Here is a 43826-nt window from a genome sequence, read left to right as displayed (position 1 = left end):
ACCACGGCTCATCCCACGTTCGTGACGATCGCGATACGCCCCTCTGACCGGGATGAGGTGCAGGATATCTACTGTAAATCAGAAATTCGGTAAAGCGGAATATTTTTGCCGACGCGGATTGACCCGTCGCTAGCGTGTTTTGCCCGACAGGCAACGCAAGCAGTCGTGGCCCCGATGGAGCGCAGTGCAATCCGGGGCTTTCGAACCCGCGGTGACGAACCCGGATTGTGCTTCGTCCCGTCCGGGCAGCGCGGCCTCGATAAATCAGATGATTTCGCCGCAAGACCTAACTGCGTCATCGGTCGGTCAGATATGATTCGGAGGTTTGCTCGATCTGCGCCGGATATTCGCCGCTCAACAGCTTGTCCGCAGCATATCCACAGGCGCGACCGAGCGGATTTGCGTCAACGCCGCAAAGCACTTGCTGCGCACAAATCCACAGGAGGCTCAACCGCCGGCCTGGTCGAACACGGTGCGGCAAGCTTCGCTCAAGCTTGAGCGGTTACGGCGCAGGCACGCCGTGATGGCGCGGACGTTGGGGATTTCGCCGGCACAGAGCCGGTAGACGTCGGGCGTGCAGGCCCTGCGCTGCTCCGGCGTGCCCTGCTGCGCCTGGGCGGCACTCGCCAACAGGGTCAGGAACAGGCCGACCGTCGAGGCGCGGCGCGCTCGGCTTCTTACACCCGCAAACCGCAAGAACCTCGTCTTCATGACCAGTCTCCTGTCCGCCCTGCTCGTCCGGCCCGTGTGTCGGCCGCCGTGTGAAGAGGTAGGAGGAATAAATCGCGGGGGATGTGATCTCTTTCACACTGGCCGCTGCCGGGAGACGCCTAGGTTCCCTTCGAGTCTCCTGGGGGTTTTCTGGAGATTTCTTGGGGACTTTTCAGGAATCACTAACCATTCGGATCTCGATCGGCCGATCGTTAAAATGCGAACGATCAGGTCAATCGGGAAACAAACCGGCTTTGCGACAGTGCGCCATCCGCGTTCCGGAGGGTGTGATGAGCGAAGCCGAATTCAACTTGCTGCTGGATACCGTCCGCGACGCCATGAGCAATGAAGATTTTGCGCCCGCGCCGGAGGAGGAATTTGTGCCCCGCTCGTGGAGCTTCTACGCGACGCCCAAGGCCGCGAATGACAATGAGGGTGCGTGGCCCCTGCTGCCCTTTCCGGACGGCTGGTACGCCGCATGCTGAGACCGCTGAGCACGAGGTGACGGCGCGTACGCGCGACCACGGGCCTCCGATCAATTCTTGACGCTGTCCTCGTTATCTTGCGGCGTTTGATCGGGCGCGGCAGACGGGAAGATGCTGTCATAGATCGCGCGCGCTTCGCGAATGAGGCGAGCCCGCTCCAGCTCTGATTTCGGGATAAATCGGACGATCTCGCCCACGTGCTCTCCTGCGCTCGACTGTTGGGACTGTTTCACCCGACTCATGCGAACTCTATGCCAGCGGGCATGAATCGGGGGGTTCCAACCACCCCCGGGCAAACCCGGTGGGTGCGCATCGGCAGGTCCCATCGCGGCGTGGATGAAACCGGTGCCAAATCCATTTTTTTCTGAGATATCAGGGAGTTGTGATGGAGGCCACGTCGGGACTCGAACCCGAGTAAACGGTTTTGCAGACCGGCGCGTAACCACTCCGCCACGTGGCCCCAACGAGGGCGGAGCAATATAGGGGATCAACGGTTTAGGCAACCGCCTTCATCTCATCTGCCCGCCGCAGCGTCGCAAACGGATTGGCTCTCGTCAGCCATGCGAACGCAGTGCCGCGCACGCCGTCCCCGGTCCAGATCGCGGGCGCGAGGAAGAAGACGAATTGCAGGCCGCTCACGATCGCCGAGCCGATGTCGCGGAAGCGCGCACCGAGCATGCTGAGCGCGACCGAGCCGCCAAGCAGCACGACCAGCAGGATCGCGCGATCATCTGCAGCACGTGCAAGCAACCCTACGGACGAGGTAGGCTTGACTCAGGACCGTTTGCCGCGGCGGGCACCGCGTCGGCGGTCCTTGGCCACCGGCTTGGGCGCCAGTTCCGGCATCTCGGCCTGAACCTCGCGGTAGCGCGCCAGCATGCGTTCAAAGCTCGCGTTCAGCGTCGCGCCGATGTCGGGGCGCCGCTCCAGCCCCGCCAGCAGTGTCGCGGCGGCCTCGATGGTCGACAGTCCGTCCTTGCGCGGCTCGCGGCGAAGGCGGCCGTAGCGCGACGGGTGCGCCGGGTTGAGGATCACGCGCTGGCATTTCAGCATCCAGGGATTACGCCACCACAGCGCCTTGGCCTGGCTCCAGGTACCGTCGAGCAGCACCACGCCTTCGAGCTTGCCAAGGATGGCGCGCTGGTTCTCGGCAACCTCGCCCTTGCGGTTGAGCGCGACAATCTCGCCCTCCACGTCGAGGTCGGCCGCGCGGGCCGAGCCGAGATAGAGCACGGCCCAGTGCGAAGCATTCTCAATCTGGTGGCCGAGCGTCTTGGACAGGCTCGGCCATGACAGGCCGACCCGCAGGGTCGCATCGGCAAAGTGCCTCGCCAGCAGCCGCGCCGTGCCGAGTGCCCTGTCCTGCTCCTGCGGATGCTGAAGGATCAGGAGCTCGAGACGATTTTCGATCGGCGTGACACTGTCGCAGATGCAGAGCGGCATCGGCTTCTGACAGTGCGGACATTCGGGAACGGGCTCGGGCGCTACGGCCGTGGTCTCGGCTGGGTTCGACATGATCGCCGCTATACGCTTCGTCCGGCGGTTCAACAACCTATTCCGCCGGGGCCGCCAGCGCGTGCGGCTCGGATCGCCGGCGCAGGCGGTCGATCAAGAGATAAATCACGGGCGTGGTGTAGAGCGTCAGGATCTGCGAGACGAACAAGCCGCCGATGATGGTGATGCCGAGCGGGCGCCGCAGCTCGGTGCCCGGTCCGGTCGCAACGACCAGCGGAATGCCGGCGAACAGCGCCGCCATAGTCGTCATCAGGATCGGACGGAAGCGCGCCTGGCACGCCTCGAAGATCGCCTCCGCCGAGGACAGGCCGCGCTGGCGCTCCGCATCGAGCGCGAAGTCGACCATCATGATTCCGTTCTTCTTGACGATGCCGATCAGGAGAATGATGCCGACAAAGGCAATCACCGTCAGCGGCGTGTTGGTGATCTGCAGCGCGAGCAGCGCGCCGAGGCCGGCCGAGGGCAGCGTCGAGATGATCGTGAGCGGATGGGCGAGGCTCTCATAGAGCACGCCGAGCACGATATACATCGCCACCAGCGCGCCGAGGATGAGCAACGGCTGCCGGCTGCTGGTCTTGGCGAAATCGCGGGCATTGCCGTCAAAACTGCCGCGGATGCCTACGGGCATGTGCAATTCGTCGACCGCGCGCTGGATGTTCTGCGTGGCGGCCTGGAGCTGTACGTCCGGCAAGGTGTTGAACGATACCGTGGTCGAGGGCACCGACTGCGAATGATAGACCGCGAGCGCGGCAAGCCCGCGCGTCGCGTGCACCACGGCGGATAGCGGCACCTGCACGTCGCCCGCGCCGGCGACGTAAATGCGATCGAGATTGGACGGATCGACCTGGAATTTCGGATCGATCTCGAGCACGGTCATGTACTGGTTGCGCTGGGTGTAGATGATCGATATCTGACGCTGCGAGAAGGCGTTGTTCAGGGCGTTGTCGATGTCCTGCACCCTGACGCCGAGCGCCGCTGCCTTCTGGCGATCGATGTTCAATGTCAGTTGAAGTCCGCCGGGATCGCGGTCGCTGGAAATGTCGGTGATGCCCTCGACCGTCTCCATCCGCTTGGCCACGATCGGTGCCCACTTCTGCAGCAGGTCGAGGTCGGTGCTCGATAGCGTATACTGGTAATTGGAATCGCTCTGCCGGCCGCCGGCGCGGACATCCTGCGCGGCGAACATGAAGAGGCGGATGCCGGGCACGGGGAACAGTGCCTTCCGCAACCGGTCGATCACGACCTGCGTCGAAACGTAGTCGCGTTCTTCCGGCGGCTTCAGACTGATGTACATGACGCCGCGGTTCGAGGTCGCGCCCCCCGGCCCGCCTCCACCGCCGACGGTCGAGCCGATGCCGGCCACGGCCGGATCCTGCATCACGATGTCGGCGAGCCGCTGCTGCAGCGTCAGCATCGACTGGAACGAGATGTCGGCCGAGGCGCGCGTCGCGCCGATGACGAAGCCTGAATCATCCGTCGGGAAATAGCCCTTGGGCACCTTGATGTAGAGCATCACCGTCAGGCCAATGGTGGCGAAGAAAACCAGCAGCGTCAGCAGCGGGAATTCCAGTACGGCGCGAAGAGTGCGGGTGTAGAACGAAACGACGCGCGACAGCGAGCCTTCGATCAGGCGGTCGAACAGCGTCGCGGAGTCCGACGTGGTCTGCCGGATGTAATGGGCACAGATCATCGGCGTGACCGTCAGCGACACCAGGGTCGAGACCACGATCGCGAAGGTCAGTGTCAGCGAGAATTCGCGCAGCAGACGGCCGACGATGCCGTCCATGAAGATCAGCGGGGTGAACGCTGCAATCAGCGACAGGCTGATCGAGACCACGGTGAAGCCGATCTGCTTGGCGCCTTCCAGCGCCGCCTGCATCGGTCGCATGCCGTGCTCGAGATTGCGGAACATGTTCTCGATCATGACGATGGCATCGTCGACCACGAAGCCGACCGAGATCGCCAGCGCCATCAGCGACAGATTGTCGATCGAAAAGTCGGCGACCCACATCCCGGCGCAGGTGCCGGCCAGCGCCAGCGGCACCGAGATGCCGGCCGCGATCGTCGGCGTCATGCGTCGCAGGAATACGAAGACCACGACCATCACGAGAATAGCGGTCGCGAGCAGCGTCCACTGCATGTCCATCACGCTGGCGCGGATGGTGCTGGTGCGATCGACCAGGGTGGAGACGTCGACGCCGGCCGGGATCCATTGCTTCAGCGCGGGGATCAGCGCCTTCACACGGTCGACGGTGTCGATGACGTTGGCGTCGCCCTGTTTGGTGATCTGGATCAGCACCGCCGGCTGCTTGTTGAACCAGGCGATCGAGCGCGCATTGCGAACGCCGTCCTCGATATCGGCGACGTCGGCGAGACGCACGAAATTGCCACCTGAGCTCTTGATGACGATGTCGCGGAACTCCGCGGCCGTGCGCATCTGCCGGTTCAGCGACAGGGTCTCGCTCTGGCGCTCGCCGTTGAAGATGCCGACGGGACCGAGCGGGTTGGCGTTGATGATCGCGGTCCGGACGTCGTCGGTCGCGATTCCCGCATTCGACAGCGCCACCGGGTTGAGCTGGATCCGCACCGCCGGCTGGTCGGCGCCCGAAACCGTTACATCGCCGACGCCCGGCACCTGCGAGATGCGCTGCGCCAGCACGGTATCGGCGACGTCGTACATGGCGCTGGCGGACAGCGTCTTGGAGGTCAGCGCCAGCACGAACACGGGAGCGCCGGCCGTATTGGCCTTGCGGAATCGCGGCAGCGCCGGCAAATCGCTCGGGAGATCGATCAGGGCGGCGTTGATCGCGGCCTGCACGTCACGCGCGGCCTTGTCGATGTTGCGGCCGATGTCGAACTGGAGCTGAATGTTCGCCGTGCCGAGAGAGCTCGTCGACGTGATCTGGTTGATGCCTGCGATTTCGCCGAGCCGCCGTTCCAGCGGCGCGGCCACGGTAGCGGCCATCACCGAGGGATCGGCGCCGGGGCGGCTGGCCGAAACAAAGATGGCGGGGAAGTCGACATTGGGGACCGAAGCGACCGGCAGGAACTCGTAGGCGACGCCCCCCAGCAGGAACAGCCCGATCGACAGAAGCGTGGTCGCGACCGGACGGCGGATGAAGGGCTCCGAGATCGATGCCATCACTGCATCCCCTCGGTCGCGCCAGCGGTGGGCGGCGCGTCCGGTTCCGGCGGCGGCAACGCCTGCTCGAGGCGGCGGTTGATGCGGTCGAGCGCGAGGTAGATCACAGGCGTGGTGTAGAGCGTCAGCAGCTGGCTCAGCAGCAGGCCGCCGATGATGGAGATGCCGAGCGGAAAGCGGAGCTCGGCGCCGGTGCCGCTTTCGACCGCCAGCGGCAGCGCGCCGAACAGCGCAGCCAGCGTCGTCATCATGATCGGGCGGAAGCGCAACAGACACGCCTGCACAATCGCTTCATGCGGCGGCATGCCCTGCCCGCGCTCGGCCTCCAGCGCGAAGTCGATCATCATGATCGCGTTCTTCTTGACGATGCCCATCAGCAGGATGATACCGATCAGGCCGATCACCGAGAGATCCTGTCCGCACAGGATCAGCGCCAGGATGGCGCCGACGCCGGCTGAGGGCAGCGTCGAGAGGATCGTGATCGGGTGGATGTAGCTCTCGTAGAGCACACCCAGCACGATGTAGATCGTGATCACGGCGGCGAGCAGCAGCCAGGGCTGGCCGGCGAGCGCCTTGGCGAATTCGGCGGCATCGCCGGCATAGACGCCGACGATGCTGTTGGGCATCTCGATCCGGGTCTCGATGGTCTTCACCGCCTCGACGGCGTCGCCGAGCGCTGCACCCGGTGCGAGGTTGAAGCTCAGCGAGATCGCCGGGAATTGCGCCTGGTGCGAGATCGCGAGCGGCGCCGTGGTGCGCTTTAAAGTCGCCACTGCGTCGAGCGGCACCTGGGCGTTGGGCGCACCGACGGTCGCGCTCGCGCCGCCCGGCAGATAGAGTTTTGACAGGATTGAGGGATCGCGCTGGTACATCGGCAGCGCCTCCAGCACCACGCGATACTGGTTGGCCTGGCCGTAGATGGTCGAGATCTGGCGCTGCGCAAACGCATCATTCAGCGTGTCGGTGATCGCCTGGAGGCTGACACCGAGCTGGCCGGCGCGGGTGCGATCGACGTCGAGCTGCGCGCGCAGGCCGCCTTCCTGGGCTTCCGAGGAAACGTCCCGGAACAAGGGATCGTGCCGCATCTCGTCGACGAGCTTCTTCGCCCATTCCGACACCAGCGTCGCATCGGTGCCGGTCAGCGTGTACTGGTATTGCGAGCGGCTCGACTGGGTCGAGATCTGTACGTCCTGCACCGGCTGGAAATAGACGGTCATGCCGGGGATGCCGGAGACCTTCTCCTTCAGTCGCGTGATGACCGCGCTGACATCGTCGTGCCGCTCGCCGCGCGGCTTCAGCGTCATGACGAGACGACCGACATTGGTGGTCGGGTTGACCGAGCCGGCACCGATCACGGAGACCACGCCGGTCACGTCAGGATCGGCCTTGATGGCGTCGGCGGCGGCGGCCTGCCGCTTCTGCATCTCAGCAAAGGAGACGTCCGCCCCCGCTTCGGTCACGGCCGTAATCGATGCGGTGTCCTGCAGCGGCAGAAAACCCTTTGGCGCAACGACATAGAGCACCAGGGTCGCGACCAGCGTCGCAAAGGTCACGACCAGCGTGGTGCGCTGGTGCCGCAGAACCACGAGCAGCGTGCGGTGATAGAGCTCGACGGTGCGGTCGATGAAGCGGCTGACGGCGGCCAGCCCCGGCACCGCCAGCTCCTCATGGGCATGCTTGAGCAGCCGCGAGCACATCATCGGCGTCAGCGTCAGCGACACCACCGCCGAGGTCACGACCGCGATGGTCAGCGTCAGCGCGAATTCGCGGAACATGCGGCCAACCAGTCCCGACATGAACAACAGCGGGATGAACACCGCGATCAGCGACACCGTCAGCGAGATCACGGTAAAGCCGATTTCGCTGGCACCTTTCAGCGAGGCGCTCATCGCGCTGTCGCCATTCTCCATATGGCGCACGATGTTCTCGATCATGACGATGGCGTCGTCGACGACAAAGCCGGTGCCGATGGTGAGCGCCATCAGCGACAGATTGTCGAGGCTGAAGCCGGCAAAATACATGATGCCGAAGCTCGTGATCAGCGACAGCGGCAGCGCCACGCCCGCGATCAGCGTCGCGCGCAGCGAGCGCAGGAACAGCAGCACCACCAGTGTCACCAAGACGACGCTGAGGATCAGCGTGAATTGCACGTCGTGGACCGAGGCGCGAATTGTGACGGTGCGGTCGGACACGATGGTCAGATGCACGCCGGCCGGAATCGCGCGCTGCACTTTCGGGATCTCGGCGCGAATCTGGCTGACGACGTCGATGACATTGGCACCGGGCTGCCGCTGAATGTCGATGATGACGGCCGGCGTGCCCTGATACCAGCCGCCGGTGCGATCGTTTTCAAGCCCGTCGACGATCTGGGCGACGTCGCCGATCGTGACCGGCGAGCCGTTGCGATAGGCGATGATGATCGGCCTATAGGCGTCGGCGGCAGCGATCTGGTCGTTGGCCGCGATGATGTAGGACTGCTGGGCGCCATCGAGCGAGCCCTTGGGACCGGAGACGTTGGCGTTGGCGATGGCGGCCCGTAAGTCTTCCATGGCGATGCCGTAGGCAGCTAACCGCGCCAGATCCGCCTGGATGCGCACGGCCGGCTTCAGCCCGCCGAGCACGGACACGCGCCCGACGCCGGAAATCTGGCTCAGCCGCTGCGCCAGCAGCGTGTCGGCGATGTCGCTCATCGCGCGCAACGAGATCGTGTCCGAGCGCAGCGCCAGCGTCATGACCGGCGCATCCGCCGGGTTCACCTTGGCGTAAGTCGGCGGATAAGGCAGCGTCTTCGGCAGCACCCCGGCGGCGGCATTGATCGCGGCCTGCACGTCCTGGGTGGCGCCGTCGATGTCGCGGTTGAGATCGAACTGCAGCGATATCTGGCTGACGCCGAACGAACTGGTCGAGTTCATCGCCGTCAGCGAGGGAATCTGGCCGAGCTGCCGCTCCAGGGGCGCGGTGATCAGCGAGGCGATCACGTCGGGGCTCGCGCCCGGCAGCTGCGTCGACACCTGCACGGTCGGGAAGTCGACCTGCGGCAGCGCGGAGACCGGCAGCGCGAAATAGCCGAGCGCACCGCCGATCAGCAGTGCAATGCCGAGCAGTGAGGTCGCGATCGGCCGGCGAATGAAGGGTTCTGAGACACCCATGAGATGCGCCTGCCGCTCAGGCGGCTGTTGCCGGGATCATGGCTGCTTGGCTCCAGGTCCCGATGGTTGAGCCCCCTGTGCCGGCGCCGGTCCAGTCTGGCCCTTCTGGTCGCCCTCACTGCTCTTCCGCTTCGCGCGGAAATCGCCGTCCTTGCCTTGACCGTCTTTGGCTTGCCCGTCCTTCTTCTGGCCATCCGGCGCACGCGTGCGCTTGCGCGGAGCGAGGTCGGCCGACGGCGTCTGCTCGTCGCGGCCGATAATCACCTTGGAGCCATCGGACAGATTGGCGAAGCCGGTGGTGACGACCCGGTCGTTTGGCGACAGGCCGCTGGCGATCACTGCATCATGCTCGTTCTGCTGAGTCACCGTCACGGGCTTGGCCGAGGCGACGTTGTCCTCGCCGATGACATAACTGAACGTGCCGATCGGCCCGCGCTGCACCGCCGACGTCGGAACCACCAGCGCCTGCGTCAAGGTCTCGACCTTGAGGCGGACGTTGACGAACTGGCCCGGCCAGAGCTGATAATTGGCGTTGGGGAATTCGGCCTTGAGCTTGAGCGTGCCGGTGGTCTGGTCGACCTGGTTGTCGATGCCGGTGAGCTTGCCGGTGTCGATCACGGTGACGCCGTCGTTGCCGAAGACGTCCACCGGCAGCGCGCCTTTGGCGGCGGCCGCATTAACGCGCATGATCTGCTGCTGCGGCAGGCTGAACCACACCGCGATCGGCTGCAATTGCGTGATAACGACGAGGCCGGTGGTGTCGGAGGCGTGGATGATGTTGCCCTGGTCGACCTGACGCAGGCCGACGCGGCCCGTCAGCGGCGCCACGATCTTGGTGTAGCTCAGCGTCGCCGCCGCATTGTCGATCGCGGCCTGGTCGGCCTTGACCAGCGCCTCCGTCTGCGCAACGGCGGCGCGCTGCGTGTCGGCCTGCTGCTTCGAGCCGGCATTGGAGGCCGCGAGCTGCTCGTAGCGCGTCAGGTCGATGCGTTGGTTGGCGAGTTGGGCTTCGTCCTGGGCCTTCTTGGCGACGGCCTGGTCATAGGTCGCCTGGTAGAGTGCCGGGTCGATCTCGCCGAGCACGTCGCCCTTCTTGACGTCCTGGCCGTCGGTAAACTTCACAGCGATCAGCTTGCCGTCGACCTGCGAGCGCACGGTGACCGTGTTGAGCGCACGGATCGCCCCGACGCCGTCGAGATAAACCGGCACGTCCTGGACCTTGGGAGTAGCCGCCAGCACCGGCACCGGCAGATCAGGCCGCTGTTGGTTGCGACCGCCGCTTGCTTGCTGCGGCTGCTGATGCATGACCGTCCAGCCGAGATAGCCGAGGGCGCCGAGGATCGCGAGCGTGATCAGGGTCATGACGAAGCCGCGGCCGCGCCGCTTTTTCGCCGTCCCCTCTTTCGCGCTGTCCTTCGTATCCGGCTTAAAGAGCATTGACCGGTTTCTCCATTCGCGGCTCCCAGCCGCCGCCGAGAGCCTGATACAGGCTGACAATTGCAAGAAGGCGGGCGAGTTGCGCCTGCGCCAGCGTGTCCTCGGCCTGGAACAGCGTCAGCTGGGTGTTGAGCACGGTCACGATATCGGCCGTGCCCGCGCGCAGCTGCTGCTCGGCGAGGTCGAAGGCGCGCCGCGAGGCGTTGACGACATCGCGCTGCAATTGCAGCTTGATCGTGGTCTGCTTGATCGAGAACAACGCATTGTCGACGTCGGTAAAGGCCTGGACGATGGTCTTGCGGTAGGTCTGGAGCAATTCATCCTGCCGCGCCTTGGCGTATTCGAAATTGCCCAGGATCTTGCCACCGTCGAAGATCGGCTGCGTCGCGCTGCCGACCAACTGGAAGAACGCCGCGTGCGGCTGGAACAGCGAGACCAGCGCCGAGCTCTGATAACCGCCATTGCCGGTGAGCTGGATGGTCGGGAAGAACTGCGCCCGAGCGTTGCCGATGTTCGCAGTCGCCGAGGCGAGCTGCGCCTCCTGCCGGCGGATGTCCGGCCGCTGCGTCAGGAGCTCCGACGGCAGGCCGGGCGTGACGCGCGGGATCGCAATCCGGTCCAGCGAGCCGCCCGCGACTCGCACGCTCTCCGGCGGGCGCGACACAAGCACCGCAAGCGCATTGGAGTTCTGGTCGAGGGTCTGTCGCAGTGGCGGCACCAGCGCCTTCTGGTTGGCCAGCACGCTCTCCTGCTGGGCGACGTCGAGATCGGTGCCCGTCCCGGCCTTGCGGCGCTCCCGGATGGCATCGAGGATGCGCTGCGCGCTCGCGATATTGCGCTGGGCGGTGCGGAGACGGTCCTGCGAGGACAGCACCTGGAAATAAGCATTGGCGACGGCTGCAAGCGTCGTCAACGCGACGGTGTCGCGGTCGAAGCGGCTGGCATGGGCGGTCTCCTCCGCCGTTTGCAGCGCGTCGCGGTTCTGGCCCCAGAAATCGAGCTGGTAGCTGGCGCTCAGCGACGCCTGGTAGTTGACGACCTCACGGCCGCCATTGGTCAGCCCCGAAGCCGAAGAGCCGGAGGTGCGCGAATAAGCCTCCTGTCCCGTTCCTGACAGGCTCGGCAACAGCGCCGCACCCGCCTGCCGCGCCTGGGCATCAGCCTCGACGATGCGCGAGACTGCGGCAGCGATGTCGAGGTTGACGGTATGCGCCTCTTCCATCAGTTGCGTCAGTTCCGACGACCGGAAGCCGCGCCACCAATCCAGCGTCGGCGGCGCGTCCGCCTTCCCTGCGTATTTGTATTGCGTGGGGACATCGAGCGCGGAATCGGGAAGATCCTGGGTCAGCACGCAGGCGCCCGAGTTCGACGCCAGGCACACCACCGCAACAGCACGCAACGTCCGGGACGCAGACCCAAGGAATTGCCGCATGGCGACGGCCGGAACCCGCTGTGTCACATCCACCCCCTGCCGGGCAGATCGCGCCGCCACCGCGCGGCTGGATTAGCCGATTCGCTGGCGGACTGCCGGAGGCCTTTGTGTAGCGCGTTCACACCGTGATGCTTCCTGCGAAACCTGAAATCCATCCTAGCCGGGCGCGGAACTGCGGGACAGTCCCGCACCTGCGAAACGCACAGCCCGACGCACCCCGCTCTGAACGACAAAAATACAAAAAGCCACTGTCTTGCAGGAGTTTTTTGATTTGTCGCGCCATTCCGAAGCGCGTTCAAGCTTACCAAGATTTCATGTGATATTGCGGCCACACTGGCCGCCAGACCAGCGAGCGCCCTTGCTCCACTGAAACCTGCGCCGCAACGCACCGTAGCTTGTCCAGCACGAGGCAACTTACGCATGCGCATCGCGGTCATCGGAACGGGCATCGCCGGCAATTCGGCGGCCTGGACGCTTTCACAGCGCTATCCGGTGACGGTCTATGACCGCGAGCTGCGCCCCGGCGGCCACGGCCACACCGTCACCATCGATTATCAGGGCACGCCAGTCGCGGTCGACATCGGCTTCATCGTCTACAACGAGCTCAACTATCCCGACCTGACCGCAATGTTCGCCCATCTCGGGGTCGAGACGGTCGCAAGCTGCATGAGCTTTGCCGTTTCTGCCGATGGCGGCCGTTTTGAATGGCGCGGCGGCGGCAATGATTGGCGGACGACGGCGGCCGGCTTATTCGCCCAACCGAGCAACCTGCTCTCCCCGTCCTACCTTAGGATGCTCACGGAGATCCCAAAATTCGGCCGGCAAAGTGTCGACGATCTCCGCAACGGCCGCCTAAGCGGACTGACGCTCGGCGATTACTTCCAGCAACGGCAGTTCTCCAAACGCCTGCTCACCGACTATCTCGCGCCGATGGGCGCTGCGATCTGGTCAGCGCCGGCGAACGAGATCCTCGACTTCCCGGCCGAGAATTTTGTCACTTTCTTCGACAATCATCGCTTGCTGCACTATGACCGGCCGGTCTGGCGCACGGTCAAGGGCGGCAGCCAGCGCTATGTCGCGCGGCTCCAGGCCGCATTCAAGGACAGCGTCCGGCTTGGTTGTGCAGTAACATCGATCGAGCGAACCGCGCATGGCGTCACTGTGCATGACAGCCACGGCGGGCGCGAGACATTCGATCACGTGGTGATCGCCGCCCACAGCGACCAGGCACTCGCCATGCTGTCCGACGCAGACCCGCGCGAGCGCGACATCCTCGGCGCCATCGGCTATTCACCGAACAAGGTCTATCTGCATCGCGACGCCAGGCTGATGCCGAAGCGGCGACACGCCTGGGCGTCGTGGAATTTCCTGCGCTGGCAGCGCGAGGGAGATGCGATGAACGACGTTGCGGTGACCTATTGGATGAACCAGCTCCAGGGCATCGACCCCGACAAGCCTCTGTTCGTCAGCCTCAATCCACCTTTCGAACCTGCGCCGGAGCTCACTTTCGGCCAATATCTCTGCGAACATCCGCAGTACAATGCGGCGGCCTTTGCCGCGCAGAAGCGGCTGGGCGAAATCCAGGGGCGGCGGCACGTTTGGTTCTGCGGCGCCTGGACCGGCCATGGCTTTCACGAGGATGGCCTGCGCTCAGGCCTGGCCGTCGCTGAGGCACTCGGGGCGACCGCACCCTGGCGCACGGCACCGGTCGAGCTGGCGGTGGCCGCGGAGTAGCACGATGGTGACGACAGCCCTCTCCGTGACCGATTCCGCCTCGCTCTATTTCGGCGATGTCATGCATGCGCGGTTGAAGCCAATTGGCCATCGCTTTAGCTACCGCGTCATGAGCCTCCTGATCGACCTCGACCGGCTGGGCGACGCCGATCGGCAGTCTGCGCTGTTCGGCGTCAACCGCGCCGCGCTCTATAGTTTCCACGAGAAGGACCACGGCCCGCGTGACGGCTCCTCGCTGCGCGCCTATGCGCAGCGCTGCGCTGCGGCGCACGGCATCGATCTTCGCGGCGGCCGGGTCGAGCTGCTCTGCTATCCCCGCCTGCTCGGTTACGGCTTCAGTCCGCTCTCGGTCTATTTTTGCCATGGCGCAGGCGGCGAGCTGGCGCTGGCGATCTACGAGGTGCGCAACACCTTTGGCGAAATTCATTCGTACGTCCTGCCGGTGGGGTCTGGCGAATGGAGCGATGCGGGCCTGCGCCAGCAGCAGGAAAAATTATTCTACGTCTCGCCCTTCATGCCGATGGCAATGCGCTACCATTTCCGCGTCCTTCCGCCGTCCGACACGGTGAAGCTGCGCATCCTGGAGACCGACCGCGACGGCCCGCTGCTCGTGGCGACCTTCAACGGCCGTCGCCGCGCGCTAACCTCGCGTGCCCTGCTGCGATCCTTCTTCGGCCTGCCGCTCGTGAGCCTCAAGGTGATGGCGGCGATCAATTGGGAAGCACTGCGGCTTTGGCTCAAGGGCGCGCGGCTGGTGCCACGACCGAATGCCGCAGCACGCCCTGGTGCCGAAACCACCTTGGCGCCGGGCGAAACATCCACTTATATTATCCGTCGCTGACCACATGCGGAGCGCGCTCGGATCAGGCGAAATGGAGAGTTGGGCGCATCTGGCTGGTGGTCGAACTTTACCGGTTCAGGTGATGGATACGCCGATGTCGACGATTGTCTCGGTGACGCCCGACAACGTGGAGACAGCGTTCGCTGACTTGCCGCGCATCGTGCGCCTTGCGGTCACCTTCGGTTCACAGCTGCGGCGCGGGACGCTGCACGTCACGCTGCCGGACGGTCGCGTGATCCGTCTCGGCGGGCAGGAGCCGGGCCCGAACGCAGTGATGCGGCTGCACAATTACGGCTTCGCCGCTCGCCTGATCAATGGCGGCGACATCGGCGTTGCGGAAGCATATCTCGCCGGCGATTGGGATACGCCCGACCTCACCCAGTTTCTTTATCTGTTTTGCGTCAATCACGATCTCATTCAGGCCATGCTGCGCGACAAGCCGCTGATGCGGTTTCTGCAGATGCTGCAGCACTGGTTCAATCGCAACACGCGCCGCCAGGCGCGGCGCAACATCCACGCCCATTACGACATCGGCAATGCGTTCTACTCGGCCTGGCTCGATCCCAGCATGACCTATTCGTCGGCGCTGTATGACGAGAGCACCACCGATCTCACGGCCGCGCAAACCAACAAATATCGCCGCCTCGCCGAGGCGCTCGATCTCAGGCCCGGCCAGAAGTTGCTCGAGATCGGCTGCGGCTGGGGCGGCTTCGCCGAATTCGCCGCCAAGACCTATGGCACCCGCGTGGTGGGGTTGACCATCTCGACCGAGCAGCGCGACTTTGCGCAGAAGCGCGTCCACGAGGCAGGCCTTGCCGAAAAGGTCGAAATCCGCCTGCAGGACTATCGCGATGAGCGTGACCGATACGACCGGATCGCGTCGATCGAGATGATCGAAGCGGTCGGCGAGCAGTTCTGGCCGCGCTATTTCGCCCAGTTGCGCGACCGGCTGCTGCCGGGCGGACTGGCCGGCATCCAGGCCATTACGATCCAGGACAAGCTATTCCAGAGTTACCGGCGCGAGGTCGACTTCATCCAGCGCTACGTCTTCCCCGGCGGCATGCTGCCCTCGCCCGCCGCGTTGACGTCGCTCGGCGAGAGGTTCGGCGTTCCTGTCATCCGCGAACGCATCTTCGGGCAAGATTATGCCAAGACGCTGGCCACCTGGCGAAATAACTTCCGCGCCGCCTGGCCGGACCTCGTCCCGCTCGGCTTCGACGACCGGTTCCGGCGGCTGTGGGAGTACTATCTCGCCTATTGCGAGGCCGGATTCCTGTCCGGCAATATCGACGTCCGGCAAGTCATCTTCGCAAAGCAGCAATAAGAGTTTGCGCCCTCGCCTTGCAAGGGTTCGGCTTGTAAGGCTGGCGACCCTACTTTAGGGTCGCGCCCATCTCGTGAACCAGCCGGTAATTGCCTGACATGACCATCAAAAACGACGTTGTCGAAGCCATCGGCAACACCCCGCTCATCAAGCTCAAGCGCGCCTCCGAACTGACCGGCTGCACCATCCTTGGGAAGGCCGAGTTCATGAATCCGGGCCAGTCGGTCAAGGACCGCGCCGGCAAATGGATGATCCAGGAAGCCGAGAAGCGCGGCGAGCTGAAACCGGGCGGCCTCGTGGTGGAAGCGACCGCCGGCAATACCGGCATTGGGCTCGCGGTGGTGGCGAGCGCGCGCGGCTATCGCACGCTGATCGTGATCCCGGAGACGCAGAGCCAGGAGAAGAAGGACTTTCTGAAGCTGTGCGGCGCCGAGTTGCTGGAATCGCCGGCACTGCCCTACTCCAATGCGAACAACTACCAGCATGTCGGCCGCCGTCTTGCCGACGAGCTGCGCAAGACCGAGCCGAACGGCGTGCTATTCGCAGATCAGTGGAACAACCTGGACAATGCCAAGGCGCATTACGACTCGACCGGCCCCGAGATCTGGCAGCAGACAGGCGGCAAGGTCGACGGTTTCGTCTGCTCGGTCGGCAGCGGCGGCACGCTCGCCGGCACCAGCCGTTACCTGAAAGAGAAGAACAAGGATATCCGGATTGCCTGCGCCGATCCGCACGGCGCCGGCATGTTTGAATACTTCCGGACCGGCACCGCCAAGGCGACTCCCGGCGACTCCATTACGGAGGGCATCGGGCTCGGCCGCGCCACCGCGATCGTCGAGAGCGCGAAGGTCGATGACGCCTATCTGATCCCCGATGCCGAAGCCGTTACGGTGATCTACGAGCTGCTCCAGCACGAAGGCCTGTGCCTCGGCGGCTCCACCGGCATCAACATTGTCGGCGCGATGCGCCTCGGCAAGCAGCTCGGGCCGGGCAAGACGATCGTCACCATTCTGTGCGATTCCGGCAGCCGCTATCAGTCAAAGCTGTTCAACGCCGACTTCATGCGCGCCAAGAACCTGCCGGTGCCGGAATGGCTGGAGAAGCGCAGCAACATCAAGCTGCCGTTCGTCTAGCGCCGGGCGGGTCCGTCAACTCCAGGTCGAACGCGCCGTGCCTTGCGACACGCGCGCAAGGCGTTGGTCCGATGTCGATGGTTTGCTGAGCGCGCGTGCGGGCGGCTCGAAGGGGTTCGTGTAAGCGCCCTCGCTCTCGGCGCTCGGCCAGAAGGTGAGCGCCAGGAGCAGAACGAGATTGACCAGCCCGCTGACCATCGTGCCCTGATGCTCCTGGCCGATCGCCCAGGCCGGAAACCTGCCTGCCGCTACGTGATCGACGATCATGAGCGCGATCCAGATCGGGATGACGCAAACCGGATCCCAGCCGATGTCGCGGATGCGCATCGACTGCAGCGTGAAGGTCGCAAGCCCGAAGAAGACCATCGCAGCAATGATGGCCCAGTTATGGGTGATATCTTCGGGACGGACCATGCTCGGTGATGTCGTCCGCAGCGTGGCCATCGCAATCGCAAAACAGATTGCGGTCATCACGATAGCCAGCACGACCGTGGCCAGAAAGAAATGCAGGCGCCCGAGACGGGCATTGAGGCCGAACACGAAACCCAGCATTTGACACACCCCCATTAAACGCCAGATGCGCAGAAAGAGCTTTCGGCCGCGTGAAGCGTCGGGGTGTCGTCATCGGTATGGTTTTTAGCCGGCGACGGGATTGCGTAAAATTCTACGCTTCGGCGCCCCGTGCCACGGGTGCCGTAGGATGCGCAAAGGCGCTCTTGCGCCGTGCCTACCATCTCTCAACGATCGCAGGCAGAATGGTGGGCACACACTACGCTTTGCCCACCCTACGAGACCTCCGCCGTCGTTGCGGCACAATAGTCGCGCCAGAACTGGCGATAGCCCGCATCGACCCTGCCCGCGTAAATCTCGACATTACCGGCGGGCGAAGCAGCGATCTGCGCCGGCAGATCCGCGCGCAACTTCGCCAGATGAGCCGGCTGCTCAGCGTATTTGCAGGCGATCGCGGCGTAGCTATCATCGTCCTCGGCGACCCAGTCCTTGAGGCCGACCGCCGACACGATCGAGGCGCCGGCACGCGACGAGGACGCGTTCCCGAGCTTGGCAACGACGGGAACGCCGGCATAGAGCGATTCCCACGTGCTGATGCCGCCATTCTGCGGGAATGGATCGAGCGAAATGTCGACCTGCCCAAAGGCCCGTAGATGCTCGTGGCGCGGCGTCGAGCCCAGACAGGTGATATTCGCTTCGGAAATACCGTGCGCGACAAACCGCGCGACGAGGCGCTCGCGCACCAGGGGATCATCAAGCAGGGTATGCTTGATGATGATCTTCGATCCCGTCACCTCGCGCATCAATTTCGACCACACGCGGATGGCGTCGTCCGAAATCTTGTTGATGCGGTTGAACACGCCGAAGGTCACATAACCGTTGCGGAGCATCGGAAGCTCCGAAGGCGGCACATCCAGGATGGGATCCAATGTGTTCAGGCACGGCAGGTCATAAACCTTTTCAGCCAGGAGATGGCGTGCTGATTCAGGAATGAAGACGGGATCCGCAAGCAAATAGTCCATGGTCTGAAGGCCCGTGCCGGACGCATGTCCAAAGGCAGAGACCTGGATAGGGGCCGGCTTGCGTGCGAAGACCGGCAGCCTGTTGCCGGTGGTATGCCCTGATACGTCGATCAGGATATCGACCTTGTCGGCCTGAATACGATCGGCCAGTTCGTCGTCCGAAAGCTGCCAGGAATCGACCCAGACGTCCGCCAACTGCTTGAATCTGGCGGTGACCTCGTCCTGTGTCGACGAGCACGCATAGCAGACGATTTCGAATTTCGAGCGATCATGATGGCGCAGGATCGGTAACAGCGCGAATGCCGCCGAGTGGTACCAGAACTCGGCAGAGACATAGCCAATGACGATCCGCCTGCCCGGGTCAAGCTGCCTGGGCAACAGCTTCCTTTGCGGCAATCTGGTGCCAATCGCGTCCCACCAATGTTTTCGCGCGGCCTGCTGGACCGCGAAATCGGCGTCGGCGAGAAAATCCAGAAAGAATATCTTTCGCCCGATCAAGCTCGCATCCGGCGCAATGGCCAGCGCAGCGTCAAGAAGTTCGATCGCCGATGCGATCTCTCCCTGGTTTGCAAAACAGGCGCTCAGCAGCGCCATCGCGACCGCGGAGCGCGGATTTTCCTCGAGCAGCGTGGTGCAGGCCATGATCGCCTGCGCCGTATTCCCCATGTTGAGCGAGACTTGTGCTTTCCCTTGCAGAGCCACCTCGAGCTTGGGAGAAAGTGCAAGCGCTGCGTCAAAATCCGCCGCCGCCTGTTCCAACCTCGACAGCTCGAGATTGACCCGTCCGCGGTTCGCCAGGATCTTCGCCGAACCCGGCCTGATCGCGAGCGCTGCCTCAAGCGCGCCTTTCGCCTCGTCGTAGTTCTTGAGTTCGATACTGACCAAACCTTTTCCGACGAGCGCCTCGACGTGGCGCGGCTGAAACAACAAGGTGCGCTCGAAACTTTGTCTGGCGCGGTCAAATTGTTGCAGCGCCAGCTGCGCCAAGCCACGATTACAGAGCGCGTCGACATAGTCAGGCTTCAGCCCGACCGCGCGATCGTACATTTCAATGGCCTGCTCGACGCAGTTCAGATGCAGCAAGGCATTACCGAGATTGGCCAAAGCCATCGGGAAGCCCGGCTTCAGCGCGATGGCCTTCCCAAGGTACGTGCGCGCTTCCTCATATTGCCCAAGCGCGAAATGCGTAGCTCCCAAGTCGGAAAGAGCCTGTGCTGAGCGCGGGTCGATGGTCACGGCCTGCTTGAGAGCCTGTTTCGCTGCCTCGAAGCGCTGACTCGCGAACGCGCACAAGCCAAGCAGGTGCGACGCGCTGAAATGCTCGGGGAGCTCATTCAGGATCTGGCGGCAGAGCGTCTCGCTCTCCGCATAGCGGCCCTGGCCATAGGCCGCGTTCGCGGCGGAGATGATGGCCTCCGCCTGCTTCCTGAATTTCTTCTGCAATCGCGCGTTCTGGAACGCGCGTGCGCCGGCGCTGCTCTGCAAGGTCGCTCTCCCGGGGATGGCCAACGGAGAGTCTAACTGATTCGCATCCCCGACCGGCCGGTCGGCCTCGCCTCCGGGATGTCCCGGGGACCAGCTCAGCTTTGTAGGGTTGGGCAAAGCGTAGCGTGCCCGGCACGTCTCCGCGAGATCGAGAGATGGTGGGCACGGCGCAAGGGCGCCTTTGCCCCCCTCCGAAATCTCGGAGATCAGCGCAGGATCTGGCTCAGGAACAGTTTTGTACGGGCGTGCTTGGGCGTGGCGAAGAATTCATTCGGCGTGTTGGCCTCGATGATCTGGCCGGCATCCATAAACACCACGCGGTTGGCGACTTCCTTCGCAAAACCCATCTCGTGGGTGACGACCAGCATGGTCATGCCTTCCTTGGCGAGGTCGACCATGGTGTCGAGGACTTCCTTGACCATTTCAGGGTCGAGTGCGGAGGTCGGCTCGTCGAACAGCATCACCTTCGGGTTCATGGTCAGGGCGCGGGCGATCGCGACGCGCTGCTGCTGGCCGCCCGACATCTGGCCGGGGAATTTATTGGCCTGATGTGGGATCTTGACCCGCTCCAGGAACTTCATCGCGCTCGCCTCGGCGTCCTTCTTGGGGATGTTGCGCACCCAGATCGGCGCCAGCGTGCAATTGTCGAGCACCGTGAGATGCGGGAACAGATTAAAACTCTGGAACACCATGCCCACTTCGCGGCGCACCGCATCGACATGCTTGAGGTTCGGCCCGAGCTCGATGCCATCAACGACAATCTCGCCCTCCTGGAACTCCTCGAGCGCATTGATGCAGCGGATCAGCGTCGACTTGCCCGAGCCCGAGGGACCGCAGATCACGATGCGCTCGCCCTTGTTGACCTCGAGGTCAATGTCGCGCAGCACGTGAAAATCCCCGTACCATTTGTTGAGGCCGGAAATGTTGACGATGGGATCAGCGGGCATGGCGAGCTCTATCAGTTGCGGCGGTGGGCGTTGAGACGGCGCTCGACGAAGAGCGAGTAGCGCGACATTCCAAAGCAGAAGATGAAGTAGATCATGCCGGCGAAGGCAAAGCCGGTAAACGCCGTCGACGGCGTCGACCATTTCGGGTCCGAGAACGACGCCCGGAGCGAGCCGAGCAGGTCGAACAGCGCCACGATCGAGACCAGCGAGGTGTCCTTGAACAGCGAGATGAAGCTGTTGACGAGGTTCGGAATGACGTGGCGGAGCGCCTGCGGCAACACGATCAGCGACGTGGTCTTCCACCAGGACAGTCCCAGCGCCGCCGCCGCTTCCCCCTGCCCGCGCGGGATCGCAGCGAGGCCGCCGCGGACGTTTTCGGCCTGGTAGGCGCCCGTGAACAACGCGATGCCGATCAGCGCGCGCACCAGGCCATCGACGGTGAAATTGCCCGGCAGGAACAGCGGCAGCATGTAGGTCGCGAAGAACAGCACGGTGATCAGCGGCACACCACGCCAGAACTCGATGAAGGTGATCGAGAAAATCCGGATCAAGGGGATCGAAGCACGCCGGCCGAGCGCCAACGCAATGCCGATCGGCAGCGAGGTGACAATGCCGGTGACGGAGACCACCAGCGTCACCAGGAGGCCACCCCACAGATTGGTGGCAACGATCGGCATGCCGCCGTGGTCGAGCCCGATCAGCTTGATGACGATTGCGATGGCGACAAAGGTTGCGATGCTCGAGGCGAGAGCGCGCCCGCCGTGGCGCACGCCGCCTGCGAGAAAGAAAGCGATCAGCGAGACCAATGCCGCTGTGATGGCGAAATCGACCCAGACCGACTGGCCAGTCCCCTGGATCTGGTCGCGCAACCAGATCAGCGGGAAGATCAGCCAATGGATCGCGGTACCGACCAGCACCACGAGGTTACCGATGACCCAGAGCAGCGGCGCGATGGACGATATCTTGCTCAGGCTGAGCAGGACCTGCCCGGCGCTGATGACGCTGTCCTCGAACAGCTCCAGCAGGCCGGCCGTCCAGCTTAGGCCGAATCCGCTAATGCCGCCGCCGTGCAGCAGGAAGAACGCCACCACTGGAAACGCAAAGAAGAACAGACTGGCGTTGAGCCCCTTTGCCGGCAGGCGCGGAATCAGCAACGGCAACAGCAGGGCCGCCGCCAGGATCAGCGCAAGGTTGACCCGCCAGCGCTCGGCCTCGGGATAGAAGCCGTAGATCAGTTGCGGCAGCTTGGCATGGATGTAGGGCCAGCAGGCGCCCACGGCGAATCCGGCGTTCTCGGTCAGGCACGCGGTCCGATCCTTGCCGCTCCAGACCGCATCGACAATCAGGAATCTGACGGACGGAATGATGGTGAACCAGAGCAGCAAGGCGCCGACGATCGTGAGCAGGATGTTGGTCGGCGAGTTGAACAGGCGGGTGCGCAGCAGGCCGACAAAACCGGTGGTCTTGACCGGCGCTGAGCGCTCGGCGACCAGGTCCTGACGGACGAAGGATGACGCGGTGACGTCGGTCATGCGCCGAGGCTCCGGTTGAGGCGCCCGCCGTAGATGCTCATCACGCCACTGGTGACGAGCGAGATCAGGAGGTAGACGCCCATCGTCATGGTGATGATCTCGATCGCCTGACCGGTCTGGCTCAGCGACGTGCCGGCCCATACCGATACGAGGTCGGGATAGCCGATCGCGACCGCCAGCGAGGAATTCTTGGTGAGGTTGAGGTACTGGTTGGTCAGCGGCGGCACGATCACGCGCATCGCCTGCGGCACCACGATCAACCGCAGCGTGGCGCCACGGCTGAGGCCCAGCGAGGCCCCCGCCTCCATCTGTCCTGCGTGGACAGACAGGATGCCGGCACGCACGATCTCCGCGATGAAGGCGGCGGTGTAAGTCGACAACGCCAGCGCCAGCGCCACGAATTCCGGGATGATGCGCGCGCCGCCGGCGAAATTGAAACCCTTGAGTTGCGGCAGCTCGACGGTGAAGGGCAGACCCAACACCAGCATGGTGGCGAGGGGCAGTCCGACCAAGAGTCCGAGCGCCCAGGGCCAGACGCGGATCATCTGTCCCCGCTGAAACAGCGCGCGCCGCGCGTAGATGCGCAAGGCCAGCGCCGCGACGATGCCGAATCCAAGCACCGCCAGGAACGGCGCCATACCGGCTTGACCGATAGGCTGTGGAATGACGAGGCCGCGATTGCTGATGAAAGCAATGCCGAACAGCGAGATACTCTGCCGCGGATTGGGTAGCGCCGCGAGCACCGCGAGGTACCAGAACAGGATCTGGAACAGCAGCGGCAGGTTGCGGATGATCTCGACATAGATCTCGCCGACGCGCGACACCAGCCAGTTCGGTGACAGCCGGCACAGCGCGACGATGAAACCGATCAATGTGGCGAACACGATGCCCACCACAGAGACCACGAGCGTGTTCAACAGCCCGACCACGAACACCCGCAGGAACGTGTCGGAGCCGGTGTAGGAGATCAGGGTCTGGTTGACGTCGAAGCCGGCATTGTTCCTCAGGAAGCCGAAGCCGGCGGCAATATGCTGGTTTTCGAGGTTGGTACGGGCATTCGAGATGATCTCGTAGGCGATCCAGCCAAGGACCGCCGCGAAGGCAAACTGGATGGCGACGCCGTTCCAGCCTGCCTTGCCACCCAATATCCGCCTGATCTTCAGCGCGATCTGGAGTGGCGGTTTACGAGCCTCGGTGCTCATTGCCGTACGCCGGCCGATCAAGCGGGATCAGCGGATCGGCGGCGCGTATTGAAGACCACCCTTGTTCCAGAGATTGTTGAGTCCACGGTTGATCGCGAGCGGCGAGCCGGCGCCGACGTTGCGGTCGAACACCTCGCCGTAATTGCCGACGGCCTTCACGATCCGCACCACCCAGTCCTTGGTCACGCCGAGCTGTTCACCGAAATTGCCGTCGGTGCCGAGGACGCGCTTCAGTTCCGGATTCTCCATCTTGATTTTTTCGTCGACATTTTTGGACGTCACACCGAGCTCTTCGGCGGTGACCATGGCAAACAGCGTCCATTTCACGAGGTCGAACCACTGGTCGTCGCCGTGGCGCACCATCGGTCCGAGCGGCTCCTTCGAGATGATCTCCGGGAGGACCATGTGATCGTTGGGATTGGCGAGCTTGAGGCGGTTGGCGTAAAGGCCGGACTGGTCGGTGGTGAAGACGTCGCAGCGCCCGGCCTCATAGGCCTTGACGGTTTCGTCGTTGGTGCCGAACGCGATCACCTCGTACTTCATGTTGTTGGCTTTGAAATAGTCGGCGAGGTTCTGCTCGGTGGTGGTGCCGGTCTGCACGCAGACCGAGGCGCTGTTGAGCTCCAGCGCGGAATTCACCTTGAGCGACTTCTTCACCATGAAGCCTTGCCCGTCATAATAAGTCACGCCGGTGAAGTTGGCGCCGAGCGAGGTGTCGCGCGAAATGGTCCAGGTGGTGTTGCGCGAGAGCACGTCGATCTCGCCGGATTGCAGTGCGGTAAAGCGGTCCTTGGCCGAGGTCGGCACGAATTTGACTTTAGTCGGATCGTTGAAGATGGCGGCCGCAATGGCGCGGCAGACGTCGACGTCGAGGCCGGTCCAGTTGCCCTTGTCGTCGGGCGAGGAGAAGCCCGGCAGGCCCTGGCTGACGCCGCAGGACAGCACGCCTCGATCCTTCACGGTCTTGAGCGTTTGCGCGTCGGCGGCTTGGGCAGAGAGGCCGGCGGCGAGAGCAAGAGAGAGAGCCAGGGTTACGCGTTTCATGGGCTTCAAGCCTTTCAAAGTCATCTCAAGATCAGGAACGTTGTCTCTGCCAAGACTTTCCCTGCAGAAAGGGGGCCTTGCAAGAGTCATGCTGGAAAACCTTGCCGAGCACTCGCCTATCCTGAGAGGCCATACCTTAATCCTCGCCGCAGGCGCCCGCCGTTGTGGCTGTGGCGCAAGGTCCGGTCAGACGATGGATCGAAGGTCGCGGCAGGCCCCTCAACATGCGGCGACTGAATAGCACCTGCGCATCACAGAACGACTGGCGAGCCGGGTCAAGGGGTTGACGGGACTCTTCTGTGTTCTGTTATTAACGTGAGCGGCCTTTCGGCCGTCCCAGCCGGGCGATCCGCGCCGGCCGAAACGCTTTTTTGAAAGCAGACGCATGGATTCCTCGCACCCCGCACAGCAGCATGCCGAAACCCGGCTGGTCACCTCCGGCCGCGACACCAAGGCGCAGAAGGGGTTCGTCAATCCGCCGGTGTTTCACGGCTCGACCGTGCTCTATCCAACCGCAGAGGACCTGCATGCCCATCGCGGCGAGTTCACTTATGGCCGCCACGGCACCCCGACCACGCGGGCGTTCCAGGACACGCTGATGGCGCTGGAGGGGCCGCAATGCTCCGGCGTCGGCATCGTGCCCTCCGGCCTGTCGGCGATCTCCACCACCCTGCTCTCGGTGTTGAAGACCGGCGACCATATCCTGGTCTGCGACAACGTTTATCGTCCCACGCGCAATTTCTGCAACGGCTTGCTCGCCCGCCTTGGCATCGAGACCACCTATTTCGATCCGCTGATCGGCGCCGGCATCGAAAAACTGTTCAAGCCCAACACCCGCGCGGTTCTGGTCGAGGCGCCCGGCTCGCAATCGTTCGAGATGCCTGACATCCACGCCATCGCCCACGTTGCCCATGCGCGCGACGCGCTGGTCATCGACGACAACACTTGGGCCACGCCGCTCTATCACCGCTCGCTCGAACAGGGCGTCGACATCAGCATGCAAGCCGCCACCAAATATATCGGCGGCCATTCAGACATTATGTTCGGCACGATCTCGGCCAACGCCAAGGCCTGGCCGCAGATCGCCGAAGGCATCCGCCTGCTCGGCGTCTGCGCCGGCCCCGACGACGTCTTCCTCGCGCTGCGCGGCCTGCGTACGCTGTCAGTCCGGCTCGCGCAGCATCATCGTTCCGGCCTCGACATGGCGCGCTGGCTTGCGGCGAGACCGGAGGTCGCGCGCGTTCTGCACCCAGGGCTCGAGAGCGATCCGGGCCACGCGATCTGGAAACGCGACTTCACCGGCGCCTCGGGTCTGTTCAGCATCGTGCTGAGGCCGGCGCCGCAGAAAGCGGTCGACACCATGCTCAACACGCTCAAGCTGTTCGGCATGGGTTTTTCCTGGGGCGGCTTCGAGAGCCTCGCGATTCCCTTCGATTGCAACGACTATCGCACGGCGACCAAATGGTCGCCCGGCGGCCCGACCCTGCGTCTGCATATCGGACTGGAGAACGTCGACGACCTCAAGGCCGATCTCGATCGCGGCTTCGCGGCTCTGAAGGCGACATCCGGATCCTGACGCAGATTCTTGCGTGGATCCCGGTCGCTATCGACGGATCGCCGGGCTTGACGTATAAGTTGGCGATATTGCGCCCACCCGTAGTAGTTGCCGGCATCTCATGGATTTGAAAGTATGACCGTTCGGGTCGATCGCCGTCTGGCAGCCATCCTCGCGGCCGACGTCGCCGGCTACAGCCGCCTGATGGGTGAGGACGAAGAAGGCACGCTCGCACGGCTGAAGAGCTGCCGCCAGGCGCTCATCGATCCCAAAATCGGTGAACACCGCGGACGGATCGTGAAGACGACCGGAGACGGGATGCTGGTTGAGTTCGGCAGCGCCGTCGATGCCGTGCGTTGCGCGGTCGAGGTGCAGCGGGCCATGGCCAGCAGCTTCGTCGACATGCCGCAGGAGAAGCGTATCCAGTTTCGGATCGGCATTCACGTCGGCGACATTATCATCGACAGCGACGATATCTTTGGCGACGGCGTCAATATCGCGGCGCGCCTGGAGGGGATTGCCGAGCCCGGCGGCATTTGCATCTCGGACGACGCCTATCGTCAGATCAGGGGCAAGACCGAGATCGCCTATGACGACATGGGGCAGCAGTCGCTCAAGAACATCTCCGAGCCAATGCGAGCGTGGCGCGCGCGCCCGGCCCCGGGATCGACGTCCTCGCCCCTGACGTCCGATCGACCGGCGGCTCTGGTGCTGCCGGACAAGCCCTCGATCGCGGTCCTGCCCTTCACCAACATGAGCGGCGATCCCGAGCAGGAGTATTTTGCCGACGGCGTGGTCGAGGACATCATCACTGCCCTGTCTCGCATGACCTGGCTGTTCGTGATCGCCCGCAATTCCAGCTTCACTTATAAGGGTAAGGCCGTCGACATCAAGCAGGTTGGTCGCGAACTGGGCGTGCGTTACGTGCTGGAAGGCAGCGTGCGCAAGGCCGGCAACAAGGTGCGGATCACCGGGCAGTTGATCGACGCTCACAACGGTGCGCATCTCTGGGCGGATCGCTTCGACGGCGCGCTCGAGGACGTGTTTGAACTCCAGGATGAGGTGACGACCAACGTGATCGGCGCGATCGCGCCGAAGCTCGAGCAGGCCGAGATCGAACGGGCCAAGCACAAGCCGACCGACAAGCTCGCCGCCTATGACTATCACCTGCATGGCATGGCGAACATCTATCAGGGAACGAAGGAGGCCAATATCGAGGCCCTTCAGAATTTCCAGCGCGCCACAGAGATCGATCCCAACTTTGCGACCGCCCATGGCATGAGCGCCTATTGCTACGTATGGCGCAAGGCGAACGGCTGGGTCGCCGATCCCGGGCAGGAAACCGCGGCAGCGGAAGCGGCGGCAAGAAAGGCCGCCAGGCTTGGACTTGACGACGCGATCGCGCTCGCACAGGCGGGCTTCGCGCTGGCATTCGTCGCCGCAAATCTGGACGATGGTGCCGCGCTCATTGATCGGGCCTTGAACCTCAATCCCAATCTCGCGGCGGCCTGGCGCTTCAGCGGATATGTCCGGGTTTTTCTCGGGGCCCCCGAGCGCGCCATCGAGCATCTCCAGCGTGCGATACGTCTGAGTCCGCTCGATCCGCTGATCTTCATCGTCCAGAACGGCGTCGTGCTGGCTCACTTCTTTGCCGGACGCTACGAAGAGGCGCTCGACTGGGCTCTCCGCGCTCTCAGGCAGAACCCGAACTATGCCGCTGCCTTGATCATGGCGGCGGTCAGCGGCGCGCTTGCCGGACGCAGCGAAGATCGGGATAAGGCTGTCGGCCGGCTGCGCGAACTCGACCCGCAGGTCAGGATCGCCAATTTTGCGAATGTATGGCCTTTGCGACGCGACGAGGACATGGCCGCTTTCGATAAGGGCCTGCGTTTGACGGGGCTACCTTCATAGCCGGCAGGACGCCTTCGGCGCGGCCGTCCGCTGTGCTAACCCTGCCCGGATGATACCTGCCTGCCGCTGCGTCTGCATATTGGTTGGAGAACGTCGACGACCTCAAGGCCGATCTCGATCGCGGCCTCGCGGCCCTGAAGGCGGCAATGTGAGCCTGCTCACAAGGCATTGCGCCTGCGGAACGTACAACCGCCGCTGGCGTTAACACCGATGCGCCAACAAACGGTTTGATCCGCTGACGTTTGGGGCTAGCCTCACCAATCGACTCTCTATGGACGCGGAGCATGGGAACGTTGGTACTGCTCGATCTGATGGGCGGCGTGGCGCTGCTGCTGTGGGGCCTGCACATGGTCCAAAGCGGCATCCTGCGCGCCTTTGGCCCTGATCTGCGACGCGTGCTCGGCAAGGCGCTTGGCAACCGGTTCAGCGCGTTTGCCGCGGGCCTCGGGCTTACCGCGGCTCTCCAGAGCAGCACTGCGACTGCGCTCCTCACCAGCTCGTTTGCCGCCGAGGGTCTGCTCAGCCTCGTCGCCGCGCTCGCCATCATGTTGGGCGCGAATGTCGGCACGACGCTCATCGTGCAGGCACTTTCGTTCAACATCGCAGCCGCTGCCCCGGTGCTGTTCGTGCTCGGGCTCGTCGCCTTCCGCTCCGGCCCGCGCTCGCGAATCAAGGATATCGGCCGCATTTTGATCGGCCTTGGATTGATGCTGCTGTCGTTGCATATCCTGCTCGACACGCTGGCGCCGGCGGAGAACGCGCCCGGCGTGCGTGTCGTGATGTCGGCGATCACCGGCGACCCCATTCTGTGCATCGTCGTCGCTGCACTCATCACCTGGGCTGTTCATTCGAGCGTCGCCAGCGTGCTGCTGATCATGTCGCTGGCCTATTCGCAGTTCATCACGCCCGATGCGGCGCTGGCGCTGGTGCTCGGGGCCAATCTCGGGAGTGCCGTTAATCCTGTGTTTGAAGGTGCCAAACGCGACGATCCCGCGAGCTATCGCCTGCCGGTCGGCAATCTCGTCAACCGCGTCATCGGCATTGCGCTGGTCCTGCCGTTCCTGGGCACGATCGCTGGCCACATGCATTCCTGGCAGCCCGATCTCGCCAAGATGATTGCGGCCTTCCACATCGCTTTCAACGTCGGCACGGCCATCATCTTCATCGGCCTGCTCGACGCCATGTCGCGCCTGCTGACCCGCCTCCTGCCCGATCGCGTGCAGGAAACCGACCCGGCCCGTCCGCGCTATCTCGACGAGACTGCGCTGGAGACGCCCTCGCTTGCGCTCGCCGACGCCGCCCGCGAGACGCTGCGCATGGGCGACCTCGTCGAGGTCATGCTGCGCAAGGTGATGGCCGCGATGATGACGGGCGACCGCTCGCTGGTCGACCAGGTCTCCAAGACGGACAATGTCGTCGACAGCCTCGACGAGGCCATCAAGCTCTACGTCACCAAGCTGACCCGGGGCAGCCTCGACGAGAGCGAAGGTCGGCGCGCGATGGAGATCATCTCTTTCGCCATCAACCTCGAGCATATCGGCGATATCATCGACAAGAATTTGAGCGAGCTTGCCACCAAGAAGATCAAGCGCCGCTTCCAGTTCTCGGCCGAGGGCGCCGAGGAACTCGCCGCGTTCCACAAGCGCACGATGGACTCGCTGCGGATCGCCTTTGGCGTCTTCATGTCAGGCGATGCCAACGACGCCCGCAAGCTGCTGGTGGAAAAGACCGCGCTGAAGAACACCGAACTCGCCGCCGTCGAGCGCCATCTCGACCGCCTGCGCGAGGGCCGCCCCGAGACCATCGAGACCACGTCGCTGCATCTGGATGTGCTGCGCGATCTGCGCCGCATCCATTCGCACATCTGCTCGGTCGCCTATCCCGTGCTAGATGCGGCGGGCCAACCCTATCGCCAAACCGAGGCGGAAGCCGCCGCCCTGCCCGCCTCGGGTGCCACGGCGTTGCCGCGCTAAAGCCGCGGCGCGACACGCGGTCCGACTTGCGTGATGGCGACGCCGGCGATCGCGAGCAGCCCCCCGACGATCAGTTTTGGCGCCATGCGCTCGCCGAGAAACAGGACGCTCGACAGCAGCGCAAACACCGGAAGCAGCAGGCCGAAGGGTGCGACGCGGGCCATTGAACAACGCCCGATCAGCCAGAACCAGAGGCTGAACCCGACAATGCCACCGATGAAGATCGTGTAGGCGAGCGCCAGCCAGCCACGTCCATCCGCCGTGGCAAGGCTCGCCATCTGTCCATGTTCGAGCAGCAACGACATCACCATGACCTGTGGCACCGTCAGCAGCGACGACCAGCCCATCAGCATCAGGGGATCGAAAGGTCCGTAGCGCTTCGTCAGGACGTTGGACACCGCGAACGCGAAAGCGGCCCCGACCACGAGCAGCAGCGGCAGTGCGTTTCCCGAAAGGCCGGGCCCCACTGCGAGCACGACCACGCCGGCGAAGGCCAGCACCACGCCGGCAGAGGTGATGAGAGACGGCCTCTCCGCGAGCAGCGGCCAGGCCAGCAGCACGGTGAAGGGCGTGGCGAGCTGATAGGCGACGGCCGACATGCTTCCCGAGCCGAGACCAAGGCCGACATAGAACAGGCCAAAGTTCAGCCCGCCAAGGAAGAGCGAGATCGCTGCGATCGGGCCGAGCTGTTGACGCGTCGGCCTTGCGACGAATGGGACCAGCAGCAGCGCGATGACGAGGAAACGCAGCGCGAGGAAGAACAGCGGCGGAAACTCGCTCACGCCCACCTTGATCGCCACAAACTGATAGCCCCACAGCAAGGGAATGGCGACCGCGTAGACGATCTGAATGGCAGACATGGCACAGATCCTTTCAAGACCAATCAGTCCAGATATAGCCGCTCCAATGAGCGGAGCGATCCAGGGGGCCTACCTGACGAAACGGTCGAGCAGCGCGTCGGCGGTAGCTTGCGAACTGGTCCGTGCCGGCGCCGTCTTGCCGGTCACGCGCAGCCCTTCGACGAAACAGACGAGAATTTTGGCGGCGCTCGTGGGTTCCACACCATCGGCCAGCTTGCCCACCGCCTTCGCGCGGGCGAGTGCGTCCGCCACCCTGCTCTCCATCGCTCTAAAAAAGCCGGCGACGCGGCGGCCAACCTCGGCATCCTGGCCTGCCAATTCCATGGCGGTGGCCACCAGCAGGCAACCGCGTCGACCATTGGCCCCGCTGGTGCGCTCGACATAGCCGGTGAGGTAAGTCCGGAGGCCGTCGATGGGATCCTTGAGCGGGTCGAATTCGAACTCCATCCGTGCCAGGGCATCCGCAATGTAGCGATCGAGCGCACGCAGGAAGAGCGAATGCTTGTCGCCAAAGGCGGCGTAAAGGCTGCCGCGCGAGAGCTTCGTCGCCTGAAGCAGGTCCGGCAGCGCCGTGCCGTGATAACCGCGTGACCAGAACACATCCATCGCGCGTTCGACCGCGGCCTCCACGTCGAAGCCTCGGGGCCGCCCGCGCGGCAACTGCACTGGGGATTGGTGGCGCATGGCGGATATATGAACCAATCGGTCTTGAAATTGCAAGAGCTCTCTGGATCACTTTTCGACGGCTTTGGCGCGGGCTGCGGTTTGGTCTGGATCAGCGCTCGAGCGTCTTCGACGTCCGGCCGCGGTTCTTGATGATCAGCATGATGTTGCGGATATAGATGATCGTGGCCAGCGCCTGTCCGAGGATAATGACGGGCTCGCGCTTCACGACGCCGTAGACCAGCGTCATCAGGCCGCCACCCATCGAGCAGAACCAGAACGCCATCGGCACCACGCTGTTGCCTGCACGCTCGCTCGCGATCCATTGCACCAGGAAGCGCGCGGTGAAGAACAATTGCGCGACCAGGCCGAACGCGAGCCAGAAATCGAATTTGGCCACGAAGACGTCGTAGAAATAGTTGTGCAACGCCTGACCAAATTGAATGATCATGCCTTTACCTCGGTCACGTCTGGAGTGGGCTTCTTGCGGCGGATCAGCCACCACACGCCGGCGAGATCCATGATCCCGATCCACAGCCGGTCGAAGAAGCCGTAATTGGACACGCCGGAATGGCGCGGCCGGTCGATCACGTCGACATAGGCGATGTCGAAGCCCTCGCGGCGGACCAGCGCCGGCAGGAAACGATGCAGGCCGTCGAAATAGGGCATCATCAGGAAGACCTCGCGCCGGAACGCCTTCAGCCCGCAGCCGGTGTCACGCGTGCCATCCTGCAGGATCGCATTGCGCACCTTGTTTGCGACGCGCGACTGGAACTTTTTGAAGCCGGTGTCCTTGCGCCCGACACGTTGTCCCGCGACAAGTCCGACATTGGCGCCCTGCTCGACCGCCGCGATCAGGTCCGGCAGAAAGGCGGGATTGTTCTGGCCGTCGCCATCGAGCGTCGCCACGATCGCGCCGCGGGCCGCGCGCACGCCGCTGCGCACCGCCGCCGACTGGCCACCTGATTTTGTATGACGAAGCTGCCGCAGATTGTCCCGCTGCGCCATGATCGCCGCCAGCCGCTCGCCGGTCGCGTCCGTTGAGCCATCGTTGACATAGATGATCTCATAGGCCCAGCGGCCATCGAGCGCGGTCGTGATCTCCTCGATCAGCGGCGCAATGTTGTCGGCTTCGTTGCGCACGGGGACGACAATGGAAACCGAAGGCTGGGACGACGACAAATCTGAGCTCGTTGTTGGAATTGGCCTGCCCCGGGGAACCGGCGACCGGGAGGCAGCCGCTTTTATGAGGCGGATGCCCCGCGGGCAACCCTTTTGAGGCGGTCCGTGATCGCCCCCGGAAGCGGCACGATGGTGCCGTCGGCGCGGATAGCAAAGCCGAGCCGGCGCGCCGCAAACCAATAGCGGACCGCCATCGCGCCGACCATGCCGACCAGAGCACCGGCCGTGACATCACTCGGGTGGTGCGCCAGCAAAACCAGACGCGTCAGCACGATCACGATTGCGTAAGTGAACATGAATACGCGCAGACGTGGCCAGAGCGCCGAGACCGCAAATGCCAAAGCGAACGCCGTCGCCGCATGCCCCGACGGCAGGCTGGCATAAGCGCCCGTGCCCTCCAACGGTATGAAGTTGAACGGATCGGCCTTGCCGCCGACGAACGGACGCCCGCGGCCAATGAGATATTTCAGGATGTCGGTGACGAACGTTGACAGCGCAACGGACAAAAACAGGTATTGCAGCCGGGTGCCGAAGCCGAGCAGCAGCGCGCGGCGTGTGCCGTGCAGGCCTGCCGCAACGAGGGCCACGACAATGAGCGCGGCGCCCAACACCGAGAGCACATTCTCGTCCTTGCCAAAATCGGTGAGGATGCGGATCGGCCAGAGCGCGGGCGTGCCGCGGGCCGGCATCAGCTGGATCTCGGTTTGGTCGAACGCGACCATCAGCACGATGACGAGGGCGGCGCCCGCTGCACTGAGCCACAGCGAATGCCGCGCCAGTTTTCGCGCGGCCTCAGCACGACGCGAATGCGACGGCGCGCGCACGAGCTGCGCCAGCGCATGTCCCGCGCCCGCGAACAGCTGCGCAGAGTAGCTGGCACGGGGCGCGATGGTGGTCGTAACGGGCATCCTATTCGGTGCCCTCGGAGCGGAAGATCGAGATCGAGATCGCGCGTCCCTGCGAGAAATTATAGCCGTCGATGTGTGCGCCGACCTTGTAGCGCAGCCCGATCGCTTCGGCGCGCTGCACGAAGCTGCGCTCCGAGCGCTGCTCGATCAGCGCAAACCGGCAGCTTCCCTGCCCGAGGAAATCGGCGGCGCCCGATCCGTCGGTGAGCAGCGTCTGGGTGCCCGTCAGGAAGACGAGGCTCGGCTCGTGATAGCCGGCTGCGGCCGCCCTCGGCCCGACGCAAGTGACACTGCGCAGCGCGCGCGCGATCTCGATGCTCGGAAACAGCGGCGTCAGCGACGGCAGCACGATGCCGTAAACCACGACCGCCAGCATGAGCGCCGCGACCAGCGCATTGAGCACCGAGCGCTCGGCGCGGTTGTTGTCGTAGAGCCACCAGGCAAACAGGCCGAAGATCAGCGAGGCCGCGATGAACGGCCAGGCCACGAAGGCCGGCTGCCGCGTCAGCACGACGGCGCCGACGACCGCGATGATCGATCCGCCCGCGGGGATCGCGAACCACCAGGCCGAGCCGCGCGCCAGCCAGGAGCGCGACAGCACGTTTCGCTCCAGCGCACCGGCGGTGAGGATCGCAATCGCCGGATAGAGCGGCAGCACGTAATGCGGCAGCTTGGTCAGCACCGCCTCGAACACGATCCAGGACGGGATCAGCCACGCCAGCAGGAATTGCGCGCCGGGTTCACGCCGCGCCCGCCACACCGCAGGTGCCGCCATCGCCGCGAGCGGCGCGCCGGGCCAGAAGGTGATCCAGAACAGCGCCAGATAAACCCCCGGCGGCGCGCCATGGGATTCCTGCGCGCCGATCTTGCTCAGCATGTCGCCGCCGACGGAGTCCGCGAAGAAAGCATCGCCCGCGCGCCAGAAGATCGCGACGAACCAGGGCAGCACCAGCACCAGCATCCACATCAGGCCCCAGACCGGGCGCAACTTCCACAGCCAGGAGGAATCGCGGTCCTGGATCGCGAGCGCGATGATGGTCAGGCCAGCGAACATCAGGATCAGCGGGCCCTTGATCAGGATGCCGACGGCAAGCGCCGTCCAGAAGATCGCGGGCCAGCTCCAGGGCGGATGGGTCTCGTCCTCGGCGCGCTGCCACGACAAATAGGCCCGCCCCATCGCGCCCATCGCGGCGACCACGCAGAACAGCAGCACGGCGTCGGTCTTGGCGAGACGCGCCTCGACACCGAGCAGCACGGAGGCTGACATCAGAAGCCCGGCAAGGACCGCGGCTCGCCGCGTGACGAAGCCGAGCGCTGTCCAATAAGTCATGAGCACCGCGCCGATCGCACCGATCAGCGACGGCAGCCGGTAGACCCAGATCCGTAGCTCGGCCTTCGGCAGCTTCAGCGCTCTCGCAACTTCGACCGCGGCAGATTGCAACCAGTAGATGCCGACCGGCTTCTTGTAGCGCACGTCCTCCTGGAAGCGGATGTCGACATAATCGCCGCTCTCGACCATCTGCTTGGTGGCCTGCGCGAAGCGCGCCTCGTCGCGATCGACCGGCGGAATGGTGAAGAAGCCGGGCAGAAAGAGCAGTAGCGCACACAGCACCAGAAAGCTCACCGCACGGGCGTGGCTTGCGGTGGCAAAGTCGAGCATCAGCACGAGCCGGCTGCCCGGATTCACGGGCGATTTCGGCTCTCGGGGCGCTCCAAAACGAGGCGTGGGGTAGGTCTCGGCCATTGGTTCCGCTTACGCTGAAACCGCCATCGTCACAACCGCTTAAGCCACGCTTATTGAATTCGAATGACAACTGTGTCCGCGGCGCCAGTGGCGTCGATAACGGTCAGCCGAGCAAAGCCCGGGCCGGGCGGATCGATCAGACGCTGGCGTCGCCCATCGATCTCGCCGAGTGAGGTACCGTTGACCATGACAGTCATCGGCAATACCCCGCCGGCCACCTTGACGGGCATGGCGGCGGCCTCGGTTCCGCCAGATCGATCCACGTCAATCCGGGAGCCGTTGAGCGGAAACTGGATGTGGAGCGCCTGATCGCCGCCGGTCCGGACCAGATCTCCGACCGGGCGGAACCGCCTCAAGGGCAACGGCAGCCTCGCATTGCCAGCAACCAGAGTTCCCTTTGGCGGCTTCGGCAGCGGAACCAGCGCCTTGCCTGTCCGCGCGAAGGCATCGAACAGGATGGGCGCGGCGGCGACGCGGCCGATCAGACCGGGAACCGGCGCACCATCGGGCCGGCCGACCCAGACGCCGATGGTCATGCGGCCGTCGAACCCGACCGACCAGGCATCGCGATAGCCGTAGGAGGTGCCGGTCTTGAAAGCGATGCGGTTACGGGCGGCGTTCTCCGGCGGCGGGGTTCCCAGCAGCACGTTGCCGACCTGCCAGGCCGCGACGGGGTCCAGCAGCCGCAGCGGCTCGCGATCGTCCGTCGGCGCCACCACCTCACGCAACGGCTTGGTGGTGCCGAGACGGGCGAACCCCGCATAGAGCTGCGTAAGATCCTGGAGCGTCACGCCGACGCCGCCGAGACCCATCGCGAGCCCCGGTGCCTCGTCTTTGGGCAGAACGAGATTACCGCCGGCCTGCCGTAGCCGTGACGCGAGCCGGCTTGAGCCGACGCGGTCGAGCAACACGATCGCAGGCACATTCAGCGAAAGCTGCAGCGCCTTCTTCACCGGCACCGTGCCCTGGAACGTCATGTCGAAATTTTCCGGTGCGTAGGAGCCGAAGCGAACCGGTCGGTCGTCGATCAAACTGTCGGGGTGAACGAAACCGTCCTCGAAGGCGAGCCCATAGATGAACGGCTTCAGCGTCGAACCCGGTGAGCGGATGGCGCGGGTCATGTCGACCTGCCCTGCCCGGCTCTCGTCGAAATAATCCGCCGAGCCGACACGCGCGAGCACGTCGCCGCTCTCATTGTCGACCACGATGATACCGACCGAAGTGTTTGGCCCCAACGCTATGGCGCGGTCGCGCGCCAGCGGCTCCAGCACCTTCTGGAGATTGGAATCCAGCGTCAGCTTGATGATCGGCGCATCCTTCACCGTCGCCAGCGCGCTGTCGGACGAATGCGGCGCCAGGATCGGCATCGGCTTGCGCAGTTTCGGCACCGGCAGGGCCTTGGCCTGCGTCGCGTCCTCGGTGCTGACCACATGCTCTTCGACCATGCGGTCGAGCACGCGATCGCGAGCAATACGCGCTGCTTCGGGATAGCGGTCGAGCCGGCGTGTCTCCGGCGATTGCGGCAAGGCGACCAAGAGCGCGGCTTCCGCCAGCGACAGCCGCTTCGGCTCCTTGCCGAGATAGGCGATGGAGGCCGCGCGGATGCCTTCCAGATTGCCGCCATAGGGCGCGAGCGCGAGGTAGAGATTGAGGATCTCGTCTTTGCTCAGCGTTCGCTCCAGCTCGATCGCGCGCACGATCTGATGCAGTTTTGCGTAGAGGGAGCGCTGCCGTCGCGGCTCCATCAGGCGGGCGAGCTGCATCGAGATGGTCGAGCCGCCGGACACGATGTGGCCCCGCGTCGAGAGCTGCAACGCAGCGCGGCCCAGCGCCAGCGGATCGATGCCGTCATGGGCATAGAAACGCTGGTCCTCATAGGCGAACAGCAATTTGAGATAGGTTGGATCGACGTTTGCCTTGGCCTCGACCGGCAGACGCCAGCGTCCATCGGCCATGGCATAGGCGCGCAGCAATTTTCCGTTGCGATCGACGACGGTGGTCGAGACCCGGCGCGCTTGGTCGAGCGGCAGCGGGCCGAGCGAGTAGACCCAGGCGACGAAGCCGATAATGGCGAGGATGAACGTGAGCGCTGCCGCCGAAAGGAAGCGACGGCCCATACTCCATGCTCCGTCGTGGCCGGGCTTGTCCCGGCCATCCACGTTCTTACTCAGCGCCTCGCGCATGTCACTGCTCACTTCGCCGCCCGCACCTCGACATTGCCTGTCCCGGTGCGGCCGTAGCGCGAGGGATTGTACATGTCCTCGACATAGGCCTGCGGTAGCACATATTTGCCGGGCGAGACTACGCGTACGACATAGGCGACGGTGAAGACAGCCTTGGAATCCGAGGCGCGATCCACAGCCGCGGTGAAGCGGTCGTCGCGGAACTCGGTATCTTCAGGCTCCTGGCCGTCCTCGATCCAGTCCAGCGTGCCGCTGTCCCCCGACGACACCAGCTTTGGGTTGTCGATCTCCAGACCCGCCGGAAGATAGTCGGACACCATGATGTGGCCATACTCAGGCTTCGCTTCCGTAATCTTCAAGACCACGGCGAAGCGATCGTTCTGCTTGACCTTGCTGATGTCGGCGGGCTTGCCGTCGAGTGTGAAATAGTTCCGCTCGATCTTGAAGCCGTTCGACGCGGCAGGCTCCGGCGTGACCGGAGAGCCCGACACCGAGATCACCGCCTGCACCGGCGCATCGCCGGTGTTGGTGATTTTCAGCGGTTTGTTGGCCAGCGTGTCGGCCTTGTAGCTGCGGTAGAGCGCGGTCCTGACCGGCTGGCCGTCGACCTCGATCGAGAGGTTTTCCTTGGCCAGCGCCCGCGCCGCCAGCACCAGCCACGCGTTTTCCTGCGTGGAGGTGTAGGGCGTGAGCCCGCGCGCCGTCTCGACCCGCGCTACGGCCTGCGTCAGCGTCGCCTTCGGCGCGTTGCCTTCGCTCGCAAGCGAGACGAGAGCCGCGGCATCGCGAAGCTGCGAGCCGTAGTCGGTGCGGCCGAACTCCAGCACCGGCTTTGGCGCGAGCGAGTCTAGCGCGGCACCGTAGACCCGTTCCGCGCGGTTGCGGTCGCCGACCAGGGCCAGCGCCGCCGCAAGCTGCGACTTCGCAATCGGGGTTGCGAGGTTGTTCAGCTTGGTGTCGGCGAGGTAGCGGAGGTCGCCGATCGGCGCCGCGCCGTTGCGGGCGAGCACATAGAGGCCATAGGCGAGATCGCGGCCGCCGTCCTTCTCCGGCTCGTTGCCGTTGACGACGGAGTTGCGGATACGATCCAGCGCGTTCTTGAACAGTACGTCCGGCACCACAAAGCCTTTTTCGCGGGCGCGGGTGAGGAAGTCCGCCACATAGGCGTCCAGCCAGGCATCGTCACCGCCGGCCGACCACAAGCCGAACGAGCCGTTTGAACCCTGCCGCGCCAGGAGCCGCTCGATGGCGTCGCGGATGCGCTGGTCGACCTCGGTGTCCATGGCGAGATGCGCCCCGGCCGCGAGGTCGTTGACGTAGAGCAGAGGCATAGCGCGGCTCGTGATCTGCTCCGAGCAGCCATAGGGATAGCGGTCGAGCGCTTTGAGGATCGTTGCCGCATCGAGCGCGGTCGACAGGCTCGCCGAAACCGAGACGCTGCCGGTGCCCGGCACGAGGTCGGAGAACATGTCCGACGTCAGCGTCAGGCTCTCGCCCTTCGCCAGCGTCCGGATCGAGCGCCGCGCCAAGACTTGCGTCGCCGCCTTGACGTCGAGCGCATAGTGGCGCGCGAGTGCAAGCCCGTTCGGTCCCTTGATATCGACATCGAGCGTCGCCGGCCCCGCCGCCGTCGCGTCGATTGCGAGCGAGAACGAACTGCGCTGCTTGGCTGCGAGCTTGACTGTGGTGGCGGGATTGCCGGTCATCTTCACCGGCCCGCCGGTCTTCACGTTGATGACGAAGTCGCCGGCTTGGCCCTCGACATTGTCGATCTCCAGGTTGACCGTGCCGTGGTCGCCATTGAGCAGGAAGCGCGGCAGGGTCGTGGTCAGCACCACGGGATCGCGTATTACGACGTCCGTGTTAGCGCGGCCGAGTTTGGTCGCGGTCCACGCCACTGCCATGACGCGCGCAGTGCCGGCGAACTCCGGAATGTCAAAACTCACCTCTGCCGTGCCGTCGGCACCAACCGTGACGATGCCCGAATACAGCGCGAGCGGCTTCTGCGCGGGCGGGGAGCCCTGAAGCTCGGCCCCACCGGCGTCACCGCCGGACCTAATCTGGCCGCGCGTGCCCGACATGCCGTCGATCAGCTGCCCATAGAGATCGCGAATCTCCGCGCTCAGCTGGCGCTGGCCGAGATAATAATCATCCGGTGCCGGTGGCTTGTAGTTGGTGAGGTTGAGGATGCCGACATCAACCGCGGCGATGACAATTTTGGCGTCCTCGCCCGGATTGAGCCCATCGAGCTGGACCGGGATCTTCAGCGTCGCATTCGGCCGGATCAGCGCGGGCGGCGCCAGCTTGACCTGGAGCGTGCGGGCCTGCTTGTCGATCCCGAACCATTTCAGTCCGATCGCGCGGCCCGGCATGCGCTGGGCGGCCGCATCGAGCGGACGGCGCAGCGTCGCCACCACATAGGCGCCGGTGCCCCAGTCCTTGCCGACCGGGAGCGTGAGCTGCGCGGTGCCTTCCTTGACGTCGATGGTCTGCGTCGTCAGCAGGCGGTCGCCGAGGACGTTGACCGTGAGTTTGCCGGCGGAGCGGACATTGACTGACACCGTCATGGTGTCGCCGGATGAATATTGCGGCTTGTCGATCGAGGTCTCCAGCAGATCCGGCGTGTCGGCGCTGCCGTCGGAATACCAGCCGACGTCGAACTGTACCGAGGTCAGCGGGCCGTCGGCGTCGTTCGACTTCACGTCGAGCCGGTAGCGGCCGGGCTGGGGGCTAAGCGAAATCCGCGACGGCTTGTCGGCGGCGATGGTGACGTCACCGTCCGCGACGCGCGATGTCGATTTGACCGGCTCGTACTCCCAGTAATTATTCTGGCGGTACCACTGGTAGCGCGACTCCATCTTCAGGAGTTCGTAGCGCAGGCCGTCGCGGGGAAGCGTCTTGCCCCCGGGCGAGACGAACACGATGTCGAACTCGGCCTTGTCGCCTTCGGCGACGTTCTTGTCTGCGAATAGCGGCTTGATGCCGATCAGTGCGTTGGCGGGTGCGACCGGGAGCACCAGCTTGCGCTCGACGGCGCGCCCGCCCGTCTCGACCATGCGGATGAATATCTGCGCCTCCTGCGGGCGCGTCGAGGCCGGCTGCTTCTCCAGCGTCACCGGGAAGGTCGCGACGCCGTTGGCGTCGGCCTCCGGCAAATTCTCCAGCGGCGTGCGCTCGTTCGAGGTCGTCTCCTCGTCGGCAACGCCGAACTGGTAGCCGGCAAAGCCCGGCCGCTCGCTCGCCGGCGCGACCAGCAGGTCGCCCTCGAGCTGGAGGCCCGAGGCGGGCGCGCCATAGAGGAAATGACCGTCCGCCTTAAGCTCCACAGGAGCGTTAGCTTTGATCAGCTTGTCCTTGGCGGACAAGTCGAATTCGATCCGGTCGGGCACGTAGTCCTCGACCATGAAAGTGGTCTCGCCGACCGACGATCCCTTCGGATCGGTGAAGGCGCGCACCCGCCATGTGCCGGTCGGAACGGCCGAGTTGAGCGGCACGGACAACGTGCGACCGCCGGCGCCCTGGTCGGACAGCACAGCACGGCGGAATTCGACGCCGTCAGGGCGCTCGATTACCAGCGTCAGCGGCCCGCCGGTGACGGCATTGCCCTGCCCGTCGCGCAACAGCGCGGTGAGATAGACCGTCTCGCTGGAGCGATAGACGCCGCGCTCGGCATAGACGAAGGCATCGGCGCCAACGGGCACCGCACGGCCCGCAACGCCCCGGTCGGACAGGTCAAAGGCCGAGGTCTTCAGGCTGAGGAAGGCATAGTCGGCCTTCTCACTTGTGACCGTCAGCATCGCCGGCGACAGGCCGCCCTCGCCGCGCGCCAGCCCCGCCTCGAACAGCACGTGGCCGGCATCGTCGGTCTTGCGCGTCGCCAAAATCTCGTTGTTGCGGGCGACCAGCCGCACCTCGGCTTTGCCGACCGGGTCGGTCGAAGCCAGCGAATTGACGAAGACATGAATGCCGTCATTGCCGGAATAGGCGGTCACGCCGAGATCGGAGACGATGAACCATTGCGTGGCTAGCTGGGAATCGTCGTCCGAGCCTGGCCCCTTTGCGGCGGCCGTCATCACGTAGACGCCGGGCTGGAGCTCGCCCAGCGCCTGGTCGACCGGGAAAGCGGTGATGACGTCCTGGTTCAGATTCATCGCGGTCGTGAGCTCGCCGGACCAGACCTTCACACCGCGCTCGCCGCCGAGATCGCCAAGCTGGTACTTCGACAGCGTCTTCTGGAAGTCGTTGTCGACCACGGTGTTGATCAAATTGCGGTCGCCGATCCGGAATACGTTGACGGTGACCGCCGGCGTATTGACGCTGACCACGGGAATGCCGCGCTGCCCGGTCCGCGGCAGCACATAGGCGCGGCTGGTGAAGCGCACGAACGGCTTGCGGTCGCGCACATAGATGTTGAACTCGGCCGATTTCGGCAGGCCTTCCTTCACGGTCGACGGCAGGCCGGCGCGCAGGTTGATGTTGTAACGCTCGCCGTGCTTCAGCCCGTCAACGCAGAGCTGCTTGCCTTCGGCCGAGAGGGCCGGCTTGTCCTGGCCTGCGAGGGCCAGGAACGGCGCGAAGTCGGTGCGCTTGGCGAGCTCTTCCGAGAACTGGAAGCAGGCGCGCGGGCTCGCCGAATCCGAGTCCACGGTGTAGTCGAGCAGCCGGAAACCGTGCTCGTCGCGCATCTTCTCATATTGGCCGCGAACGTCGGCGACTTCGCGCATATCGAGCGACAGCCGCAGCGCGTCCAGCGCCGGCCGCCACAGCTTGCGTTCGGAGAGCGACCTGCCGAGCACGGCGAGCGCATCCGCCTCCTCGCCCGGATTGCCGGCCCGCTGGTAGGCGATGTAGGCGGCGGTCGAGGCGCGCTCCAGCAGGAAGGTCTGCTCGCTCGAGCTCTTCGGCGTGATCTGGAAGATGACTTTTGCAAGCCGCAGCCAGTTGCCGGCGTCATCAGGCGCGGTTGCGGCGATCTGGCCGAGCACCGAGAGCCCGGTGCGGAAATCGTAACGCTTGAAGGCGGCATCCGCATCCGTGCGCAGGGTCGCGCCAGATTTGGCGACCGGCCCCGCCTCGCTCTTGATCTGTGCCTCCAGCTTGATGGCGGAATCACCGAGATCGTCGCGCTTGAACGCTTTGTCTGCGGCATGCGCCGCGCTCAGGCCAAGCGCCAGCGTGGCGCAGAGTGTGACGGCGCGAACGAGACCGATCATGAAGGGACTCCCGGAAATCGCGGACGAACGCCGCGGCGGCGATAAAGTGCGCGGAAAGGTGACGGACTCAAGGCGATGGAACCAAAGGTGCAAAACGTCGCATTCGCCATGGCAAAGCAAGCCCAGAGGAGACCGATCGCGCTATCGCCGCGCACGCCGTCCTGTGGCGCAGCAATACCCGACCCGTCGACCGGCGGCCGTGTCCCGGAAGCTAGCCAGCGTTGCCGGCGACGTGATCCGTCGTCCAGTCCGCTGCCGCTCAACCCGGCACCCTGACACTCCACCGTTCCGCTTTGTCGCGGCTTCGGGGAAAACGGTTCGGTTCAGGCTTGGCTAAACGCCAGATTTTTCATATTGGCATGATATATGAACAGCCAGCCTCCAAACCGGGGCGGCCCAGACGGTCCCGTAGCTCAACTGGATAGAGCATCAGATTTCTACTCTGAGGGTTGCAGGTTCGATTCCTGCCGGGATCGCCAAGCCTCAGTCTTGTCGACGTCTGCCGGCGTTGATGATTAACGCGCCACACATCACCCCATCGCAAACCTGTCAGCTTTCACGAACGCGTGGGTAACCTTGTCGCAGGCTTTGAACCGGACAGACGCGCCCTATCTACGCGCGGCGGGTGAAGTGCGCCCGAGAAGGACTGCCGATGTCGCGAGCCGAATTAACGAGAATGGGAATCGCCTGTGCGGTGGCGATCGTCGCGATGTCGTTTCTGGCGCTCGACGCAGTCGTGGACGTCAACTCCGGCGCGATCGCAAAGCGGATCGAGATGGCGCGGGGGTCCCTCGCGGACGCCGCCATGAGCCAGCATCAGCTCGCCTCCGCCGTTCAGGCCTGGGCACGTCGAGGTCATCAGAAGCAGCTATCCGCGATCGAGTGATTCCAACTTAGCAGTCTGCTGAAAAACCCCTCGCCAGGGAGGGGACTTGATGATTCACTTTATCATCTCGAATCGGCGGAGACGATCATGCGCGGCAGGTTTA

General features: G+C 64.3%; 31 protein-coding genes and 2 tRNA genes. 10 read left to right on the top strand and 23 right to left on the bottom strand.

The features are described 5' to 3' along the window. Positions 1 to 447: 447 nt before the first annotated feature. Positions 448 to 711 carry a hypothetical protein gene (locus ABIA96_RS34795; RefSeq protein WP_354141430.1) on the bottom strand — a complete coding sequence of 88 codons (264 nt, stop codon included), beginning with the start codon at positions 709 to 711 and terminating at the stop codon, positions 448 to 450. A 290-nt stretch (positions 712 to 1001) separates the two neighbouring features. Between ABIA96_RS34795 and ABIA96_RS34790 the strand changes: the two genes are divergently transcribed. Continuing rightward, entirely contained in the window at positions 1002 to 1196 is a 195-nt protein-coding gene (locus ABIA96_RS34790; RefSeq protein WP_354141429.1) for a hypothetical protein, read from the top strand. Between the two features lie 50 nt (positions 1197 to 1246). Here ABIA96_RS34790 and ABIA96_RS34785 read toward each other — a convergent pair whose 3' ends face one another. The 8 genes from ABIA96_RS34785 to ABIA96_RS34750 form a co-directional block, all read right to left on the bottom strand. Further along, on the bottom strand, positions 1247 to 1393 hold the full coding sequence (locus ABIA96_RS34785; RefSeq protein WP_354141428.1) for a hypothetical protein: 147 nt from the start codon (positions 1391 to 1393) through the stop codon (positions 1247 to 1249). Positions 1394 to 1582: 189 nt separating this feature from the next. After that, positions 1583 to 1656: transfer RNA gene (locus ABIA96_RS34780), tRNA-Cys, on the bottom strand. A 35-nt stretch (positions 1657 to 1691) separates the two neighbouring features. Then, positions 1692 to 1946, bottom strand: coding sequence for a hypothetical protein (locus ABIA96_RS34775; RefSeq protein ID WP_354141427.1), 255 nt, complete (start codon positions 1944 to 1946; stop codon positions 1692 to 1694). A gap of 24 nt (positions 1947 to 1970) precedes the next feature. Next, positions 1971 to 2711, bottom strand: coding sequence for a tRNA-uridine aminocarboxypropyltransferase (locus ABIA96_RS34770; RefSeq protein WP_354141426.1), 741 nt, complete (start codon positions 2709 to 2711; stop codon positions 1971 to 1973). A 37-nt stretch (positions 2712 to 2748) separates the two neighbouring features. Next, positions 2749 to 5853, bottom strand: a complete 3105-nt coding sequence (locus tag ABIA96_RS34765) for an efflux RND transporter permease subunit (protein ID WP_354141425.1) — start codon at positions 5851 to 5853, stop codon at positions 2749 to 2751. Beyond that, complete coding sequence (locus ABIA96_RS34760) at positions 5853 to 9002, bottom strand: efflux RND transporter permease subunit (RefSeq protein ID WP_354141424.1); 3150 nt, start codon at positions 9000 to 9002, stop codon at positions 5853 to 5855. Before ABIA96_RS34760 ends, ABIA96_RS34765 begins: the two co-directional genes overlap by 1 nt. A gap of 36 nt (positions 9003 to 9038) precedes the next feature. Then, complete coding sequence (locus tag ABIA96_RS34755) at positions 9039 to 10439, bottom strand: efflux RND transporter periplasmic adaptor subunit (RefSeq protein WP_354141423.1); 1401 nt, start codon at positions 10437 to 10439, stop codon at positions 9039 to 9041. After that, positions 10429 to 11904, bottom strand: a complete 1476-nt coding sequence (locus ABIA96_RS34750; RefSeq protein ID WP_502918879.1) for an efflux transporter outer membrane subunit — start codon at positions 11902 to 11904, stop codon at positions 10429 to 10431. The genes ABIA96_RS34755 and ABIA96_RS34750 overlap by 11 nt, the downstream gene beginning before the upstream one ends. A 387-nt stretch (positions 11905 to 12291) precedes the next feature. Here ABIA96_RS34750 and ABIA96_RS34745 point away from each other — a divergent pair, with 387 nt between their 5' ends. From ABIA96_RS34745 to ABIA96_RS34730, 4 genes are all read left to right on the top strand, one after another. Further along, a complete protein-coding gene (locus ABIA96_RS34745) occupies positions 12292 to 13605 on the top strand; it encodes an NAD(P)/FAD-dependent oxidoreductase (RefSeq protein ID WP_354141422.1) in 1314 nt (437 codons plus the stop codon). Positions 13606 to 13609: 4 nt separating this feature from the next. Further along, positions 13610 to 14446, top strand: a complete 837-nt coding sequence (locus ABIA96_RS34740) for a DUF1365 domain-containing protein (protein ID WP_354141421.1) — start codon at positions 13610 to 13612, stop codon at positions 14444 to 14446. 94 nt (positions 14447 to 14540) lie between these two features. Then, positions 14541 to 15770: a class I SAM-dependent methyltransferase gene (locus ABIA96_RS34735; protein WP_354141420.1), complete on the top strand. Its 1230-nt coding sequence runs from the start codon at positions 14541 to 14543 to the stop codon at positions 15768 to 15770. A gap of 98 nt (positions 15771 to 15868) precedes the next feature. Beyond that, entirely contained in the window at positions 15869 to 16903 is a 1035-nt protein-coding gene (locus tag ABIA96_RS34730; protein ID WP_354141419.1) for a cysteine synthase A, read from the top strand. Positions 16904 to 16918: 15 nt separating this feature from the next. Here ABIA96_RS34730 and ABIA96_RS34725 read toward each other — a convergent pair whose 3' ends face one another. From ABIA96_RS34725 to ABIA96_RS34700, 6 genes are all read right to left on the bottom strand, one after another. Then, the gene (locus ABIA96_RS34725; RefSeq protein WP_354141418.1) at positions 16919 to 17455 is read right to left on the bottom strand and encodes a DUF805 domain-containing protein; all 537 of its coding nucleotides are present in this window, start codon (positions 17453 to 17455) and stop codon (positions 16919 to 16921) included. Positions 17456 to 17688: 233 nt separating this feature from the next. Beyond that, entirely contained in the window at positions 17689 to 19920 is a 2232-nt protein-coding gene (locus ABIA96_RS34720) for a tetratricopeptide repeat protein (protein WP_354141417.1), read from the bottom strand. Positions 19921 to 20126: 206 nt separating this feature from the next. Next, on the bottom strand, positions 20127 to 20867 hold the full coding sequence (locus ABIA96_RS34715; RefSeq protein ID WP_354141416.1) for an amino acid ABC transporter ATP-binding protein: 741 nt from the start codon (positions 20865 to 20867) through the stop codon (positions 20127 to 20129). A gap of 11 nt (positions 20868 to 20878) precedes the next feature. After that, positions 20879 to 22399: an amino acid ABC transporter permease gene (locus ABIA96_RS34710; protein ID WP_354141415.1), complete on the bottom strand. Its 1521-nt coding sequence runs from the start codon at positions 22397 to 22399 to the stop codon at positions 20879 to 20881. Beyond that, entirely contained in the window at positions 22396 to 23601 is a 1206-nt protein-coding gene (locus tag ABIA96_RS34705) for an amino acid ABC transporter permease (protein ID WP_354141414.1), read from the bottom strand. The genes ABIA96_RS34710 and ABIA96_RS34705 overlap by 4 nt, the downstream gene beginning before the upstream one ends. 27 nt (positions 23602 to 23628) lie before the next feature. Beyond that, complete coding sequence (locus ABIA96_RS34700; protein ID WP_354141413.1) at positions 23629 to 24645, bottom strand: amino acid ABC transporter substrate-binding protein; 1017 nt, start codon at positions 24643 to 24645, stop codon at positions 23629 to 23631. Between the two features lie 385 nt (positions 24646 to 25030). On the opposite strand from ABIA96_RS34700, the gene metC reads away from it, so the two are divergent. From metC to ABIA96_RS34685, 3 genes are all read left to right on the top strand, one after another. After that, complete coding sequence (metC, locus tag ABIA96_RS34695; protein ID WP_354141412.1) at positions 25031 to 26221, top strand: cystathionine beta-lyase; 1191 nt, start codon at positions 25031 to 25033, stop codon at positions 26219 to 26221. A 114-nt stretch (positions 26222 to 26335) separates the two neighbouring features. Beyond that, positions 26336 to 28111 carry an adenylate/guanylate cyclase domain-containing protein gene (locus tag ABIA96_RS34690; protein WP_354141411.1) on the top strand — a complete coding sequence of 592 codons (1776 nt, stop codon included), beginning with the start codon at positions 26336 to 26338 and terminating at the stop codon, positions 28109 to 28111. A 284-nt stretch (positions 28112 to 28395) separates the two neighbouring features. Beyond that, complete coding sequence (locus tag ABIA96_RS34685; RefSeq protein WP_354141410.1) at positions 28396 to 30084, top strand: Na/Pi cotransporter family protein; 1689 nt, start codon at positions 28396 to 28398, stop codon at positions 30082 to 30084. Here the strand turns inward: ABIA96_RS34685 and ABIA96_RS34680 are convergent. The 8 genes from ABIA96_RS34680 to ABIA96_RS34645 all read right to left on the bottom strand — a co-directional run bounded on the left by ABIA96_RS34680 (position 30081) and on the right by ABIA96_RS34645 (position 42837). Further along, a complete protein-coding gene (locus ABIA96_RS34680; RefSeq protein ID WP_354141409.1) occupies positions 30081 to 30944 on the bottom strand; it encodes a DMT family transporter in 864 nt (287 codons plus the stop codon). The genes ABIA96_RS34685 and ABIA96_RS34680 overlap by 4 nt on opposite strands. 69 nt (positions 30945 to 31013) lie before the next feature. Continuing rightward, entirely contained in the window at positions 31014 to 31574 is a 561-nt protein-coding gene (locus ABIA96_RS34675; RefSeq protein ID WP_502918878.1) for a TetR/AcrR family transcriptional regulator, read from the bottom strand. A 145-nt stretch (positions 31575 to 31719) separates the two neighbouring features. Further along, positions 31720 to 32058, bottom strand: a complete 339-nt coding sequence (locus ABIA96_RS34670) for a lipid-A-disaccharide synthase N-terminal domain-containing protein (RefSeq protein WP_354141408.1) — start codon at positions 32056 to 32058, stop codon at positions 31720 to 31722. Continuing rightward, complete coding sequence (locus ABIA96_RS34665) at positions 32055 to 32789, bottom strand: glycosyltransferase family 2 protein (protein WP_354141407.1); 735 nt, start codon at positions 32787 to 32789, stop codon at positions 32055 to 32057. Before ABIA96_RS34665 ends, ABIA96_RS34670 begins: the two co-directional genes overlap by 4 nt. A 62-nt stretch (positions 32790 to 32851) precedes the next feature. Continuing rightward, positions 32852 to 33697: a phosphatase PAP2 family protein gene (locus tag ABIA96_RS34660; RefSeq protein ID WP_354141406.1), complete on the bottom strand. Its 846-nt coding sequence runs from the start codon at positions 33695 to 33697 to the stop codon at positions 32852 to 32854. 1 nt (position 33698) lies between these two features. After that, positions 33699 to 35441 carry an ArnT family glycosyltransferase gene (locus tag ABIA96_RS34655; RefSeq protein ID WP_354141405.1) on the bottom strand — a complete coding sequence of 581 codons (1743 nt, stop codon included), beginning with the start codon at positions 35439 to 35441 and terminating at the stop codon, positions 33699 to 33701. A gap of 50 nt (positions 35442 to 35491) precedes the next feature. Then, entirely contained in the window at positions 35492 to 37600 is a 2109-nt protein-coding gene (pbpC, locus tag ABIA96_RS34650) for a penicillin-binding protein 1C (RefSeq protein ID WP_502918880.1), read from the bottom strand. 32 nt (positions 37601 to 37632) lie between these two features. Next, positions 37633 to 42837 (bottom strand): alpha-2-macroglobulin family protein, encoded by a 5205-nt coding sequence (locus ABIA96_RS34645; protein WP_354141403.1) that lies wholly within the window; start codon positions 42835 to 42837, stop codon positions 37633 to 37635. Between the two features lie 402 nt (positions 42838 to 43239). Between ABIA96_RS34645 and ABIA96_RS34640 the strand changes: the two genes are divergently transcribed. Both ABIA96_RS34640 and ABIA96_RS34635 read left to right on the top strand, forming a co-directional pair. Then, a tRNA-Arg gene (locus tag ABIA96_RS34640) sits at positions 43240 to 43316 on the top strand. Between the two features lie 197 nt (positions 43317 to 43513). Continuing rightward, the gene (locus ABIA96_RS34635; RefSeq protein WP_354141402.1) at positions 43514 to 43723 is read left to right on the top strand and encodes a hypothetical protein; all 210 of its coding nucleotides are present in this window, start codon (positions 43514 to 43516) and stop codon (positions 43721 to 43723) included. Positions 43724 to 43826: the final 103 nt, after the last annotated feature.

This window comes from Bradyrhizobium sp. LB11.1 (assembly GCF_040549385.1).
Taxonomy (GTDB): Bacteria; Pseudomonadota; Alphaproteobacteria; order Rhizobiales; family Xanthobacteraceae; genus Bradyrhizobium.
This window is presented reverse-complemented; position numbering and strand designations above follow the sequence as displayed.

Bases quoted from the DNA above. Each gene is read 5' to 3' on its own strand.
- ABIA96_RS34710 (WP_354141415.1), bottom strand. From the start codon at position 22,399: ATGACCGACGTCACCGCGTCATCCTTCGTCCGTCAGGACCTGGTCGCC.
- ABIA96_RS34690 (WP_354141411.1), top strand. From the start codon at position 26,336: ATGACCGTTCGGGTCGATCGCCGTCTGGCAGCCATCCTCGCGGCCGAC.
- ABIA96_RS34685 (WP_354141410.1), top strand. From the start codon at position 28,396: ATGGGAACGTTGGTACTGCTCGATCTGATGGGCGGCGTGGCGCTGCTG.
- ABIA96_RS34795 (WP_354141430.1), bottom strand. From the start codon at position 711: ATGAAGACGAGGTTCTTGCGGTTTGCGGGTGTAAGAAGCCGAGCGCGC.
- ABIA96_RS34745 (WP_354141422.1), top strand. From the start codon at position 12,292: ATGCGCATCGCGGTCATCGGAACGGGCATCGCCGGCAATTCGGCGGCC.
- ABIA96_RS34680 (WP_354141409.1), bottom strand. From the start codon at position 30,944: ATGTCTGCCATTCAGATCGTCTACGCGGTCGCCATTCCCTTGCTGTGG.
- ABIA96_RS34735 (WP_354141420.1), top strand. From the start codon at position 14,541: ATGTCGACGATTGTCTCGGTGACGCCCGACAACGTGGAGACAGCGTTC.
- ABIA96_RS34700 (WP_354141413.1), bottom strand. From the start codon at position 24,645: ATGAAACGCGTAACCCTGGCTCTCTCTCTTGCTCTCGCCGCCGGCCTC.
- metC (WP_354141412.1), top strand. From the start codon at position 25,031: ATGGATTCCTCGCACCCCGCACAGCAGCATGCCGAAACCCGGCTGGTC.
- ABIA96_RS34740 (WP_354141421.1), top strand. From the start codon at position 13,610: ATGGTGACGACAGCCCTCTCCGTGACCGATTCCGCCTCGCTCTATTTC.
- ABIA96_RS34765 (WP_354141425.1), bottom strand. From the start codon at position 5,853: ATGGCATCGATCTCGGAGCCCTTCATCCGCCGTCCGGTCGCGACCACG.
- ABIA96_RS34790 (WP_354141429.1), top strand. From the start codon at position 1,002: ATGAGCGAAGCCGAATTCAACTTGCTGCTGGATACCGTCCGCGACGCC.
- ABIA96_RS34660 (WP_354141406.1), bottom strand. From the start codon at position 33,697: ATGCCCGTTACGACCACCATCGCGCCCCGTGCCAGCTACTCTGCGCAG.
- ABIA96_RS34755 (WP_354141423.1), bottom strand. From the start codon at position 10,439: ATGCTCTTTAAGCCGGATACGAAGGACAGCGCGAAAGAGGGGACGGCG.
- ABIA96_RS34655 (WP_354141405.1), bottom strand. From the start codon at position 35,441: ATGGCCGAGACCTACCCCACGCCTCGTTTTGGAGCGCCCCGAGAGCCG.
- ABIA96_RS34715 (WP_354141416.1), bottom strand. From the start codon at position 20,867: ATGCCCGCTGATCCCATCGTCAACATTTCCGGCCTCAACAAATGGTAC.
- ABIA96_RS34770 (WP_354141426.1), bottom strand. From the start codon at position 2,711: ATGTCGAACCCAGCCGAGACCACGGCCGTAGCGCCCGAGCCCGTTCCC.
- ABIA96_RS34760 (WP_354141424.1), bottom strand. From the start codon at position 9,002: ATGGGTGTCTCAGAACCCTTCATTCGCCGGCCGATCGCGACCTCACTG.
- ABIA96_RS34725 (WP_354141418.1), bottom strand. From the start codon at position 17,455: ATGCTGGGTTTCGTGTTCGGCCTCAATGCCCGTCTCGGGCGCCTGCAT.
- ABIA96_RS34705 (WP_354141414.1), bottom strand. From the start codon at position 23,601: ATGAGCACCGAGGCTCGTAAACCGCCACTCCAGATCGCGCTGAAGATC.
- ABIA96_RS34670 (WP_354141408.1), bottom strand. From the start codon at position 32,058: ATGATCATTCAATTTGGTCAGGCGTTGCACAACTATTTCTACGACGTC.
- ABIA96_RS34730 (WP_354141419.1), top strand. From the start codon at position 15,869: ATGACCATCAAAAACGACGTTGTCGAAGCCATCGGCAACACCCCGCTC.
- ABIA96_RS34645 (WP_354141403.1), bottom strand. From the start codon at position 42,837: ATGATCGGTCTCGTTCGCGCCGTCACACTCTGCGCCACGCTGGCGCTT.
- ABIA96_RS34635 (WP_354141402.1), top strand. From the start codon at position 43,514: ATGGGAATCGCCTGTGCGGTGGCGATCGTCGCGATGTCGTTTCTGGCG.